The sequence below is a fragment of the Salmonella sp. SAL00672 genome (genome assembly GCF_046552175.1).
Classification (GTDB): Bacteria; Pseudomonadota; Gammaproteobacteria; order Enterobacterales; family Enterobacteriaceae; genus Salmonella; species Salmonella enterica.
Genome location: NZ_JBGDUQ010000001.1, coordinates 168731 through 226401 on the forward strand (window position 1 = coordinate 168731; position 57671 = coordinate 226401).

General features: G+C 50.6%; 56 protein-coding genes, 1 other RNA gene and 1 other annotated feature (2 of these 58 running past the window's edge). Of the genes, 31 read left to right on the forward strand and 26 right to left on the reverse strand.

The window, feature by feature from the left end; genetic code table 11:
- The 5 genes from chbC to chbG form a co-directional block, all read left to right on the forward strand.
- Positions 1-208: the end of a PTS N,N'-diacetylchitobiose transporter subunit IIC gene (gene chbC, locus ACLJTG_RS00905; RefSeq protein WP_000073063.1), read on the forward strand. Its footprint begins 1151 nt before the window's first position; 208 of the gene's 1359 nt are visible here — the last part of the coding sequence; its start codon lies off the left edge, out of view; the stop codon is at positions 206-208.
- Positions 209-258: 50 nt separating this feature from the next.
- Entirely contained in the window at positions 259-606 is a 348-nt protein-coding gene (chbA, locus tag ACLJTG_RS00910; protein ID WP_000459883.1) for a PTS N,N'-diacetylchitobiose transporter subunit IIA, read from the forward strand.
- Positions 607-616: 10 nt separating this feature from the next.
- Positions 617-1459, forward strand: a complete 843-nt coding sequence (gene chbR, locus ACLJTG_RS00915; RefSeq protein ID WP_000983393.1) for a transcriptional regulator ChbR — start codon at positions 617-619, stop codon at positions 1457-1459.
- A gap of 124 nt (positions 1460-1583) precedes the next feature.
- The gene (locus ACLJTG_RS00920; RefSeq protein ID WP_000078778.1) at positions 1584-2939 is read left to right on the forward strand and encodes a 6-phospho-beta-glucosidase; all 1356 of its coding nucleotides are present in this window, start codon (positions 1584-1586) and stop codon (positions 2937-2939) included.
- 12 nt (positions 2940-2951) lie between these two features.
- A complete protein-coding gene (chbG, locus tag ACLJTG_RS00925; RefSeq protein WP_000442736.1) occupies positions 2952-3710 on the forward strand; it encodes a chitin disaccharide deacetylase in 759 nt (252 codons plus the stop codon).
- A 43-nt stretch (positions 3711-3753) separates the two neighbouring features.
- Here chbG and katE read toward each other — a convergent pair whose 3' ends face one another.
- Complete coding sequence (gene katE, locus ACLJTG_RS00930) at positions 3754-6006, reverse strand: catalase HPII (protein WP_079951253.1); 2253 nt, start codon at positions 6004-6006, stop codon at positions 3754-3756.
- A gap of 364 nt (positions 6007-6370) precedes the next feature.
- Here katE and cedA point away from each other — a divergent pair, with 364 nt between their 5' ends.
- Entirely contained in the window at positions 6371-6613 is a 243-nt protein-coding gene (gene cedA / locus ACLJTG_RS00935; protein ID WP_000977510.1) for a cell division activator CedA, read from the forward strand.
- 102 nt (positions 6614-6715) lie between these two features.
- On the opposite strand, the gene tcyP is transcribed toward cedA, so the two are convergent.
- The 3 genes from tcyP to hxpB all read right to left on the reverse strand — a co-directional run bounded on the left by tcyP (position 6716) and on the right by hxpB (position 9649).
- On the reverse strand, positions 6716-8107 hold the full coding sequence (tcyP, locus tag ACLJTG_RS00940; protein ID WP_079951482.1) for a cystine/sulfocysteine:cation symporter: 1392 nt from the start codon (positions 8105-8107) through the stop codon (positions 6716-6718).
- A 136-nt stretch (positions 8108-8243) separates the two neighbouring features.
- On the reverse strand, positions 8244-8843 hold the full coding sequence (locus tag ACLJTG_RS00945; protein ID WP_000505804.1) for a metal-dependent hydrolase: 600 nt from the start codon (positions 8841-8843) through the stop codon (positions 8244-8246).
- Positions 8844-8980: 137 nt separating this feature from the next.
- Entirely contained in the window at positions 8981-9649 is a 669-nt protein-coding gene (gene hxpB, locus ACLJTG_RS00950; RefSeq protein WP_000106854.1) for a hexitol phosphatase HxpB, read from the reverse strand.
- Between the two features lie 148 nt (positions 9650-9797).
- On the opposite strand from hxpB, the gene ACLJTG_RS00955 reads away from it, so the two are divergent.
- Entirely contained in the window at positions 9798-10334 is a 537-nt protein-coding gene (locus ACLJTG_RS00955; RefSeq protein ID WP_023256451.1) for a YniB family protein, read from the forward strand.
- Between the two features lie 42 nt (positions 10335-10376).
- On the opposite strand, the gene ACLJTG_RS00960 is transcribed toward ACLJTG_RS00955, so the two are convergent.
- From ACLJTG_RS00960 to pfkB, 3 genes are all read right to left on the reverse strand, one after another.
- Positions 10377-11237: a fructosamine kinase family protein gene (locus ACLJTG_RS00960; RefSeq protein ID WP_000267686.1), complete on the reverse strand. Its 861-nt coding sequence runs from the start codon at positions 11235-11237 to the stop codon at positions 10377-10379.
- A 106-nt stretch (positions 11238-11343) separates the two neighbouring features.
- The gene (gene ghoS, locus ACLJTG_RS00965) at positions 11344-11634 is read right to left on the reverse strand and encodes a type V toxin-antitoxin system endoribonuclease antitoxin GhoS (RefSeq protein ID WP_000146133.1); all 291 of its coding nucleotides are present in this window, start codon (positions 11632-11634) and stop codon (positions 11344-11346) included.
- A gap of 95 nt (positions 11635-11729) precedes the next feature.
- Positions 11730-12662 (reverse strand): 6-phosphofructokinase II, encoded by a 933-nt coding sequence (pfkB, locus tag ACLJTG_RS00970; RefSeq protein WP_023218977.1) that lies wholly within the window; start codon positions 12660-12662, stop codon positions 11730-11732.
- A 288-nt stretch (positions 12663-12950) separates the two neighbouring features.
- Between pfkB and ACLJTG_RS00975 the strand changes: the two genes are divergently transcribed.
- Complete coding sequence (locus ACLJTG_RS00975) at positions 12951-13709, forward strand: YdiY family protein (RefSeq protein WP_000770981.1); 759 nt, start codon at positions 12951-12953, stop codon at positions 13707-13709.
- Between the two features lie 48 nt (positions 13710-13757).
- On the opposite strand, the gene ACLJTG_RS00980 is transcribed toward ACLJTG_RS00975, so the two are convergent.
- Entirely contained in the window at positions 13758-14717 is a 960-nt protein-coding gene (locus ACLJTG_RS00980) for a lipid A deacylase LpxR family protein (RefSeq protein WP_001046438.1), read from the reverse strand.
- Between the two features lie 142 nt (positions 14718-14859).
- Here ACLJTG_RS00980 and ACLJTG_RS00985 point away from each other — a divergent pair, with 142 nt between their 5' ends.
- From ACLJTG_RS00985 to selO, 16 genes are all read left to right on the forward strand, one after another.
- Entirely contained in the window at positions 14860-15174 is a 315-nt protein-coding gene (locus ACLJTG_RS00985) for a hypothetical protein (protein ID WP_058805542.1), read from the forward strand.
- A complete protein-coding gene (locus tag ACLJTG_RS00990) occupies positions 15171-16025 on the forward strand; it encodes a DNA/RNA non-specific endonuclease (protein ID WP_001044093.1) in 855 nt (284 codons plus the stop codon). Before ACLJTG_RS00985 ends, ACLJTG_RS00990 begins: the two co-directional genes overlap by 4 nt.
- Positions 16026-16284: 259 nt before the next feature.
- The gene (thrS, locus tag ACLJTG_RS00995; protein WP_001144226.1) at positions 16285-18213 is read left to right on the forward strand and encodes a threonine--tRNA ligase; all 1929 of its coding nucleotides are present in this window, start codon (positions 16285-16287) and stop codon (positions 18211-18213) included.
- Between the two features lie 3 nt (positions 18214-18216).
- Positions 18217-18759, forward strand: a complete 543-nt coding sequence (infC, locus tag ACLJTG_RS01000) for a translation initiation factor IF-3 (protein ID WP_001574431.1) — start codon at positions 18217-18219, stop codon at positions 18757-18759.
- 95 nt (positions 18760-18854) lie between these two features.
- Positions 18855-19052: a 50S ribosomal protein L35 gene (gene rpmI / locus ACLJTG_RS01005; RefSeq protein WP_001124225.1), complete on the forward strand. Its 198-nt coding sequence runs from the start codon at positions 18855-18857 to the stop codon at positions 19050-19052.
- 50 nt (positions 19053-19102) lie between these two features.
- Complete coding sequence (gene rplT / locus ACLJTG_RS01010) at positions 19103-19459, forward strand: 50S ribosomal protein L20 (RefSeq protein ID WP_000124850.1); 357 nt, start codon at positions 19103-19105, stop codon at positions 19457-19459.
- A gap of 115 nt (positions 19460-19574) precedes the next feature.
- Positions 19575-19698 (forward strand) — a sequence feature (Phe leader region).
- Positions 19580-19624, forward strand: coding sequence for a pheST operon leader peptide PheM (gene pheM, locus ACLJTG_RS01015; protein ID WP_001386830.1), 45 nt, complete (start codon positions 19580-19582; stop codon positions 19622-19624). It overlaps the preceding feature by 45 nt.
- Before the next feature lie 62 nt (positions 19699-19760).
- Positions 19761-20744, forward strand: a complete 984-nt coding sequence (gene pheS / locus ACLJTG_RS01020; protein ID WP_000018570.1) for a phenylalanine--tRNA ligase subunit alpha — start codon at positions 19761-19763, stop codon at positions 20742-20744.
- 15 nt (positions 20745-20759) lie between these two features.
- On the forward strand, positions 20760-23147 hold the full coding sequence (pheT, locus tag ACLJTG_RS01025) for a phenylalanine--tRNA ligase subunit beta (protein WP_000672402.1): 2388 nt from the start codon (positions 20760-20762) through the stop codon (positions 23145-23147).
- A gap of 4 nt (positions 23148-23151) precedes the next feature.
- Positions 23152-23451 carry an integration host factor subunit alpha gene (gene ihfA / locus ACLJTG_RS01030; protein ID WP_001229266.1) on the forward strand — a complete coding sequence of 100 codons (300 nt, stop codon included), beginning with the start codon at positions 23152-23154 and terminating at the stop codon, positions 23449-23451.
- 202 nt (positions 23452-23653) lie between these two features.
- Positions 23654-24634: a vitamin B12 ABC transporter permease BtuC gene (gene btuC, locus ACLJTG_RS01035; protein ID WP_000954984.1), complete on the forward strand. Its 981-nt coding sequence runs from the start codon at positions 23654-23656 to the stop codon at positions 24632-24634.
- Between the two features lie 91 nt (positions 24635-24725).
- Positions 24726-25277, forward strand: a complete 552-nt coding sequence (locus ACLJTG_RS01040) for a glutathione peroxidase (protein ID WP_001181570.1) — start codon at positions 24726-24728, stop codon at positions 25275-25277.
- Complete coding sequence (gene btuD, locus ACLJTG_RS01045; protein WP_000080607.1) at positions 25277-26026, forward strand: vitamin B12 ABC transporter ATP-binding protein BtuD; 750 nt, start codon at positions 25277-25279, stop codon at positions 26024-26026. The genes ACLJTG_RS01040 and btuD overlap by 1 nt, the downstream gene beginning before the upstream one ends.
- A 76-nt stretch (positions 26027-26102) precedes the next feature.
- Positions 26103-26567 (forward strand): C40 family peptidase, encoded by a 465-nt coding sequence (locus ACLJTG_RS01050; protein WP_001213256.1) that lies wholly within the window; start codon positions 26103-26105, stop codon positions 26565-26567.
- A 313-nt stretch (positions 26568-26880) separates the two neighbouring features.
- Positions 26881-27594: an anti-FlhDC factor YdiV gene (gene ydiV / locus ACLJTG_RS01055; protein WP_000562003.1), complete on the forward strand. Its 714-nt coding sequence runs from the start codon at positions 26881-26883 to the stop codon at positions 27592-27594.
- A 61-nt stretch (positions 27595-27655) separates the two neighbouring features.
- On the forward strand, positions 27656-29098 hold the full coding sequence (gene selO, locus ACLJTG_RS01060) for a protein adenylyltransferase SelO (protein WP_079951483.1): 1443 nt from the start codon (positions 27656-27658) through the stop codon (positions 29096-29098).
- A gap of 34 nt (positions 29099-29132) precedes the next feature.
- On the opposite strand, the gene hemP is transcribed toward selO, so the two are convergent.
- From hemP to ppsR, 3 genes are all read right to left on the reverse strand, one after another.
- The gene (hemP, locus tag ACLJTG_RS01065) at positions 29133-29324 is read right to left on the reverse strand and encodes a hemin uptake protein HemP (protein WP_000089115.1); all 192 of its coding nucleotides are present in this window, start codon (positions 29322-29324) and stop codon (positions 29133-29135) included.
- 156 nt (positions 29325-29480) lie between these two features.
- Complete coding sequence (gene aroH, locus ACLJTG_RS01070) at positions 29481-30527, reverse strand: 3-deoxy-7-phosphoheptulonate synthase AroH (protein ID WP_001082189.1); 1047 nt, start codon at positions 30525-30527, stop codon at positions 29481-29483.
- A 155-nt stretch (positions 30528-30682) separates the two neighbouring features.
- Positions 30683-31516: a posphoenolpyruvate synthetase regulatory kinase/phosphorylase PpsR gene (gene ppsR / locus ACLJTG_RS01075; protein ID WP_000370992.1), complete on the reverse strand. Its 834-nt coding sequence runs from the start codon at positions 31514-31516 to the stop codon at positions 30683-30685.
- Between the two features lie 336 nt (positions 31517-31852).
- On the opposite strand from ppsR, the gene ppsA reads away from it, so the two are divergent.
- The gene (gene ppsA, locus ACLJTG_RS01080; protein ID WP_000069333.1) at positions 31853-34231 is read left to right on the forward strand and encodes a phosphoenolpyruvate synthase; all 2379 of its coding nucleotides are present in this window, start codon (positions 31853-31855) and stop codon (positions 34229-34231) included.
- Between the two features lie 41 nt (positions 34232-34272).
- On the opposite strand, the gene fadK is transcribed toward ppsA, so the two are convergent.
- The 5 genes from fadK to ACLJTG_RS01105 form a co-directional block, all read right to left on the reverse strand.
- The gene (gene fadK, locus ACLJTG_RS01085) at positions 34273-35913 is read right to left on the reverse strand and encodes a medium-chain fatty-acid--CoA ligase (protein ID WP_000117492.1); all 1641 of its coding nucleotides are present in this window, start codon (positions 35911-35913) and stop codon (positions 34273-34275) included.
- A gap of 89 nt (positions 35914-36002) precedes the next feature.
- The gene (locus ACLJTG_RS01090) at positions 36003-36296 is read right to left on the reverse strand and encodes a ferredoxin family protein (RefSeq protein WP_000093362.1); all 294 of its coding nucleotides are present in this window, start codon (positions 36294-36296) and stop codon (positions 36003-36005) included.
- Complete coding sequence (locus ACLJTG_RS01095; protein ID WP_079951485.1) at positions 36293-37579, reverse strand: FAD-dependent oxidoreductase; 1287 nt, start codon at positions 37577-37579, stop codon at positions 36293-36295. The genes ACLJTG_RS01090 and ACLJTG_RS01095 overlap by 4 nt, the downstream gene beginning before the upstream one ends.
- 56 nt (positions 37580-37635) lie before the next feature.
- Positions 37636-38571, reverse strand: a complete 936-nt coding sequence (locus ACLJTG_RS01100) for an electron transfer flavoprotein subunit alpha (protein WP_001015880.1) — start codon at positions 38569-38571, stop codon at positions 37636-37638.
- A 21-nt stretch (positions 38572-38592) separates the two neighbouring features.
- On the reverse strand, positions 38593-39357 hold the full coding sequence (locus tag ACLJTG_RS01105; protein ID WP_410958876.1) for an electron transfer flavoprotein: 765 nt from the start codon (positions 39355-39357) through the stop codon (positions 38593-38595).
- Positions 39358-39819: 462 nt separating this feature from the next.
- On the opposite strand from ACLJTG_RS01105, the gene ACLJTG_RS01110 reads away from it, so the two are divergent.
- Positions 39820-40710 carry an AraC family transcriptional regulator gene (locus ACLJTG_RS01110; RefSeq protein ID WP_000284832.1) on the forward strand — a complete coding sequence of 297 codons (891 nt, stop codon included), beginning with the start codon at positions 39820-39822 and terminating at the stop codon, positions 40708-40710.
- 75 nt (positions 40711-40785) lie between these two features.
- On the opposite strand, the gene ACLJTG_RS01115 is transcribed toward ACLJTG_RS01110, so the two are convergent.
- From ACLJTG_RS01115 to ydiK, 9 genes are all read right to left on the reverse strand, one after another.
- Complete coding sequence (locus ACLJTG_RS01115; RefSeq protein ID WP_000347819.1) at positions 40786-41937, reverse strand: acyl-CoA dehydrogenase; 1152 nt, start codon at positions 41935-41937, stop codon at positions 40786-40788.
- 13 nt (positions 41938-41950) lie between these two features.
- A complete protein-coding gene (locus ACLJTG_RS01120; protein WP_000700599.1) occupies positions 41951-43546 on the reverse strand; it encodes an acyl CoA:acetate/3-ketoacid CoA transferase in 1596 nt (531 codons plus the stop codon).
- Between the two features lie 153 nt (positions 43547-43699).
- Positions 43700-44458, reverse strand: coding sequence for a type I 3-dehydroquinate dehydratase (gene aroD, locus ACLJTG_RS01125; RefSeq protein ID WP_079951486.1), 759 nt, complete (start codon positions 44456-44458; stop codon positions 43700-43702).
- 44 nt (positions 44459-44502) lie between these two features.
- Positions 44503-45369 (reverse strand): quinate/shikimate dehydrogenase, encoded by an 867-nt coding sequence (gene ydiB / locus ACLJTG_RS01130; RefSeq protein ID WP_000383488.1) that lies wholly within the window; start codon positions 45367-45369, stop codon positions 44503-44505.
- Between the two features lie 66 nt (positions 45370-45435).
- Positions 45436-46671 (reverse strand): MFS transporter, encoded by a 1236-nt coding sequence (locus ACLJTG_RS01135; RefSeq protein WP_000081209.1) that lies wholly within the window; start codon positions 46669-46671, stop codon positions 45436-45438.
- 363 nt (positions 46672-47034) lie between these two features.
- Positions 47035-48246 (reverse strand): MFS transporter, encoded by a 1212-nt coding sequence (locus ACLJTG_RS01140; RefSeq protein ID WP_000797666.1) that lies wholly within the window; start codon positions 48244-48246, stop codon positions 47035-47037.
- Positions 48247-48386: 140 nt separating this feature from the next.
- Positions 48387-48746: a YdiL family protein gene (locus tag ACLJTG_RS01145; protein ID WP_000980455.1), complete on the reverse strand. Its 360-nt coding sequence runs from the start codon at positions 48744-48746 to the stop codon at positions 48387-48389.
- Positions 48747-48913: 167 nt separating this feature from the next.
- Positions 48914-49021: antisense sRNA RprA (rprA, locus tag ACLJTG_RS01150), an RNA gene on the reverse strand.
- A 182-nt stretch (positions 49022-49203) separates the two neighbouring features.
- The gene (gene ydiK / locus ACLJTG_RS01155) at positions 49204-50322 is read right to left on the reverse strand and encodes an AI-2E family transporter YdiK (protein ID WP_000248615.1); all 1119 of its coding nucleotides are present in this window, start codon (positions 50320-50322) and stop codon (positions 49204-49206) included.
- A 264-nt stretch (positions 50323-50586) separates the two neighbouring features.
- Here ydiK and ACLJTG_RS01160 point away from each other — a divergent pair, with 264 nt between their 5' ends.
- The 3 genes from ACLJTG_RS01160 (at position 50587) to ACLJTG_RS01170 (ending at position 54337) form a co-directional block, all read left to right on the forward strand.
- A complete protein-coding gene (locus tag ACLJTG_RS01160; protein WP_198898119.1) occupies positions 50587-53643 on the forward strand; it encodes an FAD-linked oxidase C-terminal domain-containing protein in 3057 nt (1018 codons plus the stop codon).
- The gene (gene menI / locus ACLJTG_RS01165; RefSeq protein WP_000637930.1) at positions 53640-54050 is read left to right on the forward strand and encodes a 1,4-dihydroxy-2-naphthoyl-CoA hydrolase; all 411 of its coding nucleotides are present in this window, start codon (positions 53640-53642) and stop codon (positions 54048-54050) included. The genes ACLJTG_RS01160 and menI overlap by 4 nt, the downstream gene beginning before the upstream one ends.
- A 98-nt stretch (positions 54051-54148) precedes the next feature.
- Positions 54149-54337 (forward strand): YdiH family protein, encoded by a 189-nt coding sequence (locus ACLJTG_RS01170; protein ID WP_001537749.1) that lies wholly within the window; start codon positions 54149-54151, stop codon positions 54335-54337.
- A 287-nt stretch (positions 54338-54624) separates the two neighbouring features.
- On the opposite strand, the gene ACLJTG_RS01175 is transcribed toward ACLJTG_RS01170, so the two are convergent.
- Entirely contained in the window at positions 54625-55971 is a 1347-nt protein-coding gene (locus tag ACLJTG_RS01175) for an L-cystine transporter (RefSeq protein WP_080102176.1), read from the reverse strand.
- A gap of 426 nt (positions 55972-56397) precedes the next feature.
- Between ACLJTG_RS01175 and sufA the strand changes: the two genes are divergently transcribed.
- Positions 56398-56766 (forward strand): Fe-S cluster assembly scaffold SufA, encoded by a 369-nt coding sequence (gene sufA, locus ACLJTG_RS01180; protein WP_000418970.1) that lies wholly within the window; start codon positions 56398-56400, stop codon positions 56764-56766.
- A gap of 8 nt (positions 56767-56774) precedes the next feature.
- Positions 56775-57671: the 5' portion of a Fe-S cluster assembly protein SufB gene (gene sufB, locus ACLJTG_RS01185; RefSeq protein WP_000089375.1), read on the forward strand. It continues 591 nt past the right edge of the window; the window shows 897 of its 1488 coding nt (coding positions 1-897); its start codon is at positions 56775-56777; its stop codon lies off the right edge, out of view.

The window sequence follows — 57671 nt, forward strand, 5'->3', positions numbered from 1 at the left end:
TACCAATATTGCGCCGTGGACCATGCCAACCGGGCTGGGGGCGTTCTTTAACACCAACGGCAGTGTCGCCGCGTTGCTGGTTGCGCTATTTAACCTGGCAGTCGCTACCCTGATTTATCTCCCCTTCGTGGTGGTGGCTAACAAAGCGCAGAACGCCATCGAGCAGGAAGAAAGCGAAGAAGATATCGCTAACGCACTGAAATTCTAAACTCCGCGTCGGCATGGGATGCCATGCCGGGCTGAATCAGAGGAAAGACTATGTTTGATCTTGAAAATGTTGTAGATAACCAGACAGCGGCTGAGGAACTCGAAGAAGTCGTTATGGGGCTTATCATCAATTCTGGTCAGGCGCGTAGCCTGGCATATGGCGCGCTCAGAAAAGCGAAAGAAGGTGATTTTGAGGCGGCGAAAGCGATGATGGACCAGTCGCGCATAGCGCTCAATGAAGCGCATCTTGTGCAGACAAAACTCATCGAAGGCGATCAGGGCGAAGGCAAAATGAAAGTCAGTCTGGTCCTGGTTCACGCTCAGGATCATTTGATGACATCAATGCTGGCTCGTGAACTGATCGCCGAGTTGATTGAGCTCCATGAGAAACTGAAATAACAGGGGGCGGATGATGCAGCTACAGGTTAACGCAACGGAAATCAAAACGGTTTATGAGCAGCAGCTCTTCAATGGCAAAAATTTCCATGTGTTTATCTATAACAAGACGGAAAGCGTCACCGGGCTGCATCAGCACGACTACTATGAATTTACCCTGGTATTAACCGGACGTTATTACCAGGAGATCAACGGGAAGCGTGTGCTGCTGGAACGTGGAGATTTTGTTTTTATCCCGGTGGGGTCGAATCACCAAAGTTTCTATGAGTTTGGCGCAACGCGTATTCTGAACGTAGGAATTAGTAAACGTTTTTTTGAACAGCATTATCTTCCGTTACTGCCGTTTTGTTTTGTGGCATCGCAGGTATACAGGGCGAATAGCACCTTCCTTACCTATATTGAAACGGTGATTGCGTCGTTGAATTTTCGCGGCAATGGGCTCGACGAATTTATCGAAGTGGTGACATTTTATATTATAAACCGCTTACGTCATTACCGCGAAGAGCAGGTTTATGATGATATTCCACAATGGCTGAAAGCAACCGTGGAGATAATGCATGATAAAACGCAGTTTGGCGAACATGCGCTGGAAAATATGGTGCGCCTGTCGGCAAAATCCCAGGAGTATCTGACGCGCGCCACCCGACGTTATTACAGCAAAACGCCGATGCAAATCATTAATGAGATTCGCATTAATTTTGCCAAGAAACAGTTGGAAATGACCAACTATTCGGTTACGGATATTGCTTATGAAGCCGGGTATAGCAGTCCAAGTCTGTTTATTAAAACGTTTAAGAAGATGACCTCATTTACGCCGAATAGTTATCGGAAGCGATTGACGGAAATTAATGAGTAACGGTTTGCATTGCTCGATTAATTACATTTCACGCTTGCCCCAATAGCGCGGGGAACGTCACGCTATTTCTTACGAGCGGGCATAGCGTAATACATATCAGTGTTATACACTGAAGGGAGATATTATGAGCCAGAAATTAAAAGTCGTCACTATTGGTGGCGGGAGCAGCTACACCCCTGAATTACTTGAAGGCTTTATTAAACGCTACCATGAATTACCTGTCACCGAATTATGGCTGGTTGACGTTGAAGACGGGAAAGAGAAGCTGGGCATTATTTATGATCTCTGCCAGCGAATGATTGATAAAGCAGGCGTTCCGCTAAAATTGTATAAAACGCTGGATCGCCGGGAAGCGCTGAAAGACGCTAATTTTGTCACTACCCAGCTACGCGTTGGTCAACTCAAAGCCCGTGAACTGGACGAGCGTATCCCGCTTAGCCACGGCTATCTGGGGCAAGAAACCAACGGCGCTGGCGGTTTATTTAAAGGGTTGCGTACCATTCCGGTTATTTTTGACATCATTAAGGATGTTGAAGAATTATGTCCGAATGCGTGGGTCATTAACTTTACTAATCCGGCGGGGATGGTGACGGAAGCGGTTTATCGTCATACCAACTTTAAAAAATTCATCGGCGTATGTAATATTCCTGTCGGCATGAAAATGTTTATTCATGACGTGCTGGCGCTGAATGAGAATGACGATCTCTCCATTGACCTGTTTGGTCTAAACCATATGGTCTTTATTAAAGACGTGCTGGTGAATGGTACCTCACGGTTCGCAGAATTACTGGATGGCGTGGCGTCCGGTCAGTTGAAAGCGTCAACCGTAAAAAATATCTTTGATCTGCCGTTTAGTGAAGGATTGATTCGCTCGCTGAACATGCTGCCGTGCTCTTATTTGTTGTATTACTTCAAGCAAAAAGAGATGTTGGCGATTGAAATGGGCGAATATTACAAAGGCGGCGCGCGCGCTCAGGTCGTACAAAAAGTGGAGAAACAACTCTTCGACTTGTACAAAAATCCTGAGCTAAACGTGAAGCCGAAAGAGCTTGAGCAACGCGGCGGCGCTTATTATTCCGATGCCGCTTGTGAAGTCATTAACGCTATTTATAATGACAAGCAGACTGAGCATTACGTTAATATTCCACATCATGGGCATGTCGAGAATATCCCGGCGGACTGGGCGGTGGAAATGACCTGCATTCTGGGACGCAATGGCGCGACGCCGCACCCGCGTATCACCCGTTTTGACGAAAAAGTGCTGGGGCTTATCCACACTATTAAAGGATTTGAGGTCGCGGCCAGCAATGCGGCGCTGAGCGGAAACTTTAATGATGTGCTGCTGGCGCTTAACCTGAGTCCGCTGGTGCATTCCGACCGCGACGCAGAAGTCCTGGCGCGTGAGCTCATCCTGGCGCATGAAAAATGGCTGCCTAATTTTGCCGCTTGCATCGAAGCGCTTAAAGGTAAGCACCACTGACAGAGGTAGGCTATGGAACGCGTGTTGATTGTGAATGCCGATGATTTTGGCCTGAGTAAAGGGCAAAATTACGGCATTGTTGAAGCATATCGCAACGGCGTTGTGACCTCCACGACGGCGCTGGTCAATGGCGAGGCTATTGACCATGCGGCGCAGCTTAGCCGCGAGCTGCCTGCGCTTGGGGTGGGAATGCATTTTGTTTTGACGTTAGGCAAACCGGTGTCAGAGATGCCGGGCCTGACGCGAGACGGCCTGTTGGGGAAATGGATCTGGCAAATGGCGGAGGAGGATACGCTTCCGCTGGATGAAATTGCGCATGAACTGGCGTGTCAGTATCAGCGTTTCATCGACGTATTTGGCCGCGAGCCAACGCATCTCGACAGTCACCATCATGTGCATATGTTCCCGCAAATTTTCCCCATCGTCGCCCGCTTTGCGGCGCAGCGCGGGATTGCGTTACGTATTGACCGCCAGACGGTGTTGAACGCAGACGATCTGCCATCGGATTTGCGCAGCACTCAAGGATTTAGTAGTGAATTTTACGGCGAGGAGATCACCGAAACGTGCTTTTTACGCATTCTGGATGCCTCGGCGCATCGAGGAGAAGCCTCTCTGGAGGTGATGTGTCATCCGGCGTTTGTGGACAACATTATTCGCCAGAGCGCCTATTGTTACCCCCGCTTAACTGAACTGGAGGTGTTGACGTCTGCGTCACTCAAGGCAGCGATTGCGGAACGTGGATATCGTCCTGGCAGTTTTCTTGATATTTAGCTCCTGAGTTTGCGGCGCAAGAATGCGCCGCATTTTTTGCCGTTTATGCAGGAATCGCGTTAATTTTCCCCGCACGCGACCAGACACGGTGTGCCGCCATCAGCGTCAGCAGAGTGTCCATAAAGTGGTGGTCAACGTTATCTGCCTCAACAAGTCCTTCTTCCCCCTGGCTATCAATGTTTAAAAGCGCCTTAAACCGTCGGGCGTCGCCTGCCAGTGCGATGGGCTTCAGATGTTTGTAGGCTTCCAGAAGGTAGTAACGGGCATCGCCGCAACTCTCGATATCGGCAATATTGCCGCACGGTACTATTACCGCATCGACCGTTAGCGACGGCGCGCCGGCAAAGGTTGCCGCAATCGTTAATGTTGAACCATCATCAGCCGTTACTTCACCCATCCGTGAATAGAGCAGTTTTGCGTGGACGCCTTTGGCTTTTAAAGCCTGCAAAATGGTCAACAGTTCGGCGGCGTTAACCTTGTCGTTCAGCAGAATAGCGACCACTCGGCCTTTAACATCGCCGTCCGGCACCGCATACAGGCTGAGCGCCGGATCTTTTTTCAGACCGTTGACATCAGGAGGCGGGGCAATTTGCGTTTGCTCATGGGTGAGTGCAAAACCGAGATTATGCGCGACGCCCTGAGCCAGCGTGACATCAATATGCGCTAACTGATCGACCACCCGCTCCCGAATATACGCGCGGGCGACTTTACCCAGTTCAAAGCTGAACGCGTCAATAATATGCTGCTGTTCTATCGGCGTCTGACTGAGCCAGAACAGGCGAGGATGCGAGTAATATTCACCGAAAGAGGGGCTGCGTTCGCGGATTTTATTGCCATCCACGCGTTCCTGGTATGATTCGAAGCCGCCGCGTTTTGGCGCTGGCGGCGTTTCGCGTGGCCAGTTGTCATTAATGGAGTTTGGTTCATAGTTCGCCGGATTGGTGTCGATATCCATCCGGTGCATACCGTCACGCTGGAAGTTATGGTAGGGGCAGGTAGGGCGGTTAATCGGAATTTCGTGGAAGTTTGGCCCGCCCAGACGACTGATTTGCGTGTCGGTATAAGAGAACAGACGCCCCTGTAACAGCGGATCGTTGGTAAAATCAATGCCGGGAACAATATGTCCTGGATGAAATGCCGCCTGTTCGTTTTCAGCGAAAAAGTTATCCGGATTACGGTTTAACACCATTTTGCCGACGCGTTGTACTGGCACCAACTCTTCCGGAATCAGTTTGGTCGGATCGAGCAGATCAAAATCGAATTTAAATTCATCCTCTTCGGCAATGAGTTGTAGGCCCAGCTCGTATTCCGGGAAATCGCCCGCTTCGATGGCCTCCCACAGATCCCGGCGGTGAAAATCCGGATCGCGACCGGTCAGTTTTTGTGACTCATCCCATACCAGCGAGGCTTTACCTGCCAACGGTTTCCAGTGGAAACGGACAAAGGTCGCTTTCCCTTGTGCATTGATCAGACGGAAGGTGTGAATGCCGAACCCTTCCATCGTCCGATAACTGCGTGGAATACCGCGATCCGACATTGCCCACATGACGTTGTGCAGCGTCTCAGGCTGTAAGGAAACATAGTCCCAGAAGGTGTCGTGCGCGCTCTGCCCTTGCGGAATAGCCCAATGTGGTTCGGGCTTAACGGCGTGCACAAAATCCGGAAACTTATGCGCATCCTGGATAAAAAAGATCGGCGTGTTATTACCGACGAGATCGAAAATTCCCTCTTCGGTATAAAATTTGGTCGCAAAACCGCGGATATCACGTACGGTATCAGCAGACCCCGCGCCGCCCTGTACTGTCGAAAAGCGAACAAAGACCGGGGTAATTTTCTGTGGATCGCACAGAAACGCGGCTTTCGTGATGTCGCTCAGGTCTTTATATGGCTGGAAATAGCCGTGCGCTGCAGATCCGCGGGCGTGAACGATCCTCTCCGGGATGCGCTCATGGTCAAAGTGGGTAATTTTCTCGCGCAGGATAAAATCTTCCAACAGCGTAGGGCCGCGGCTGCCGGCGCGAAGAGAATTTTGATCGTCGGCGACGCGCACGCCCTGATTGGTGGTCAGCGCATAATTTTCGCTGCCTTTACGAAAGGCGTCGAGGGCGGTGAGCTTATCATTCGCGGTCTCGGGCGCTTTTAAGCTGCCGGGGGCCGTTGGTTGCGCGCCCGGCGGCGTCGGTTCTGGCGTGGGGCGATGTGAACCGTCTGACGGTGCCAGGGAGTCCAGGCCGGGCTGTGATTCACGGGTATCATGCACGGGGGACTGATGGGGGGATTTTTCATTATGCGACATTGAACTCGTCTCCTGCTTTCATCACTGAAATGGGCGTGGTAGTAGTCAAAATCACTCTAACTATAGAACATTTCAGCAATTATGCCGGGGGAGAGCGGAACAGCAGACAGGGTATAACAGGGAAATCGCACGCGCGGAACAGGACGTCGGGGGCGAAGATCGGCTAAAATAGTGTTTTTCTGATTTTTAGCCTTAGAGCCTATCCCAGTAGGCGTTATTGGCGCAGCCAGTTTGGACACGGACAGCGCGCAAAAACCGGAGCGTACACGTAGTACGTGAGGATTTTGAGCACTGCCCAGGACCAAAATGGCAAGTAAAATAGCCCTAATGGGATAGGCTCTTAGCCTCTTTTAGTGAAGCATTAATGATGAAACCTCTTCGCCAGCAAAATCGCCAGATTATTAGCTATATTCCGCGTGTTGAACCCGCGCCGCCGGAACATGCGATAAAAATGGATACGTTTCGCGACGTCTGGATACTGCGCGGTAAATATGTTGCCTTTGTTCTGACGGGGGAGTCATTTCAACGGTCGCCCGCCTTTAGCGTGCCAGAATCGGCGCAACGTTGGGCGAATCAGGTTCGCCAGGAAAACGAAATCGCTGACTAAGAAAAAAACAAAACGCCGGTACTGGAGACCGGCGTTTTTAGTGACAGACGTTTTGAGTTGCTGATCGTCGTGTCTCAGACGATGTGAACTCCCGATAATGTATTATCGATGCGCCAGTTCAGCGTCTTCTTCGCTATCGAGAATGTTTTTATCGGTCTGCTTCAGCCACTGGCTGGTCAGCGTACCCGCGGTCATTGAGCCGCTCACATTCAGTGCGGTACGGCCCATATCAATCAACGGTTCTACGGAGATTAGCAGCGCGACCAGCGTGACCGGTAAGCCCATGGCAGGCAGCACAATCAGCGCGGCGAAGGTCGCGCCGCCGCCAACGCCGGCAACACCCGCCGAACTTACAGTAACGATACCCACCAGCGTGGCTATCCATACGGGGTCTAAGGGGTTGATGCCGACCGTCGGCGCAACCATTACCGCCAACATCGCAGGATAAAGACCGGCACAACCGTTTTGGCCGATGGTCGCGCCAAAAGAGGCAGCAAAGCTGGCGATGGACTCCGGCACGCCCAGGCGGCGGGTTTGCGCTTCGACATTAAGTGGAATGGAGGCGGCGCTGGAGCGGCTGGTAAAGGCAAATGTCAGCACCGGCCACACCTTGCGGAAATATTTCAGCGGGCTAATCCCGTTCACGCCCAATAGTATGCCGTGAACCACAAACATTATCGCCAGACCAAGATATGACGCTACCACGAAGCTTCCAAGCTTAATGATGTCCTGCAAATTAGAGCCGGCAACCACTTTCGTCATCAGCGCCAGTACGCCGTAAGGCGTAAGTTGCATCACCAGACGCACCAGCTTCATCACCCAGCTTTGCAGGGTATCGATAGCAACAAGCACACGCTCGCCTTTTGGCGCATCATCTTTCAGCAGTTTAAGCGCGGCCACGCCCAGGAATGCGGCGAAAATCACCACGCTGATAATAGACGTAGGATTTGCGCCAGTCAGATCCGCAAACGGATTTTTCGGTACAAAAGACAGCACCAGTTGCGGCACGCTGAGATCGGCCACTTTGCCGACATAGCTCGTCTCAATGGCATTCAGACGCGCGGTTTCCGCGCCGCCCTGAACCAGACCTTCCGCCGTCAGTCCGAACAGATTGGTGACCAGCACGCCCACCAGCGCTGCGATAAGGGTAGTAAACAGCAGCGTGCCGATAGTCAGAAAACTGATTTTCCCCAATTGAGAGGCGTTATGCAGTCGTGCCACGGCGCTTAAAATAGAGGCGAATACCAGCGGCATCACAATCATTTGTAGCAATTGCACATAGCCGTTGCCGACAATATTGAACCACTGAATGGAGTCTTTTAACACCTGACTGTCAGCGCCATAAATGGTGTGCAGGGCCAGACCAAAGACCACGCCCATCACAAGGCCGACAAGCACTTTTTTAGCCAGACTCCACTGTTTATGACGGGCCTGCGCCAGTACAAACAGCAGAATGACGAACACCGCAATGTTCGCAATTAATGGAAAATTCATCCCCGTTCTCCTGATTTTTTTATTATGAAGCGCTGTGTTTTAGCGATTCTGTTCGCGCAAGATTAGCAGAACTGTGAGCTGGCTCTTATATTCAAATGGAATGGTTTATACCTAAAATGACTTTGGCGTTGATTTACTAATCAATCTGGTGATTTATAAAACGATTGAACTGCATTTGCAGGATAGTGATCATCTGCGAAGACCAGCGTATGACGTTGTTTTCCGGCATGGATTGCGGCATCCACACCGCCCAGGCAAACAACGCCATACATAAAAATCGCTCCAGTTGATTGCCCTTGCGCGGCGCCAGAATAGGCAGGCGGAAACGCCAGCGACACGGCCACAGTAAGGGAACGCCTGCGGGGGTAAGCATATCCGCGACGATATGGCTTAAATAGCCGAGTACCATGCCTTGCAGCGCATCCGCCGGGATAATCCACGTATCCGGAACCTTGAGATAAAAGGTCGCCAGTAGGGCAAAGACCGCCAGCAGACTATGGGTAAACCCCCGGTGACCGAATGCGCGGGCGATCGGTTTCGATACCCATTTCAGGCGCTGACCAAGAAAAGATTTGGGGTGATCGATATCCGGCAGCAGACAGGTCAAAATAGCCGAAGGAATAATATGCCACCAGTCGCCGTGCGCAAGGACGGGCGTTAACTCGGCATTCTTGGCGAAAACCGCGCTGGCTATAGAAAAAAGAAGATGTCCTTCCGCCGTCATGATAAAACCCATTAAACTGTCAATTCATACAGTATAGGGTTTTTATACAGTAGGCGGAAGTGGTGACGTTGTAACTCTTTGTCTCTGTCAAAGCCGCTTGCCGTCTGGCTCAGCGGCTAATTGCCCGTTGACTTTGTTTCGGAAACATCTTAACCGAGTAGATGCGCCGCCGTCAGCTCTGTCAGTGAGTTAAGTTTGACATTCGCCAGCGCAAAGCGCGGATCATGCTGGTTTTCTTCTGCTGGCACCACAATGGCGCGCATTCGCGCCGCCTTTGCCGCGATTAGACCATTCACCGAATCCTCCAGCGCCACGCAGGTTAATGGATCAACACCTAATTTGGCCGCACAATCCAGATAGACCTGCGGGTGCGGTTTGCTGTAGGGCAATTTTTCTGCAGAAGCCAGCGCGTCAAAACTGTCGCGCAGTTCGAACATGGTGAGCACTTTTTCCAGCATATGCAGCGGCGATGCCGAGGCAAGCCCCACTAATAGCCCCTGCGCTTTACACAGCGCCACAGCTTCGCGCACACCCGGCAAAAGAGGGCGCGTCTCTTCGATAAGCGTAATCGCGCGGGCAATAACACGGTTTGTCACTTCCTGGCGATCGGGGCCGCTCCACGGTTGCTGCGCAAACCAGAGATCGACAACCATATCAATGCGTAGCCCAAGCGTGTCTGGCAGCTCATGGCGCCGAGTAATATCTACGCCTAAACTTGCCATCACGTCCAGTTCAGCGCGATCCCAGAGCGGTTCGGAATCGATCAGTAGTCCATCCATATCGAAAATTGCAGCAAGAATTTGACGTGGGGTTGACATCACAACCTCTCCTGTTGAGATTAAAAAATAACGAATTAAGCGTTCATTATGACCATGTTCTTAGTATATCGCCCTTAAAGATCAGGCGAAAACGGGAATCAACAGGTAGACTTAGGCCAAAACGACGCGTCTTTATCAAGGGGAACTCATGACGTATCAACAAGCTGGACGCATTGCAATCCTAAAAAGAGTTGTTGGGTGGGTTATTTTTATTCCGGCACTGCTTTCCACGCTCATCTCAGTCCTTAAATTTATGTATGCGCACAGTGAAAAGCAGGAGGGGATAAATGCGGTAATGCTGGATTTTACCCACGTAATGATAGACATGATGCGCGTGAATACGCCGTTTCTGAATGTTTTTTGGTACAACTCGCCGACGCCGAATTTTCAGGGAAGCCTGAATATCGGTTTCTGGCTCATTTTTATTCTGATTTTTGTCGGGCTGGCGATGCAGGATTCCGGCGCCAGAATGAGCCGCCAGTCACGTTTTTTACGTGAAGGCGTGGAAGATCAGTTGATCCTGGAAAAAGCAAAAGGCGCGGAAGGACTAACGCGTGAGCAGATAGAGTCACGTATCGTGGTGCCGCACCATACCATCTTTTTACAGTTTTTCCCGCTCTATGTTTTGCCGGTCATTATTATCGTGCTCGGCTACTTTTTCTTTTCCTTGTTAGGTTTCATGTAAACTGAAAAATGCCGGATAGCGCGTATCCGGCATGGGCTGTACCTATACCGCAAGCAGCCGATCCATCGCTTTTTGCGCAGTGGCCAGGTGCTGACCGCCAAACAGCCTTGCCCGATTAAGCAGAGTGTAGAGCTGGTAAATCGGCTGCCTGTCGAGAAAATCCAGCGGTAGCGGCGAAACGGACTGATAGCCATCATAAATCTGCGGTGGCTGATCGGTATGCAGCGGTAGCATCGCCAGATCGCATTCTCTGTCGCCCCAATAGCAGGCTGGATCGAAGATATAGGGGCCGTCAGGGCCAAGCGCGCAGTTCGCCGACCATAGATCGCCATGCAAAAGAGAAGGCTGCGGTTGATGCGACGCCAGACGTTGCTGAACATGTTCAACAATGGCGTCAATATTACCAAAGGTAATGCCTTTTTCCGCGGCGAGTTCAAGTTGCCAGCCAATGCGCTGTTCGGCGAAAAAAGTCGACCAACGGCGTTGCCAGGTATTCGGCTGCGGCGTGGTAGAGAGCGCGTTGTCAAAATCGAGGCCGAATTGAGGTTGGTCGCTCCATTGGTGCAGGCGCGCCAGCTGTTGCCCAAGAATAAACGCATTATGGGCATCCAGCGGGCGGGGCGAGAGGTAGTCCATGACTAAAAAGCTGTAATCCCGATCCGAACCTACCGCCCATACCTTAGGCACAACAACGGTTTTACTGCGGGAGAGCAGCTCCAGCTGATCGGCTTCTGCGGTAAAACCGCGAAGCATTTCTCGTTCATCGCACTTCACGAAAAAATCATGGCCTGCATAACGTAAATGCCATGCGGCATGAACTTCTCCGCCTGGCAGTTCATTACGCAGTTCGATTTCGCCTTCACCGACTTGCTCGCTTAAAAGACGACTGATAGCTTGCCACATAATGTCTCTCCCCACGTTGTCTGCCAGATCATAAGGTTAGCGCAAAAATGCGGTTAAAAAATACGAACTAACGCACATCGCGGACGCGCCGCGGCGGGAATGGCACTTATTGTGCGTTTTTACTCCACGCCTCCCAGGTCGCCACGGTAATGTCGACATCCTTATCTAACGCGCTTTTCGCAAGTCCGGCGACAAGCGCTTTGATTTCATCAGCGCTCTGAGCGCTAACAAAGCCAAACGTATTGGTGCCGAGCTCATGCACATTCCCTTCATCGTCCGTTAATGTCAGCAAAAAACCGCTACGCGTCAGATGGTTATTGAGTTCGTTAATCTCGGTCAGGGAATCTTCATGGAAGGTTACGGTAATAACATAACGGGTAATATCGCCACTGGCCATCGTTCACCTCGTTGGGAGCAACTGTGTTTTTAACAGCGGCGGATGCGCCGCCCGTTAACCGATTTTCCGGTATCCCCCTCGCCGGGGGGATACGATTATTGCGCGGAAAGATAGGCGTATATTTTTTGGGTATCGTCACGGGAACACAGACGCGTACCTTGATTGAGCGTAGCGGCGCTGCCTGCCGCCACACCGAAGCGCACCATCTCTTCCAGCGACGCGTCTTGCGCCAGTTTTAACGTCATCGCGCCTACCATACTGTCGCCTGCGCCGACAGTACTTTGACTTTTCACCGGGGGAGGAACAACCTGGATGCAATTCTCACTGTCTATGCCCAGCGCCCCTTGCGGCCCCAGAGAGACCACTACCCGGCGAGCTTTGCCGCTTTGCACTAATTCCTGGGCCGCTTTACGCACATCATCAGGCTGCGTCAGATCGCGATTGACCAACGCGCTCAATTCTTTCAGGTTAGGTTTTACCAGTTCGATATCGCCAAGCGCCAGCGCGGCGGTGAGCGCCTCGCCAGAGCTATCAATAATGCAGCGAATGCCTTGCTTCTGCGCGGCGGAAATCAGTTGCGTGAGTTTCTCGACCTTAACGCCGGGCGGAAGGCTGCCGCTGATAACCAGAATTGCCCCGGATTCAATTTCCAGTACCTGTTCTTCAAGCTGGCGAAATTCGTCATCGTCCAGCGTGGCGCCGGGCATAACAAAACGATACTGTTCGCCGCTGGACTCGACGTGGACGTGCAGGTTCTGACGCGTCCAGTCCTTCGCATCGACGGTAGACACGGGGACATTTTCATCAGCCAGTAGTGCGACCAGATGTTCGCCGGTAGCGCCGCCAGCCGGGAAAATGGCGGTCGCGGTGCCGCCAAGATGCGCAATGGCGCGAGCGACATTAATACCCCCGCCGCCGGGTTCGAATACCGGCGCGGAGCACCGCAGTTTACCTTCGGGATAAATTTGCGGCGTGATTGTTGCGCTATCGAGAGAGGGCGCAAGCGTCAACGTATAGATACGTACCATCGTTACCTCCTGTTAGGCTGATTTCAGTCTGGCACTTAATCTCCGGAAAGTGAAGGAATTAACAATATGATTTTCCGGATCTTTATTTAAAGAAGTACGATGTAAAGTTATATAAATAAATGAATGCTTCGGGAGGGTTCTTATTCAAAAAATGAAATAGTAATTGATTGCTATGTTATTCGGGGCTTCTTATAATTCGCTACCTTTCCAGGGGCGTTTGTCATTGATCCCTATGAAAGTTTCCGGGACCGTCGTGGTCTCTTTTTTAGTTGTACGGACTCTATATAAATGAAGCTTTTGAAGGCAGTACCCGCTGTAGTTATGCTGGCGGGTGGCGTGTTCGCGTCTCTGTATGCCGCCGCCGATGATTCCGTTTTTACTGTCATGGATGATCCCTCCACCGCGAAAAAACCTTTTGAAGGTAATCTGAATGCGGGCTACCTTGCTCAGTCAGGCAATACTAAAAGTTCTTCCTTAACGGCTGACACGGCGATGACCTGGTATGGACAACGTACCGCCTGGTCATTATGGGGCAATGCCAGCAATACCTCCTCTAATGATGAACGCTCTTCAGAAAAATATGCGGTAGGCGCGCGTAACCGTTTTAATATGACGGATTATGATTATACCTTTGGCCAGGCCAGTTGGCTGACAGACCGTTTCAACGGTTATCGTCAGCGCGACGTACTGACCGCCGGTTACGGGCGGCAGTTCCTTAATGGTCCAGTGCACAGCTTCCGTTTTGAATTCGGTCCTGGGGTTCGCTATGACGAACATACGGACGATACCACTGAAACGCAGCCGTTGGGTTATGCTTCCGGCAGCTATGCCTGGCAGTTAACCGACAATGCTAAGTTTACACAGGGGGTGTCAGTATTTGGCGCAGAAGACACCACACTAAATTCGGAAACAGCCCTCAATGTCGCCATTAACGAACATTTTGGTCTAAAGGTAGGGTATAATTTAACGTGGAACTCGCAGCCGCCTGAATCTGCGCCTGAACATACCGATCGTCGCACTACGGTAACGCTGGGCTATAAGATGTAATATTGTACCGGGTTACGTTACGTAACCCGGTTATTCCGTGGTGACGCCTCAGAAGAAGAAGGTGATGTCGCCGTTGATATAAGAATAGTCGTCTCCGGTGCGAAATTCCGACGTGACTTTGTTTAAAGAAAGAGAAAATGCGACGGGAGAATAGCCGATAGTCGCACCGACGCGATATTCATCCACGGTTTTATTAATATCCACCGTTTCCATTTTTGTTTGCAGCGTTTTCCCCTGTAACGTGTAGTTTTTATCAACTTCCCTGCGCTCAACGCCAGCAAATACTTTATAGATCAATCCCTCTTTTTGAGTGTGTATTAACCCTCGGCGGGACAGTAACCCAAACCCATTATCAGAGTTGAAGGTCTTATCATTTCCCAGCGCAACGGTTGCGCCGTACCCCAAATACTGGAAGAGATTGCCGCCGACAGCAGAGACTTCTGGATAGAAGCCCACATTGACGCCCAGAATATCAATAGCTGGCGTAAGGGAGACCATTCCTTTTGCCGTATAACCATAACGGTTTTCAATTTGATCCTGCCAGGCAGGGTATTTTTCTGCGCCTATTATTCGATGCGCCCGATTCTGAACCTCCTGACCGCCTGCGTCAGGACCAATAACGCCAATATCGGTACCTAAACGATAACGTAACCAATTGGTGGCTAATGAATTCCACTCCAGTCCGGTATGAAGAAAGGCGCTGAACGCGCGGTCGCCTTTGACGGCTTCAGGCTTTCTCTTATTGGCGCCTGATGGAGAATAAATATCTTGCGCGATATGAAAAGAGAGTTGACTGGCGTCAGTGAGATCGTGGCTGTAGCCTAAAAAGAGCCCGGCAGTATAATCACCCCGGTCTGCAGCCGGGTGCCCATAAAGGGCATTTAAGGATGGTTGAAATATACCTGCATCATCATTCGCCACTGAAATAGCAAGGCTACTGGCATTGGCCATTGTGGTCGTACTGAGTATGGCGGCAATCATCGTTGCGCAATAGCTGTATTTGTTCACTTTTTACCCCTGAATATGAAAGTGAATACTCTTATTTTTACAAAGTAATAAGCACAGCAGCATGATGCGCAGTGCCTATTAAACCTTTAAATATAACTAAACTCCTGCCAGCAGCGAGTCATTGAGAGGATACGTTGCCTTAATGTTGAAAAATGGTGTTAAAAAACATGCGCCAGATATTATTGAATATCCATTTTTCATTCGCTATCTGAGTGCGAGAAATTATTGGCTTCACGATTATGCATATAATACGATGTTTTTTGGTATCAATATGAATATCACGTTGTATTCTTTTGAGCTCATTTTCTATGATGGCTTCGATGTTTATCTGTTATTAATTTTTACCGTGATAATGTTGTCTTTAATGATGAGCGCATCTAACGGCTGGCAGGGTAATATAACCAAATTATTGCTACCTGAATTATTAGGGCAGTTATTATTAAGAAAGAAAAAATGAATAAAACCATTAATCTGCTAAAATTACTGCCCGTAGTATTATTAAGCGCATGTACTACATCGTATCCTCCCCAGGATACAACATCGGCACCCGAGTTACCCCATCGTAACGTACTCGTTCAGCAACCTGATAACTGTAGCGTTGGCTGTCCTCAAGGAGGAAGTCAACAAACAATCTATCGCCATGTCTATACGCTCAATAATAATAGCGCCACGAAATTTGCCAACTGGGTTGCCTATAGCGTGACAAAGACCAGCCAGGCAAGCGGTCGCCCGCGGAACTGGGCGCAGGACCCCGATTTACCGCCCTCGGATACGTTGGCCCCTTCGGCCTATAAAAATGCCCATACGCTATTAAAAGTCGACAGGGGACACCAGGCCCCGTTGGCAGGATTGGGCGGCGTATCTGACTGGCCGTCGTTAAATTATTTATCAAATATTACTCCGCAGAAATCCGCCCTGAATCAGGGAGCATGGGCTGCACTGGAAAACCGGGTGCGCGAACTTGCTAAACAGGCTGATGTATCTGTAGTGCACGTAGTGACCGGCCCCCTTTTTGAGCGGCATATCGCCACATTGCCAGAAGATGCGACGGTAGAAATTCCCAGCGGGTACTGGAAGGTTTTATTCACCGGAACGGCGCCGTCAAAAAGTGAAGGAAATTACGCTGCGTTTATTATGGATCAGAATACGCCCCGTTCGGCGAATTTTTGCGACTATCAGGTTACCGTGGAGGCTATCGAACATAAAACGAAGCCAGTGCTGACGCTGTGGTCTGCCTTGCCTGAAGCGGTAGCCAGCGAGGTGAAAACAACAAAGGGGAGTTTGGCGCAGAAGTTAGGTTGTCGATGAGAAGCGCTATACGGCGCGTAGAAAGATAATGGAGAAACCCTGTCAAGGGTCTTGATTTGCTACAGAGTGATGCAATCTCCCTTTTTTTAGTGTTACCATCGTCATGCCGGACGAAAATAGCGATTTTCGTCTGTGTCGAAGGTTGTGCGCCAATTTAGCAATGGTTGGCTAGATGGATACACAACTCACTGTCAATAAATTCATTTTCTCTTTGTATGTGATCTTGCGTATGGGTCACCACTGCAAATAAGGATATTACATGCCTGTTATTACTCTTCCTGATGGCAGCCAACGCCATTATGACCACCCTGTAAGCCCGATGGATGTTGCTCTGGACATTGGTCCTGGCCTGGCGAAAGCCACCATTGCGGGCCGTGTGAATGGCGAGCTGGTTGATGCTTCCGATCTGATTGAAAATGATGCGACGCTTTCCATCATCACCGCAAAAGATGAAGAGGGTCTGGAGATCATTCGTCACTCTTGCGCGCATCTGTTAGGTCACGCTATCAAGCAACTTTGGCCGCACACGAAAATGGCGATCGGCCCGGTTGTCGACAACGGTTTTTACTATGACGTTGATCTTGACCGCACGCTAACTCAGGAAGATGTCGAAGCGCTCGAAAAGCGGATGCATGAGCTCGCCGAGAAAAATTACGACGTTATCAAGAAGAAAGTCAGCTGGCACGAAGCGCGTGAAACCTTCGTGAAGCGTGGTGAAAGCTACAAAGTTTCCATTCTTGATGAAAACATTGCTCATGATGACAAGCCAGGCTTGTACCATCATGAAGAATATGTCGACATGTGTCGTGGTCCGCACGTGCCGAATATGCGTTTCTGCCATCACTTTAAACTGATGAAAACTGCCGGCGCATACTGGCGCGGTGACAGCAATAATAAGATGTTGCAGCGTATTTACGGTACGGCATGGGCAGATAAAAAAGCCCTGAACGCTTATCTGCAGCGCCTGGAAGAGGCCGCAAAACGCGACCACCGTAAAATTGGTAAGCAGCTCGACCTGTATCATATGCAGGAAGAAGCGCCGGGCATGGTGTTCTGGCATAACGACGGCTGGACTATCTTCCGCGAGCTGGAGGTCTTTGTTCGTTCTAAACTCAAAGAGTACCAGTATCAAGAAGTTAAAGGCCCGTTCATGATGGACCGTGTGCTGTGGGAAAAAACCGGGCACTGGGACAACTATAAAGATGCGATGTTCACCACATCCTCAGAAAACCGCGAATATTGCATCAAGCCGATGAACTGCCCGGGCCACGTTCAGATCTTTAACCAGGGTCTGAAATCCTATCGTGATTTGCCGCTGCGTATGGCGGAATTCGGTAGCTGCCACCGTAACGAGCCATCAGGCGCGCTGCATGGTCTGATGCGCGTACGCGGCTTTACGCAGGATGATGCGCATATCTTCTGCACCGAAGAGCAGATCCGCGATGAAGTTAACGCTTGTATTCGTATGGTCTACGATATGTACAGCACCTTTGGCTTCGAGAAGATCGTCGTCAAGCTTTCCACTCGTCCTGACAAGCGTATCGGCAGCGATGAGATGTGGGATCGTGCTGAGGCGGATCTGGCGGTTGCGCTGGAAGAAAATAATATCCCGTTTGAGTATCAACTGGGTGAAGGCGCATTCTACGGTCCGAAAATTGAATTTACCTTATATGACTGCCTCGATCGTGCATGGCAGTGCGGTACAGTACAGCTGGACTTCTCCTTACCGTCTCGTCTGAGCGCCTCCTATGTAGGCGAAGACAACGAGCGTAAGGTGCCGGTAATGATTCACCGTGCGATTCTTGGGTCGATGGAGCGCTTCATCGGTATCCTGACCGAAGAGTTCGCTGGTTTCTTCCCGACATGGCTCGCGCCTGTTCAGGTAGTCGTGATGAATATTACCGATTCGCAGTCTGAATACGTTAACGAATTGACGCAGAAACTACAAAATGCGGGCATTCGTGTAAAAGCAGACTTGAGAAATGAGAAGATTGGCTTTAAAATCCGCGAGCACACTTTACGTCGTGTCCCTTATATGTTGGTCTGTGGTGATAAAGAGGTGGAAGCAGGCAAAGTTGCCGTTCGCACCCGCCGCGGTAAAGACCTGGGCAGTCTGGACGTAAATGACGTGATTGAGAAGCTGCAACAAGAGATTCGCAGCCGCAGTCTTCAACAACTGGAGGAATAAAGTATTAAAGGCGGAAAACGAGTTCAAACGGCGCGTCCGAATCGTATTAATAGCGAAATTCGCGCGCAAGAAGTTCGCTTAACAGGTCTGGAAGGCGAGCAGCTTGGTATTGTGAGTCTGAGAGAAGCTCTGGAAAAAGCTGAAGAAGCCGGAGTAGACTTAGTCGAAATCAGCCCTAACGCCGAGCCGCCGGTTTGTCGTATAATGGATTACGGCAAATTCCTCTATGAAAAGAGTAAGTCTTCTAAGGAACAGAAGAAAAAGCAAAAAGTTATCCAGGTGAAGGAAATTAAATTCCGTCCTGGGACAGATGAAGGCGACTATCAGGTAAAACTCCGCAGCCTGATTCGCTTTCTCGAAGAGGGCGATAAGGCCAAAATCACGCTGCGTTTCCGCGGTCGTGAAATGGCCCACCAGCAAATCGGTATGGAAGTGCTTAATCGCGTGAAAGACGATTTGCAAGAACTGGCAGTGGTCGAATCCTTCCCAACGAAGATCGAAGGCCGTCAGATGATCATGGTGCTTGCTCCTAAGAAGAAACAGTAAGGCCTTCAAGTAACAATTCTGTGAAGCCTTCGGGCTTCACAGGCTTTGTTCGCCTATGTTTCGTTTATTAACAATGCGAAGTGGAAGTTATTAAAATGCCAAAAATTAAGACCGTACGCGGTGCTGCTAAGCGCTTCAAAAAAACCGGTAAAGGTGGTTTTAAGCACAAGCACGCTAACCTGCGTCACATTCTGACCAAAAAAGCGACTAAACGTAAACGTCACCTGCGTCCGAAAGCCATGGTTTCTAAAGGCGATCTGGGCCTGGTTATCGCGTGCCTGCCGTACGCATAAGCCGTTAACGTTTTTAACTTTTTAATTAGAATAGATACAGGAGAGCACATATGGCTCGCGTAAAACGTGGTGTAATTGCACGCGCACGTCACAAGAAAATTTTGAAACAAGCCAAAGGCTACTACGGTGCGCGTTCTCGCGTATACCGCGTTGCCTTCCAGGCAGTTATCAAAGCTGGTCAGTATGCTTACCGTGACCGTCGTCAACGTAAGCGTCAGTTCCGTCAACTGTGGATTGCGCGTATCAACGCAGCAGCACGTCAGAACGGTATTTCTTACAGCAAATTCATCAACGGCCTGAAAAAAGCCTCTGTTGAAATCGACCGTAAGATCCTGGCTGATATCGCCGTATTCGACAAAGTCGCGTTCACCGCGCTGGTTGAAAAAGCGAAAGCAGCTCTGGCATAAGCCAGTGAAAAGAGGGAGCCTGGCTCCCTCTCTTTTATTTACTGTTCAGTGAGTTGACAATTGACCTGTAACCCTTTTCAATAAAGGATATTGGGTTTTACCACATAAGGTAACGCAAGCATGAACGCTGCTATTTTCCGTTTCTTTTTTTACTTTAGCACCTGATCCCAGGAGGCTAGCGCGTGAAAAACGAAACGAAAAACAGCGCAAAAAAGCCTCCTGATGGAGGCTTTTTTTGTATCTGAAATCGAGAGATTACGTCCAATGAACCGGTGTCTTCACCGACACAATGAGGAAAACCATGTCACATCTCGCAGAGCTGGTTGCCAATGCAGCGGCCGCCATTAACCAGGCGTCAGATGTTGCCGCGTTAGACAATGTACGCGTCGAATATTTGGGCAAGAAAGGGCATTTAACCCTTCAGATGACGACCCTACGCGATCTGCCGCCGGAAGAGCGTCCGGCAGCCGGGGCAGTCATTAACGCCGCGAAAGAGCAGGTACAACAGGCTCTTAACGCGCGTAAAGCCGAGCTGGAAAGCGCAGCGCTTAACGCCCGTCTGGCCGCTGAAACCATCGATATCTCCCTGCCGGGGCGCCGTATTGAGAACGGCGGTCTGCATCCGGTCACGCGTACCATTGACCGTATTGAAAGTTTCTTCGGTGAGCTTGGTTTTACCGTGGCGACTGGCCCGGAAATCGAAGATGACTACCATAACTTCGACGCGTTAAACATTCCGGGTCATCACCCGGCCCGCGCCGATCATGATACCTTCTGGTTTGACGCGACCCGTCTGCTGCGGACCCAGACGTCTGGCGTCCAGATCCGGACGATGAAAGCGCAGCAACCGCCGATCCGTATTATTGCGCCGGGCCGTGTATACCGTAATGACTACGACCAGACGCATACTCCGATGTTCCATCAGATGGAAGGTCTGATTGTTGATACCAACATCAGCTTCACCAACCTCAAAGGTACGCTGCACGACTTCCTGCGTAATTTCTTTGAGGAGGATCTGCAGATTCGCTTCCGTCCTTCTTATTTTCCGTTTACCGAACCTTCTGCGGAAGTGGATGTGATGGGGAAAAACGGCAAATGGCTGGAAGTGCTGGGCTGCGGGATGGTGCATCCGAATGTGCTGCGTAATGTCGGTATCGATCCGGAAATCTATTCTGGCTTCGCTTTTGGTATGGGAATGGAACGTCTGACCATGTTGCGTTACGGCGTCACCGACCTGCGTTCATTCTTCGAAAACGATCTGCGTTTCCTTAAACAGTTTAAATAAAGGCAGGATAAAACAATGAAATTCAGCGAACTGTGGTTACGCGAGTGGGTTAACCCGGCAATTGATAGCGATGCGTTGGCTAACCAGATTACGATGGCTGGCCTGGAAGTAGACGGCGTTGAGCCGGTCGCGGGAAGCTTCAATGGCGTTGTGGTTGGGGAAGTGGTTGAGTGCGCCCAGCATCCGAACGCTGACAAATTGCGTGTAACGAAAGTCAACGTCGGCGGAGAACGCCTGTTGGATATCGTCTGCGGCGCGCCAAACTGTCGTCAGGGGCTGAAAGTAGCGGTGGCCACCATTGGCGCCATCCTGCCGGGCGATTTCAAAATTAAAGCGGCGAAACTGCGCGGCGAACCGTCTGAAGGGATGCTGTGCTCCTTCTCCGAACTGGGGATTTCCGACGATCACAGCGGCATTATCGAACTGCCGGCGGATGCGCCGCTGGGTACCGATATCCGTGAATACCTGAAGCTTGACGACAATACCATCGAAATTAGCGTCACGCCGAACCGTGCGGATTGCTTAGGTATCATCGGCGTTGCGCGCGATGTGGCGGTACTGAACAAAGCGCCGCTCCAGGAGCCTGAAATGGCGCCGGTTACGGCAACCATCAGCGATACGCTGCCGATTACGGTAGAGGCCGCTGATGCGTGTCCACGCTATCTGGGCCGGGTGGTAAAAGGCATCAATGTTAACGCGCCGACGCCGCTGTGGATGAAAGAGAAACTGCGTCGCTGCGGTATTCGCTCCATCGATGCGGTGGTTGACGTCACGAACTATGTGCTGCTCGAACTGGGTCAGCCAATGCATGCTTTCGATAAAGATCGCATTGATGGCGGTATTGTCGTGCGGATGGCAAAAGAGGGTGAAACCGTCGTCCTGCTGGACGGTAGCGAAGCGACGTTAAATGCGGACACGCTGGTGATCGCCGATCACCATAAGGCGCTGGGGATAGCCGGTATTTTTGGCGGCGAACATTCCGGCGTGAACGGCGAAACGCAAAATGTGCTGCTGGAGTGTGCGTACTTTAATCCGCTGTCTATCACCGGTCGCGCTCGCCGCCACGGTCTGCATACCGATGCGTCTCACCGCTACGAGCGCGGGGTGGACCCGGCGCTGCAATATAAAGCGATAGAGCGCGCTACTCGTCTGCTTCTTGATATCTGTGGCGGTGATGCGGGTCCGATAATTGATGTGAGCAACGAAGCAACGTTGCCGAAACGCGCCACCATTACGCTGCGTCGCAGTAAACTGGATCGCCTGATCGGGCATCATATTGCGGATGAGCAGGTCAGTGATATTCTGCGTCGTCTGGGCTGTGAAGTGACCGAAGGGCAGGACGAGTGGAAAGCCGTAGCGCCGACCTGGCGTTTCGATATGGAAATTGAAGAAGATCTGGTGGAAGAGGTTGCCCGCGTTTACGGCTATAACAATATTCCGGACGAGCCAATCCAGGCCGGTTTAATCATGGGGACGCACCGTGAAGCCGATCTGTCGTTGAAGCGGGTTAAAACCATGCTGAACGACAAAGGCTATCAGGAAGTGATTACCTATAGCTTTGTCGATCCTAAAGTACAACAGCTCATCCATCCAGGCGCAGAAGCGCTGCTGCTGCCAAACCCTATCTCCGTTGAGATGTCGGCGATGCGTCTGTCTCTGTGGAGCGGATTGTTGGCGACGGTGGTCTATAACCAAAACCGTCAGCAGAATCGCGTGCGTATTTTTGAAACCGGTTTACGTTTCGTTCCGGATACACAAGCCAATCTGGGTATTCGACAGGATCTGATGCTGGCTGGCGTGATTTGCGGTAACCGCTATGATGAGCACTGGAACCTGGCAAAAGAGACCGTTGATTTCTATGATTTGAAAGGCGATCTGGAAGCAGTATTGGATTTAACCGGCAAACTGGGTGATATCCAGTTTAAGGCGGAGATGAATCCGGCTCTGCATCCGGGACAGTCTGCGGCGATTTATCTGAAAGATGAACGTATTGGTTTTATTGGGGTTGTTCACCCTGAACTGGAACGTAAACTGGATCTGAATGGTCGTACGCTGGTGTTTGAACTGGAATGGAATAAGCTCGCAGACCGTATCGTGCCGCAGGCGCGGGAGATTTCACGCTTCCCGGCCAACCGTCGCGATATTGCGGTTGTTGTTGCAGAAAACGTTCCCGCAGCGGATATTTTATCCGAATGTAAGAAAGTTGGCGTAAATCAGGTAGTTGGCGTAAACTTATTTGACGTGTACCGCGGTAAGGGTGTTGCGGAGGGTTATAAGAGCCTCGCTATCAGCCTGATCCTTCAGGATACCAACCGTACACTCGAAGAAGAGGAGATTGCCGCTACCGTCGCCAAATGTGTAGAGGCATTAAAAGAGCGATTCCAGGCATCATTGAGGGATTGAACCTATGGCGCTTACAAAAGCTGAAATGTCAGAATATCTGTTTGATAAGCTTGGGCTTAGCAAGCGGGATGCCAAAGAACTGGTTGAACTGTTTTTCGAAGAGATCCGTCGTGCTCTGGAAAACGGTGAGCAGGTGAAACTCTCTGGTTTTGGTAACTTCGATCTGCGTGATAAAAATCAACGTCCGGGGCGTAACCCGAAAACGGGTGAAGATATTCCTATTACAGCACGGCGCGTGGTGACCTTCAGACCCGGGCAGAAGTTAAAGAGCCGGGTCGAAAACGCTTCGCCCAAAGAAGAGTAATCAGATCCAGGCATAACATCCATCAGGGTGTATTGCGGCAGATACGCTGCCATCCCGAAAGTAGATCAGCGGGATGACAGCGTATTTGTCAGCCTGAAAGATGACCCGTATAACTAAAAAGGCCGCATTGCGGCCTTTTTTCTTTCAAGTAAAGGATACCCACCGTAAAATCACGCTACCTCTTTTCAGCTGAATGGATAACATGCTGACTTTTGCCCGCCAACAACAGCGACGAAACGTTCGCTGGCTTCTGAGCCTGTCACTGCTGGTGCTACTGGCTACACTTCTGAGCTTATGCGCAGGCGAACAGTGGATTGCCCCCGGTGACTGGTTAAGCGCCCGGGGGGAACTGTTTGTCTGGCAAATTCGCCTTCCCCGCACGCTTGCGGTATTGCTGGTTGGCGCTGCGCTGGCGCTATCTGGCGCTGTGATGCAGGCGCTGTTTGAAAACCCACTTGCTGAACCGGGTCTGCTCGGCGTTTCGAATGGGGCCGGTGTTGGGCTTATTGCCGCCGTCTTACTGGGGCAGGGGCAACTGCCAGGATGGGCGCTGGGACTGTGCGCTATAGCCGGCGCGCTCATTATTACGTTAATCCTGCTGCGTTTTGCGCGCCGCCATCTCTCTACCAGCCGCTTGTTGTTGGCGGGCGTCGCGCTGGGCATTATCTGTAGCGCGCTGATGACGTGGGCTATCTATTTTTCCACCTCTTTCGATCTGCGGCAATTAATGTACTGGATGATGGGAGGATTTGGCGGCGTTGACTGGCAGCAGAGCTGGCTAATGATTGCGCTCATCCCGGTACTGATCTGGATATGTTGCCAGTCGCAACCGCTGAATATGCTGGCGCTAGGGGAAACCTCGGCGCGGCAGCTTGGCCTGCCGCTGTGGTTCTGGCGCAATTTGTTGGTCGTCGCCACTGGCTGGATGGTGGGCGTCAGCGTGGCGATGGCGGGGGCGATTGGTTTTATCGGTCTGGTTATTCCGCACATCCTGCGCTTATGTGGTTTAACCGATCACCGGGTTTTACTTCCCGGCTGCGCGCTGGCCGGGGCTATCGCCCTGCTATTGGCTGATGTGGTCGCCCGACTGGCGCTGGCGTCGGCTGAACTGCCTATCGGGGTGGTCACCGCCACATTGGGGGCGCCAGTGTTTATCTGGCTGCTGCTCAAATCCGCGCGTTAGCGCATCGGTAAACAACTGCTTTCATCATTCGCAGTCTATGATTAAAGGCTAACGATGAAACCCACTATTCTACCGACATCAGGGAGACACCATGCAAAACTCGCTTCTTAATACTCACGTTACGACGATTGATGGAGAGGTCACTACACTTGAAAAATACGCCGGAAAAGTGCTGCTCATTGTAAACGTCGCCTCCAGATGTGGTCTGACGCCGCAATATGAACAGCTGGAAAATATCCAGAAGGCGTGGGCAGATCAGGGGTTTGTCGTGTTGGGTTTTCCCTGCAACCAGTTTATGGGGCAGGAGCCAGGCAGCGAAGAGCAGATTAAAACCTATTGTGCCAGCACCTGGGGCGTCACGTTCCCGATGTTCAGTAAAATTGATGTGAATGGCGACGCGCGCCATCCGCTGTATCAAAAACTGATAGCCGCTGCGCCAACGGCAGTCGCGCCGGAGAAGAGCGGCTTTTACGAACGGATGGTAAGCAAAGGGCGTACGCCACTCTATCCGGATGATATTCTGTGGAATTTTGAAAAATTTTTGGTAGGCCGGGATGGTCAGGTGGTACAGCGTTTTTCGCCGGATATGACGCCTGAAGATCCTATTGTGATGGAAAGCATAAAAATCGCGTTGGCAAAATAATGTCTCAATTGATGCAATTAAAGGATGTCGCCGAGAGCACCCGCCTGGGGCCGCTTTCCGGCGAAGTAAGCGCAGGAGAGATCCTTCATCTTGTCGGGCCGAACGGTGCCGGGAAAAGCACGCTACTGGCGCGTATGGCGGGGTTAACCTCCGGCGAGGGGAGCATCAGGTTTGGCGGAGCGCCGCTGGAGGCATGGGCGACGGCAACGCTTGCCCAACACCGCGCTTATCTTGCGCAACAGCAAAATCCGCCGTTCGCCATGCCGGTCTGGCATTACCTGACATTGCATCAACCTGATAAAACGCGAACCGGGCAGCTTAACGAGGTGGCCGATATGCTTGGATTAGGCGACAAACTGGGGCGAAGCGTGAATCAGCTTTCCGGTGGCGAGTGGCAGCGTGTTCGCCTTGCTGCCGTTGTACTACAAATTCATCCCGACGCTAATCCGGTCGGTCAATTATTGCTGCTTGATGAGCCAATGAACAGTCTCGATGTTGCGCAACAAAACGCTCTGGATCGGGTATTACATCATTTATGTCAGGCAGGAATTGCGATTGTGATGAGTAGCCACGATCTGAACCACACGCTGCGCCATGCGCATAAAGCCTGGTTACTAAAGCGCGGTAAACTCATTGCCTGCGGCCGCCGGGAAGAGGTGCTCACCCCCTCTTATCTGGCGCAAGCCTACGGTCTGCGCTTTCGACGACTCGACGTCGAGGGGCATCCAATGCTCATTTCGGCCACTTAAGTAAAATCGTTTCTTGAAAAGCAGGTAATTTCGACGCTAAATTAATACCAAAATAAAAACAGAGGATTGTTGCGGCATGCGTTTTTGGCTTCTTGTTATCACAGCATTGTTCCTGGCAGGATGCAGTACTCATCGGGCACCGGCGCCAAATGCCAGATTATCAGACTCCATTACCGTCATTGCGGGTCTGAACGATCAGTTGCAGTCCTGGCGCGGTACGCCATACCGTTACGGCGGCATGAGTCGCAGAGGCGTGGACTGTTCCGGCTTTGTGGTGGTCACTATGCGCGACAAGTTTGATTTGCAGTTGCCTCGTGATACACGTGAACAATCAAAAATCGGCACCAGAATCGATAAAGATGAATTGCTGCCCGGAGATTTGGTTTTCTTTAAAACCGGTTCGGGCGAAAGTGGTTTACATGTTGGTATTTACGATACAAATAATGAGTTTATTCATGCCTCTACCAGTCGTGGCGTGATGCGTTCATCGCTGGATAATGTGTACTGGCGAAAAAACTTCTGGCAGGCACGGCGAATTTAACCTCGCAGACGATATAAATTTTATAGTCTATTTTTAACATATCGCCGGTTGAACTTATGACATCTGTTGTCATCATATATAATGATATAACCGTAGCATTTACAACCGTACTTTTATTAAAAACGGGCGTGTTCACGCCCTGTGAAAAGTACAACATTGGATATTGGTTTATAATCAGAGTAAGTTAAAAAAAGGAACCGGTTCACCGGTAAACAAGAAAAATGATGACGCTTCAATTAGTATCTGAAGTTACGTCTGTTTCCGTCCGTAGTGACTGGATGGCGAATAGCGCCCTAACCATGGGACTGGCGTAATGATTGCTTCACTTGATGAGCTTTACCATTCCGAACTCTTTTTCCTTCCCGTCATGGATGAAAATGCTCGGCTTGTTGGTTTAGAGATTATTGCAACGTTTGCCGCTGAAGACGGCGCCGTGCGGATGCCGACTGAGTTGGTAGCGCCTCGCCTTTCGGTGGAGGAACAATACTGTCTGTTTGTTGAAAAACTTGCGTTGTTAGAAACCTGTCAGCACTTTTTTATTCAGCATAAACTTATTGCATGGCTTAATTTACCGCCTGCAATTAGTGACTTATTATTATTAGATAGCGAACTTTTTTCCCGGGCAGCGCGCTTTCCGTTTCTTGAATTAGCTATAAATGAGAACTATCCTGGGTTAAACCAGGGCAAAAACAATGAAACGTTAGCTAATCTGGCAATGCATTTCCCATTAATGCTGGCAAATTTTGGGGCAGGCGAGGCGTCGACTAAAGCTATTTTCGATGGGCTTTTCAAACGAGTCATGTTGGATAAAAATTTTATTCAGCAGCGAGCTGAAATGATCTCATTCGAACCATTCATGCATGCTATTGTTGCCCAGATCTCCTCCAGCTGCGAGTCGCTGATGATTGCCGGTATTGATAATGAGGCGATGTTTTCGCGCGCAGCGCCATTGGGATTTAGCGCATTCCAGGGCGGACTATGGCCTCCGGTGCCGGTAAGCCAGCTCATTAAACTCGTTCAGCGATAACCTTTCTGTTTGCCGGTGTTTAACCGGTGATTAACCGTCTACACTGAAGACAGGAGGCCCTATGACCCTGTCTTTTACTGCCCGTTGGCGCGATGAACTGCCAGCAACGTATACCGCGCTTTTACCCACACCGTTAAAAAATGCGCGACTGATTTGGTATAACGACAAACTGGCGCAGCAGTTAGCAATTCCCGCGTCGTTATTTGACGCTACCAATGGCGCTGGCGTTTGGGGCGGCGAAACCTTATTACCCGGTATGTCGCCTGTCGCGCAGGTATATAGCGGGCATCAGTTCGGCGTCTGGGCGGGACAACTCGGCGACGGACGCGGTATTTTGCTGGGCGAACAGCTCCTGGCGGATGGCTCGACCCTCGACTGGCATCTGAAAGGCGCCGGATTAACACCCTATTCGCGAATGGGGGATGGACGCGCCGTCCTGCGTTCAACCATACGAGAAAGCCTTGCCAGCGAAGCCATGCATTATCTGGGTATTCCCACTACGCGCGCGTTATCTATCGTAGCCAGCGATACGCCGGTTCAGCGAGAGACGCAGGAAACGGGCGCGATGTTAATGCGTCTGGCGCAAAGTCATATGCGTTTTGGTCATTTCGAACATTTCTACTACCGCCGTGAGCCGGAAAAAGTTCAGCAACTGGCTGATTTCGCTATTCGTCATTACTGGCCGCAATGGCAGGATGTAGCGGAAAAATATGCTTTGTGGTTTGAAGAGGTGGCGGCGCGTACCGGAAGACTCATCGCCGAGTGGCAAACTGTCGGTTTTGCGCACGGCGTTATGAATACGGATAACATGTCGATTCTGGGGCTGACCATCGACTATGGCCCCTTTGGTTTTCTCGACGACTACGATCCCGGCTTCATTGGTAACCATTCCGATCATCAGGGACGTTACCGCTTCGATAATCAACCGTCGGTGGCGCTGTGGAATTTACAACGTCTGGCGCAGACGTTAACCCCTTTTATTGAGATCGACGCGTTAAACAGAGCGCTGGATCGTTACCAGGACGCGTTGTTAACGCACTATGGGCAGCGAATGCGCCAGAAGCTGGGCTTCTTTACCGAGCAAAAAGACGATAACGCTTTACTGAATGAATTATTTAGTCTGATGGCGCGCGAAGGGAGTGACTATACCCGTACATTTCGGATGTTAAGCCATACGGAGCAACAGAGCGCCTCCTCGCCGTTGCGGGATACGTTTATCGATCGCGCGGCGTTTGATGCCTGGTTCGATCGCTACCGGGCGCGATTGCGCACAGAGGCGGTGGATGACGCGCTGCGCCAGCAGCAGATGCAACGCGTGAATCCTGCGATTGTGTTGCGCAACTGGCTGGCGCAACGCGCGATAGATGCGGCTGAACAGGGAGACATGGCGGAACTGCATCGGTTGCATGAAGTTTTACGTCAACCTTTTACCGATCGAGATGATGACTATGCCCGCCGACCACCGGAGTGGGGAAAGCGGCTGGAGGTCAGTTGTTCAAGTTAGCCTGATGCCAGCAGCATCGTCTGCTGGCGGAGCGTTATTTGGTTAACAGTAGCTTACCAGCCTGAGTTTTACGCAACAGATACTCCTGACCGTTGTGATCGATAATGACTTTGCCGTCCGGACCTAATAGCGCCTGACTGTTGACGCGCCGTTCAGCGGCAGGGAGAAGCGTTTCATTGTCTATTTCCTTAGGGTGAGGCAGCTCGGTGTTATCCATACGCGACATGTTATTTATTAATAATCAAACTCACAATGATTATTATTATCAATAATTAATGCGATAACAGCAAGTGCTAATTCTGTGGAGTGATATACGCGCGCGTAGAGAAAAGGGTGGGTAACGCATCGAAGAAACGCCCATCCCGGCAGGATGGGCGAGCTATTAAAAGCGGCTGTCTACCGCCGCGGCAAGTTTTTCCAACAGAACTTCCGTATCTTCCCAGTTCAGGCAGGGATCGGTAATGGATTGACCATAGATTAACGGTTGACCGCTGATAATTTTTTGCGTGCCTTCCCGTAAAAAACTCTCTGCCATAATCCCGGCAATTGCCGTGGAGCCATTACGAATCTGCTGGCAAATATCATCACATACGTCCAACTGGCGGCGATGCTGTTTTTGACAGTTGCCGTGACTGAAGTCGACGACCAGATGTTCCGGCAGATCAAATTCATGCAACGTGTCGCAGGCGGCGGCAATATCTTCAGCGTGGTAGTTCGGTTTTTTACCGCCGCGCATGATGATGTGCCCATACGGGTTGCCACTCGTTTGGTAGATAGTCATCTGTCCGTCTTTATCCGGCGAGAGAAACATATGACTGGCGCGGGAGGCGCGAATAGCATCAACGGCAATGCGGGTATTGCCATCCGTACCATTTTTAAAGCCGACCGGACAAGAGAGCGCAGAAGCCATTTCCCGATGGATTTGGCTTTCGGTGGTACGCGCGCCAATCGCTCCCCAACTGATCAGATCGGCAATAAACTGGCCGGTGACCATATCAAGAAATTCTGTGGCGGTCGGTACTCCCAGTTCGTTCACCTGCAATAGCAAGCGACGCGCCAGTTCAAGCCCATGATTGACGCGGTAACTGCCATTCAAGTCGGGATCGGAAATCAGGCCTTTCCATCCCACGACGGTGCGCGGTTTTTCAAAATAGGTGCGCATGACGATTTCCAGACGCGCCTGATGCTTTTGGCGTTGTGCCTGGAGCTGCGTCGCGTATTCCATGGCAGCATTCAGATCGTGAATCGAACAGGGGCCAATGACAACCAGTAGCCGTGGATCTTCACCATTTAAAATCTTTTCTATCCGGCGTCGGGAGTCGGTAACGTGACTGGCGACGGAGGACGATACAGGATACCGCTGCGCGAGTTCGGTCGGTGTTACCAGGCTGTCGATACGCGCAGTACGGAGTTCATCGGTTCTGTTCATTACAAGTCTCAGAAATTTGTTGCTTCAACGGCAGGACTACCGGGAAGTGATGGGCATCACGATAAACCAATCCCTGCTGATTTCAAGTGCGAGGCGTGTCACACCTCGCAGGCAGAACGGCATGATAACAAAAACCAATCCATTAAACTAGTTTGCTAGTACATCCTGCGGTTAAGCCCCATAATATCGAGAATCTTGGTGGCTATCTCTTCAACGGAATAATTGGTGCTGTTCAGGCAGGGGATCTGATTTTTACGATACAGCGCTTCGACCTCTGCCACTTCCATGCGGCACTGACGCAACGAGGCATAGCGACTGTTTTCACGGCGTTCTTCGCGAATTGCCGCCAGGCGTTCAGGGTCAATTGTCAGGCCGAACAGTTTATGTTGTAGCGGTTTTAACGATGTGGGCAGCGTCAAATTATCCATATCATCGGCGATGAAAGGGTAGTTAGCCGCACGAATACCGAATTGCATCGCCAGATAGAGGCTGGTGGGCGTTTTTCCACAGCGCGAAACGCCAAGTAAAATGACCTGAGCCTGATCGAGGTTGCGCAATGAAATGCCATCATCATGCGCCAGGGTATAATCGATAGCGGCAATACGGGCGTCATACTTGTTCAGGTTACCCGGATTAAGCCCATGAGTACGATGAGCGATCGGCGTCGGATCCAGTTTCATCTCCTGCTGAAGCGGCGCCACCAGCGCCTGGACGATATCCTGGCAGAAACCTTCGCTCTGTAAGATGATGGCGCGAATTTCAGGTAAAACAATCGAGTAAAACACCAGCGGGCGAACGCCGGTTTGCTGATAAATGGCGTCAATTTGGTCTTTGACGGCGCGGGCGCGACTTTCGTTTTCCACGAATGGCAGCGTGATGCTGCTGATCGTCACCGGAAACTGCGACATAACCGCGTGACCCAGGACCTCGGCGGTGATGGCGGTACCATCAGAAATATAGAAAACATGGCGATCAACAACATTATCCATTCTGTTCATCCTGAAGAGTAAACATAATTATCTGAAAGCATAAATTAAAAGTAACGGGAAACGTATAACTTGTCGCTTATTTTATAAAATGACAGGCGCTTTTTATAATTAATGAAAAGTGTGTTTCATTTCCTGGAAACGCAGTTTATACCGGGGGTTATTCAGGGAATGCCGTGCTATGCGCGGGTTTGCGCAACTACGTAAACAATCTGAAAAAATGAAAAAATAAATTTGCTTGAACGATTCACCGTTTTTTTCGCGGGTTTAAGTATGCCAGGATAAATACGCAACTATGTGTTTCTTAAACTCGTTCATTTATCACAAAAGGATTGTTCGATGTCCAACAATGGCTCGTCACCGCTGGTGCTTTGGTATAACCAACTCGGCATGAATGATGTAGACAGAGTTGGGGGCAAAAATGCCTCCCTGGGTGAAATGATTACTAACCTTTCCGGCATGGGCGTATCCGTTCCGAATGGTTTTGCAACCACTGCCGATGCGTTTAACCAGTTTTTGGATCAAAGCGGCGTAAACCAGCGCATTTATGAGCTGCTGGATAAGACAGATATTGATGATGTCTCCCAGCTGGCGAAAGCGGGCGCGCAGATCCGCCAGTGGATTATCGACACTCCTTTCCAGCCGGCGCTGGAAAACGCCATCCGCGATGCCTATGCGCAGCTTTCGTCGGATGATGAAAATGCCTCTTTTGCCGTGCGTTCCTCCGCCACGGCGGAAGATATGCCAGATGCTTCGTTTGCGGGTCAACAGGAAACGTTTCTTAACGTTCAGGGCTTCGACGCGGTGCTGGTGGCAGTGAAACACGTATTTGCTTCTCTGTTTAACGATCGCGCCATCTCTTATCGCGTTCACCAGGGATATGATCATCGCGGCGTAGCGCTTTCCGCTGGCGTGCAGCGGATGGTTCGCTCCGATCTCGCCTCGTCAGGGGTGATGTTCTCTATCGATACCGAATCCGGCTTTGACCAGGTGGTCTTTATCACCTCGGCATGGGGACTGGGTGAAATGGTGGTGCAGGGCGCGGTTAACCCGGATGAATTTTATGTCCATAAGCCAACCCTGGCGGCAGGCCGTCCGGCCATCGTACGCCGCACCATGGGGTCGAAAAAAATCCGCATGGTTTACGCCGCCACCCAGGAGCACGGCAAGCAAGTGAAGATTGAAGATGTGCCGCAGGAACAGCGCGACATTTTCTCGCTCACCAACGAAGAAGTGCAGGAACTGGCGAAACAAGCGGTGCAGATTGAGCAGCACTATGGTCGTCCGATGGATATCGAATGGGCGAAAGACGGTCATACCGGTAAGCTCTTTATTGTGCAGGCACGTCCGGAAACCGTGCGCTCTCGTGGCCAGGTGATGGAGCGTTATACGCTACATGCGCAGGGGAAAATCATTGCCGAAGGTCGCGCCATTGGGCATCGTATCGGCGCAGGTACGGTAAAAGTTATTCACGATATCGGCGAAATGAACCGTATTGAGCCTGGCGATGTGCTTGTCACCGATATGACCGACCCGGACTGGGAACCGATCATGAAAAAAGCGGCGGCGATTGTCACTAACCGTGGCGGGCGCACCTGTCACGCGGCGATTATCGCCCGCGAATTGGGCATTCCGGCGGTAGTCGGCTGCGGCGACGCCACCGAACGCATGAAAGATGGCGAAAAAGTAACCGTCTCCTGCGCAGAAGGTGATACCGGTTATGTGTATGCCGACATGCTGGATTTCAGCGTAAAAAGCTCCAGCGTAGACACCATGCCAGAGCTACCGCTGAAGGTCATGATGAATGTCGGCAACCCGGACAGGGCATTTGACTTTGCCTGCCTGCCGAATGAAGGCGTAGGTCTGGCGCGACTGGAATTCATCATTAACCGTATGATTGGCGTTCACCCACGCGCGCTGCTGGAGTTTGACGACCAGGATGCCGCGCTGCAAAACGACATTCGTGAGATGATGAAAGGGTTTGACTCGCCGCGTGAATTTTACGTTGGTCGACTGACGGAAGGGATCGCGACGTTAGGCGCCGCCTTCTACCCGAAACGCGTTATCGTTCGCCTGTCTGACTTTAAGTCCAACGAATACGCCAACCTGGTCGGCGGCGAACGTTATGAGCCGCATGAAGAAAACCCGATGCTGGGCTTCCGCGGCGCGGGTCGTTACGTCGCAGAAAGTTTCCGCGATTGTTTTGCGCTGGAATGCGAAGCGGTGAAACGCGTGCGCAACGATATGGGCCTTACCAACGTCGAAATCATGATCCCGTTCGTGCGGACGGTCGACCAGGCGAAAGCGGTCATCGAAGAGCTGGCGCGCCAGGGGCTTAAACGCGGCGAGAACGGGCTGAAGATCATCATGATGTGCGAGATCCCGTCCAATGCCTTGCTGGCTGAACAGTTCCTCGAGTATTTTGATGGCTTCTCGATTGGTTCTAACGACATGACGCAGCTGGCGCTGGGGCTGGATCGCGATTCCGGCGTGGTGTCTGAACTGTTTGACGAGCGTAACGACGCGGTGAAAGCGCTGCTGTCGATGGCGATCCGCGCGGCGAAAAAACAGGGCAAATATGTTGGAATTTGCGGTCAGGGTCCGTCCGACCATGAAGACTTTGCCGCCTGGCTGATGGAAGAGGGGATCGATAGCCTGTCGCTGAACCCGGACACCGTGGTTCAGACCTGGCTGAGTCTGGCGGAACTGAAGAAGTAATGTGATACCGGATGGCGGCGTTAACGTCGCCATCCGGCAATTTATACCGCGGTGTGCTCCTGGCGCAGCCGCTCAATAATATCCTGCCGCAACAGAAACTTCTGCACTTTGCCAGAGGCGGTTCTGGGCAGTTTTTCTACGATGACGATCCGTTCCGGATATTTATACTTCGCTACCCGTTTTCGACTGAAAAAAGCGATCACCTCTTCCAGCGTCAGCGAAAGGTGCGGCGGTTTTAAGACCACATACGCGCATGAACGTTCGCCTAAGCGTTCATCGGGCATAGCAACGACGCAAGCATCGTGTATGCGAGGGTGCTGTAGCAAAATATCTTCGACTTCGCGACTGCTGATATTTTCACCTCCACGTATAATAATATCCTTTTTGCGCCCGGTAATTTTGATATAACCGTCTTCATCCATGCGGCAGAGGTCGCCGCTGTAATACCAGCCCTCATTATCCAGTGCGCGGGCGGTAAGTTCCGGCTCGTCCAGGTATCCCATAAAAACGTTCGGCCCGCGCGAGGCTTCTTCGCCTTCGTGGCCTGCTGGAAGCGTATTGCGATCTTCATCCACGATTTTAATTTCTACACCGGTGGCGGCATAACCATCGGTATTCATCATGCGTGAAGTCGAATCACCCAGATTAACCATCGAGTGTGGAGAACTTTCTGTAGAACCGTAAATACTCAATAATTTGATACCGCGCTGCTGGCAGTCGCGGGCAACCTTTTTGGGAATAGTCGTGCCGCCGCATAAGAAGAATCGCAGTGAGGAGAGGTCGGCAGGCTGTTGCTCAACGGCGCAAAGCAGATCGTAAATAAACGGCGTCGCGCCTGACATACAGGTACAGCGTTGCTGCGCTAATAAGGTAAGGCAGGCTTCTGGGGTAAAGATGTCCAGCAATACGCTACGCGCCCCGATTAAAAAGGGCGCGGTGACGCCATGTAAAAATCCGGTGGCGTGGCCCAGTGGCGCAGGCATCAGGAACACATCTTGCCAGGTTAAATTCAACCGCGCGCAATACGCCCGTTCGCTGGCAAGAATATTATTGTGGGTCAACATCACCCCTTTCGGCATTCCTTCTGTGCCGGAGGTAAACAGCACTGCCGCCAGTTCATCACCGTGAATGTTAATGTCTGACTGCAACGGTTCGCTGCGGTCGATGATTTGACTAAGCGCAAGCGCTGTGGTGGCTGGCGCCAGTTTATCCACGCCGACAATATGCGTCAGATGGCGCAGTTGATTTTGTAGCGGAAGGATAAGATCGACCGGACGATTCTGTTTGAACACGGTGGGGGCGAAGAATATTTTAGCCTGACATTTGTTCAGCACCCAAACCAGCTCCGCTTCTCGCCAGGCGGGAAGTAGCGGGACAGATACCGCGCCTGTTTTCAGGCAGGCCAGATAAATGAGGGTAAACTCACACCAGCCCGGAAGCTGAAAGGCCACGCGATCGCCCGGTTGAATCCCCTGAGACAGTAACCAGTTTGCCAGGCGGCTTGCCGCGCAGTCGAGTGCGGCGTAGGTCCAGGACGCGCCATGATTATCGACCACGGCGATTTTATCGGGTACGGCGCGTGCGGTTTGCCGCCAGTAGTCGCCCAGTGAAGCATCGCCCCAGTAGCCGGACTCGCGATAGGTTTTCCGCCTTGCGGCGTCAAACGTTAATGTAACACTCATTGACTTGTTCTCTATTAATACAAATGACGTAATCTCCGGGGGCAAGCCGAATAAGACGCCGTAGCGTCGTTATCCGGTGTTTCAGAGCGTCAGCCGTAGCGAAACTCAACGCCGAACGTTCCCGCCGGGTATTCCCATTTTTCGAGAAGAGTATTGCCGCAGAGAACCCTGCAGGTCCCGCATTCCAGGCAGCCCGCGGAGTCAAAATGAATATTTCCCGCATCGTCCAGCTTATAGAGTCCGGCAGGGCAGGCTTTTATTAATTTATTAAACTCCTGCATGTCAGGCGAGGAGCGCAAAATGATATGTGGGTGTCCTTCATCTACGTAAAATTTATTTACGCCCAATTTGACGTCAACATTCACCTTATTGTCCGAACTCATAATGCCGTAGCCCCTTTTATGCCGTCTTTTAATAGATTCACCAGTCCAATTTTTTTCGCATGTGACAGGATAGTTTTACGCAACGGTGGGACTGGACCGCCATCAACGGTGAACAGATCGCCCACAATGTTTGCCGCCATTCGCGGGTACTCGGTAAAAAGCCGTGGGTTTTCCATTAATCCGGGGAGTTTGCGGAAATGCCGCATATCGCGTAACACGCCGTTTTTCTCCAGCGCGCGTTTGTAACCGGCAAGACTCGCGGCGGAAAAATCTTGCCGCGCTTTAGCGTCAATGGCGGTTTGAGCGGCCGCTTGCGCGGACGCGATGGCTAAATCCATGCCGCGGACGGTATAACCGAGATTCAGGCAAAGACCGGCGGCGTCGCCGACAATCATCACGCCGTCATTTGCCAGCTCCGGCATCATTGCTATGCCGCCTTCGGGTACCATATGAGCGGAGTATTCAAGCAGCGTTCCCCCCTGAATCAAAGGGCGTATTGCCGGATGCTGTTTAAAATCTTCCAGCATTTGCGGTACGCTTTTGGTCGCGTGAGCAATGTCGCCCAGGCCACATACCAGCCCCAGAGAAACCGAATCGCGGTTGGTATAAAGAAACCCGCCGCCCATGAGCCCGTTGGAGGGCGCGCCAGCGAATAACCAGGCGGCGCCTTCATGGGACGCCAGATTAAAGCGCTCTTCAATAAGTGCCGGAGAGAGCCCAATCAACTCTTTTACGCCGACGGCATAGTGATGCGCAGAAGAGACAGGCACCATGTCCAGCGAACGGCCCAGCATGGAATTCACGCCGTCCGCGAGAATCACAATATTCGCATCAAGAATATCATCCCCGGCCTGAACGCCAGTGACGCGATTGCCTTCACGTACCAGAGCGTCGACCCGTACACTTGGGATAAACTGCGCGCCAGCCTGCTCCGCCTGCGCCATTAGCCACGGGTCCAGTTTGTTGCGCAGTACGGTATATGACGTAAGGGGCGGAGTAGGGGGCGCGCGGTGAAAATCAAGTGTGACGGCGCTTTCTTCGGTTAAAAAGGAGATTTTTTCACGGGTAACGACGCGTTCGATGGGGGCGGACGTTGCGAATCCCGGCATAATACTTTCGATACTGTGAGCGTAGAGCCGGCCACCGGTCATATTTTTGCTGCCCGCGCTGTTTCCGCGTTCAATAACCAGTACATCCAGTCCCGCTTTTGCCATCACATACGCGGCGACCGTTCCTGCTACGCCTGCGCCCACCACAATAGCGTCAAATTTATCATCCGACATGCTTTATGCTCCTTTCCCGCCGTATCGACGACGGGAGATGTGCGTTGAAAAAGGAATTAGCGGCTTAACTGGTCGATGAGGGCAGGAACAACCTTATAGATATCGCCCACCAGACCATAATCGGCATAATTGAAAATGGGCGCGTTTTTATCTTTGTTAATTGCGACAATAATTTTTGCGCCGTTTCCACCCACCATATGTTGAATTTGGCCGGAAATGCCCAGCGTCAGATAGAGATCGGATTTCAACAGAACGCCGGATACGCCAATATAACGCTCGCGTTCCATCCAGTTTTCACCTTCCGCAATGGGGCGGGAACAGCCCACTTCTGCGCCGAGGACGGTCGCCAGTTTATGCACCATATCCAGATCGCTTTGCGCCGCCAGGCCTCGTCCTACGCCGATGACCCGTTTGGCTTTGCTCAAATCGACGCTGCTTAACGATTTCGCGCGCCGCTGCTGGCACAATACCTCGTGGCGTGGGGCAATATATGCCAGCGTGGTTTGCGGGCAAGTATGACCGGGGAGAGGGGCGGCGGGTTCCAGCACGCCGGGTGCCAGCGTAATAATCGCCTGCGGGCTGTTTAATTTCTCTTTGCCGAAAGCAAGTCCGCCGTACATGCGATGCTCTGCGTGTAGCGTCCCGTCGAGGAGGTCAATAGACGTCGCGTCGTTCACCATCACGGCGTCAAGCTGGATGCTCAGCCGGGCGCCCAGCGCTTTACAGCGCTTGGTCGCCGCCATGAGCAGCAGCCCATTTTGGTCGCCTAATAACGAGGCCAGCGTTTCGGCATAGTTTTCCACGCGCTGCAAATCCGTATGCGATTCAAGAATGACTATCTCATCAGCGCCAAGCGCTTTCACGTAGTCGATCTCCGTGTTTCCTTGCACGATGGCGTAAACTTTTTCTCCCCACTGCCGCGCGCCGGTCATTAATTCGGCATAACGCTCTACGTTATCGCTAAATACCCATACGTTAGCTAAATGATTCATGATAATTTTTCTCCGTTGGGTTTAGTTCAGGGATTTTTTCAAATGGTCGGCCAGTGCGGTAATGGCTTCCGGCGAATCGTTATCGAGAATGATATGCTTGCGTTCTGTCTGCGGCGGTCCCGAGATGGCGACCAGTTCCGCCATTGGCGTGGTTGGGATCCAGTGGATATCGCTCGCCAGCCACGACGTAACGGCTTTTTTCCCGGCGCCGAGAATGGCTTTCATTGACGGGATGCGTGGAACGTTAATATCTGAGGTCACGCAAAGCACCGCGGGCAGCGTGAGCTCGATAATTTCAACGTCTTCTTCCAGTGTGCGTTCAACGATGATTTTGTCGCCGTCGCGTTGAATATGGCTTACTGCGTTGATGACGGGGAGTTTCAGGAGTTCGCCAGTCAGCAGGCCCACCTGTTGGGCATAAATATCGCCGGAGCCCTCTCCAAAGAGCAACAGGTCAAAGCCGATTTTCTCCGCCGCGGATGCTAGCGCCAGCGCGGTTTCTTTGGGCAGGGCGTGCTCCAGCTGCGCATCCTGAACCATAAAAAGCGCATCTGGCCCGCGGGATAACACATCTTTGCGGACTTTTGAATTTTGTAACAGAGAGCCGCCGACGGTGAGCGCGGCGATCTCGTCGCCATCGCCAGCTAACTGCGCGGCGGCCTCAATTGCATTTAAATCAAACTGGCTGATTTTGGCCTCGGCACGATCAAAATTGAGCGAATGCTCCGGGGTCACGGTAATGTCCTGTTCTTCAGGCACCAACTTAAAGCAGGTTATTATTTTCATTGCATCTCCAGTGAGTCGCGTGCGGATAAGTAACGTAAATCTGACTGAAAATAGTCTGCGGCAGTCTGAAGAGGTTTACGATGGGTCAATCTGTTTTCCTTGCCAACAATCTTGCACAAAAAATCTGCGAACAGAGAATCGTTAGCAACCATCTGAAAAGGGCGTCATAAAAATATAAATACGGTAGTGAGAATAATAAGTGCGAAGCATATCATCATTTTTTAACATGAAACGTGCGATGTTGTTTCTGTGAGGTTAAAAGAAAACATCAAAGATATGTCGGCTATGTATTTTTGTCTGATAATACGCTATCGACAGGTAATCTGAGCTGTCTGCAAAAGAACATAATATCTTGCATTCGGAACGAATAATCTTGTTTTGCTGGTAATCTCCACGGTTGTACAACACTGACGCTCGCTTTATTTTATCCTGGTTATCTTTTTAAACCTGACAGAGGTTATTATGTATCAGCGCTGTTTTGACTCCGCCGCGGAGACGATTTTTGAACAGGACAAGACCCCTCGATTTTCACGTTTTGTCATTAGCGATGATCCAAACTGGGAGTCTGGCCATCATATGCATGATAATGAAACAGAGCTTATTTACGTCAAAAAAGGGATAGCCAGGCTAATTATTGACTCTTCACTCTACGTCGCGCATGCGGACGATATTGTCGTCGTTGAGCGGGGGCGGCTACACGCTGTAGCATCCGACAGTAATTCGCCGGCTACCACCTATACCTGTGCGCTGTATGGGTTTTGTTTTCCAGGTTGGGAAGAAAACCAACTATTGCAGAGTCATTCCTGTCCGGTGGTTTCCGTGGTTCAGGGAAAAGAGGTCATTAAAAGTATCTTTAATGAATTAAGCGTGTTACTTCCGCAGGGGAAAAACGTATTGGCTTCCTCTGTATACGATGCATTTGCTTACACCCTGACCGCACTTTACTATGAAAATTTTAAAAATGCCTATCGTTCTGAACAAGGCTACATTAAAAAAGATGTATTAATTAAGGATGTGCTTGTTTATCTCAATAATAATTATCGTGAAAAAATCACGCTTGACCAGCTATCGAAAAAATTTCGTGCCAGCGTCAGTTATATATGCCATGAATTTGCCAAAGAATATCATATATCCCCTATCAACTATGTTATTCAACGACGTATGACCGAGGCCAAGTTTGCGCTGACAAACACTGAGTCGCCACTGGCAGAAATTTCATGGCGGGTAGGATATGAAAATGTGGACCATTTTGCCAAATTGTTTATGCGGCATGTAGGATGTTCTCCCAACGATTATCGTAAGCAATTTAAAAATAGTCTGGTTGAGCAGGCGTATTTGCTGCCAAATACCTGACGGCGAAATTTATCTGATTTATTCGGCCTGATGCCGTAAAGCAGTCAGGCCGAATAAGACGTTCCGGTACGATTCTTACTTGTTCTGATAGTCTTTCAGAATCTGGCGTCCTGCCACATAGATCATAATTTCATCCGTGCCGCCACCGATACGTTCGCAGCGAACATCACGCCAGAAGCGGGAGACACGGGCTTCGTCAGTATAACCAAGCCCACCCATAATCTGAATCGCATCGTCAATCACTTCCATCGCTGTGCGTGCGCAGTACAGCTTAGCCAGCGCGGCGCTGGTACGCAGTGACTCTTCCCGATCGGCCTGCCAGGCGACTTTCAACACCATATTGCGCATGTTTTCGATTTTGATGGCCATTAACGCCAGCTTTTCCTGGATCATCTGGTTATGGCCGATGGGTTTACCAAAGGCGATACGCTGGTTGGCGTAACGGGCGGCATCTTCAAACGCGCATTCGGCGAAACCTGTACTGCGCGCCGCATTAATCAAACGCTCCATCTCAAAATTGTACATGACATTGAGGAAACCCATGCCTTCTTCACCGACCCGGTCGCTTTCGTCCACCTCGACATTATCAAGATAAACTTCGCATGTACTCAACATGTGCCAGCCAATTTTGTGCAGCGGATTAATCTTTATGCCCGGTTTATTTGAGTCCACCCACCAAAGCGTGAACGCTTTTTTAGGATCTTTTGGCTCCGTATCGCGCGCCAGAACCAGCATGTAAGGATATTCTTTTGCACCGGTGATAAATGTTTTTTGGCCGTTAAGATAAACCTTGCCGTTTTTACGCGTCCAGGTTGTTGTGGCGCTATTATTATCAGAGCCCGCGCCAGGTTCTGTTAAGGCTAGCGCATATGCTGGATCGCCGGTGGCCAGAGTACTTTCTGCTGTTTTACGCAGTTGTTCTGCGGAACCAAAACGGCGCATACTGTGAATGCATTGGCCGTTGGTAATCAAAAAGGCCGGAGCGCCGCATTTTGAGATTTCCATCAGCGCCAGCATTTGCGTTACATAGTCAGCCGGAATGCCGCCGAATTCTTCCGGGACGCCCAGCATCGAAATACCGTTTTCCGCCAGCGCCTGCATAAATTCTTTGGGATAGGTGCCCGTTTGATCGCAGGTACGGAAATACTCTTCCGGAAAATTGCTGGTGATTAACTCGCGAATACTGGCCAGTAATAGTTCTTGTTCTTCAGTTAATGAAAAATCCATATTTGTACTCCTTTTAATGTGTTGCGTCAGGAAGCGTGAATCCCATAGTGCTATCGGTAAATAATCTTGTGTCCATCAGTTTTAAATCTGGTGAGATAACCGGTGAAAAATCCATCTTGTCAAGAATATCCCGTTGCAGATCGACGCCAGGCGCAATTTCAATTAAATGCAGGCCATCTTGTTTGAGAGTGAAAACCGCACGTTCAGTGATGTAACGCACATCTAACCCGCGCTCAAGCGCAATTTTTCCACTGAACGTAATTTCCGGCAGTTCGCTGACGAATTTTTTGACGCGACCTTCCTGCAGAATATTTAATTTGCCATCGGTAATTTCAGTTTTTAAACTTCCGGCCGTCAGAGTTCCGCAGAAAATAATTTTTTGCGACGTTGCGCTAATATCGATAAACCCGCCGGTGCCCATAATTTTGCCGTTGAATTTATGTACACCGACATTACCGTGTTGATCCACTTCGGCAAAACTTAAATAGCAGACATCGAGCCCACCGCCGTGATAAAAATCAAACTGTGAGGTCATATCAAGGATCGCGCGGGTATTGACATTGGCGCCGAAGGCCACGCCCTGAGAGGTAATACCGCCCACCGGGCCTGTTTCCACGGTCAGCACGAAGTCATCGGCGCAGCCTTCCTCGCGAGCGACCAGACCAATACCGTCGGCAATGCCTACGCCCACATTGCCTACCGCGCCTTTACGCATTTCAAACAGCGCGCGTCGGGCTACCAGCTTGCGCTGATTAAGGGGCAGGGTAAGCTGGGTACTGTCATCAAGAGTAAAATCCCCGGAGATAAATCGGTTCACCGGCGCGCCGCCATAGAGTTGCGTCTGGTCGGCGTCGACAACCACAATATCCACCAGATAGCCGGGAATACGCACGGATTTTGGATGCAGCGTGGCTTTTTTTACCATTTTCTGCACCTGCATCATTACAATACCGCCATTATTGTGAACGGCCTGGGCGATCACCAGCGCATCAAGATACATCACCTCATCTTCAAATGATGCATAGCCTTCGCTGTCGCAGGTGGTGGCGCGGATAAAAGCCACATTAGGCGCTATCGCTTTATAATAGAGATATTCTTTATTATCGATCTCTACCAGCTTAATGAGATCTTCTTTAGTCACGTCGTTTAATTTTCCGCCCTGTTGGCGAGGGTCGACAAAGGTACCAATACCGATATCGCTCAGAATACCCGGCTGGTGTGCGGCGCTGGCGCGCAGCGTCTGGGTTAATACGCCTTGTGGGTAGTTATAGGCGGCGATTTTATTTTGTTCAGCCAGTTCAGAAATACGGGGAGATTGCCCCCAATGTCCGCATAGCGCCCATTTTACCAGTCCCTCCTGCGCCAGCGGGCTGATGCCGCGATCGGCGCGGTCACCTAATCCGGTAGGGCTAATAATAGATAAATCTCGTGGTGACTGGGTTGTTTGATATTTATCTGCCAGTGCGGTAATTAATGTTGTCGCTTCGAGAATACCGCCGCCTGCGCCCAGAATACATAAAGTGGCCTCATCTGGAATATAATTTACTGCTTCTTGTGCAGAGAGCACGGGAACGCGGCCATTAATGCGTGATGGCTTATTGATTTTCATATTTACTCCACTATTATCCCTGAAAACAATATCGATATAACCGTGTTAAGGTAATAAAGACAGCGGCTTTCAATGAATATGGAACATATTCATGTCAGATAACTATTTATTTTATTGTGGCAGAAAGAGAATATTCCGCCACACGATAAAGTATTACGCCTGGTGCAATATAGTTAATACGGTACGCAGATCGGCTACCGATATTTGTCCCGGCGCAGATGCTTTTTTCACCGCGCCAAACGTTGCCGCAGAACCGAACACTTCGCCGGCAAGACGAGATATTACCCCGGTTTTCGACATCGACATGGTAATAATCGGACGATCCGCATAGCGCTCCTGCATTTCTACAGTGGCGGTAAGTAAGGTCAGGACATCGGCTTTAGTCTGTGGCATGACGGCGATCTTCGGAATATCGGCGCCCAGTTCCTGCATTTTACGCAGACGCTGAATAATCTCTTCCGCTGCGGGCGTTTTATGAAAATCATGGTTAGACATGATCACCGCAACATTGTGTTGATGAGCATAGCCGACGGTGGCTTTCACCTCATCGTCGCCGGTAAAAAGCTCAAGATCGATCATATCGACCAGACCGCTGTCAACCGCTGCACGATTCAGAGCGATATACTGTCCGGTGGTTAGCGCCTGTTCGCCGCCTTCTTTCGCGCTGCGGAAGGTAAATAGCAAGGGTTTATCGGTAATAATCTCCCGGATGGCGCTGGCGGCCTCAAGTACGCTTTCTGCCGTCGTCACGTTGGCAAAATGGTCAACGCGCCACTCCAGAATATCGAAATCCGCTTCACGGTAGGCGAGTGCTTCCGATTTCACATCGGTAATGGTTTTTCCCATTAGCGACACAATGATCTTTGGCGCGCCTTCGCCAACCACGAGATCTCTTACAGTTACGGTTTTCATTTGGTACCCTTCATTGTCATTCGTCGCAATTATAATTTTACCGGTCAGGCTGTGAATCCCATCACCTGCTTCACATAGTCCAATGGAAATGCTTTTCCTGTCCACAGTTCAAACTGTTCGGCTCCTTGCCATAACAACATGCCGTAACCATCAATTGTTTTGCAACCAGCTTGTTGCGCCTGCTGCAATAACTTTGTCATATGCGGATTATAAACACATTCGGTGACCAGCAATTCAGGGCGGAGCAGGGAAACATCGCCGATCAGGGATTCGTTCTCCAATGGTTTCATGCCAACTTTGGTGCCGTTCGTCAGAATATCTGCGCTGGCAAGCGCTTCAGTAAAAGCGTGCTGATCGGCAAGATCGGTGACGGTAACGACGCAATCGGTGTTTTCATTCACCCGCTTCGCAAAGGCAACCGCTTTTTCGAAAAAGTCATCTTTACGGTTAAACAGTTTAATTTCCTTAATGCCTTCAATGGCTGCCTGGGCGCCAATGGCGGTAGCCGCGCCTCCCGCGCCGAGCAGCACCATGGTTTTTCCCCGAATATCGAAACCGCTTTCTTTAATTGCCCGAATATGGCCCGTACCATCCGTGTTGTAGCCGCGTAGATAGCCGTCATCGTTAACAATGGTGTTGATAGCGCCAACCAGTTTTGCTGCTGGCGTTAATTCATCGACATACTCACACGCGAGCTGTTTGTTTGGCATGGAGACGCCCGTACCGCGCATTTTTAATGCTTTCAGTCCTTCAATGGCGCTGGCAAACGTCGTGTTATCCACTTCGAAAGCCATATAGGTATACGGTAGCCCCGCTTTTTCTAACGCTTTGTTTTGCATTTCGGGCGATAAGCTATGACGGATAGGATACGCCATAAGACCAATTAATTCATATTTTGCGGTAACATCCATTTTATACTCCTTAATAAGTGGACAGTGCAGAGCAGGGCGCATGCCTGTTGCGCATAGTTAACATTTTTACTGGAAATAACGCTCGCCAAATCGGACATCGTTTTGCGGGATCTTAAATACGCGATAATAGCGAATAAATACAATAATGGCGGTGATAAATGTCAGTAGTGCAAAGGCAAAATCTAACAAAATGATATATTGCAGGCCAATAGTAGAGAGATAACCGGTGATCAGTGGAATAATAAAGTTAGCTACGCCCCCCATCATCATATATATACTGGTGACTTTAGCTTTACTCTTAGGGAAAAATTCCGACATTACCGATACACCTAATTGTAAAATACCTCCAGCAGCGGAAAAACCAATCACGAAGGCGCCAGCATTACAGATCAGTGGAGAGGGATACAGGTAAATTGCCGCAGCGGTGAGTGTCGCCAGCCCGGCATTGAAAACATTGGCCCAGATGGGGCGAACCATTTTTTTCAGCAATGCGGCAAAAATAAACACGCAAACCAACGATCCCATACTGTAATAAGAGATGGTTTTCAGCGCGTCGGATTCCGCCATTCCGGCGAAGGCCATCGCATATTTAGGCATCCAGACCACAATCACATAGAAGGTTGAGAACGCGGCGACGCCAAATAAAACGGAAGCTACGCCTTCCAGCCAGACGAGGGGAGTACTGTTCATCTGGGGTAATTCTTTCGCAATACTGGCATCGACAAGTTGGCTGGGAAAGCGGCTTTTCAACAGCATCAACGTGATGAGGACGAAAAGGATACCGGGGATTACCACCGCGTAGCCGTACCAGATATGGTTGACTAACAAGGCGCTGACAATAAGGGGGTAAATCATTTGCCCAAAAGAGACCATCGCTTTAACCAGAATAACTGCCGAGCCCGATGCTTTGGGAAAACACTCCATTAATGCAGGGTATCCGCCAGTATCCAGCGCGGAGTTCGCCACGCCGACACACACCGCTAATATGAAAGCGATCATCAGGTTAGGACTGGCGGGAATACCGAAGAAAAATAGCATATATAGTACGGCGCCAAGCAGTATTATTGCCCGACGGCCAAATTTATCGGACAGTACGCCAAAGAATAAAATACTGACCAGACGACCAAGACCAATGCCAGAGATTAAATAGGCGATACCGGCACTATCCGTGGAGAATTTCTGTGCAAGGGAGGTCATGTTCTGGGCTAGTGTAATAACACTCATGCCGTGGAGAAAGTAACTAAAATAAATGCAGATAACAGCCAGCAAATATGGCATGTTGCGAGCCTTGTTCTGAGACATTTGTTCACAGCTCCTTGCTGATGGTTTGATTCAATGTCCTGCTTATTACTGCTTTACTACATGCAGCGATTGTTCAGTAACACTATAAGTCGGTACTGTCGTTATATGTACATAACATGGCGTTTAAAATGCCAGGTTTATTGCATTGGTAGCATTTCATTTGTTAGCCAGGAAATATAAAAATTGCTGCGAATTTGTTGTTTAATACATATAACTCGTGATGCTCATCGCAATTTTTCTGATAAGTGTGAAGATAATGAATAATAATTAACACGAAAATTACATTTTTTGTTTCCCGGTGATAATGGCTAACGTTTTATTTTGCATAGCAAGGCAATAATATTGCAACTGGCACGCTAACATTTATTGTGCAGTTGACGCTGCTTCAGCGTGATGTTGTGATTCAGCCCGACTTCGGTAACCGATGAACAGCGCGAGAAGAAATCCCGCTGCGGCGATACCGGTATCAAACCACATAATATGTGCAATGCTCATTTCTGAAATCCGCGCTGTGATCAACGGAATAGTGAACGTCGCGATACTGCCGGCGCTGTAATAAATGCCGGTCGCTTTACCTTTCTCCTGTGGAAAACGGGCCGCCATCAGCGTCAGGCCGATTTGTACTACGCCACCGGCGGAAGAGAATCCAATGACGAATGCGAAGATCATAACCACATAGGCCTGAGGATGCAGGCAGACCGTCAGAAGCGCAATAAAAGAGATAAAAGTATAAAACATCAATAATGTGGTAGAGCGAATTGTTTTTCTGACCAGCGGGGCGGTTATAAAAACGCACAGTAGCGAGCCGCAGGTATAAATACTTAACAGTTTGATGGATTGGGTATACGACATTCCTGCGACGAACTGTCCATACTGCGCCAGCCACTGGCTGATAAGGTAAAAGGTTGCCATCGAGATATAGCCATAAAGGGTGTAGCTGATAAGATCGATGAGGGAGCAATGATGTACGCCTGCGACAGGCGCTTGCGAGATTTTGGGTTTCAATATCCGACCAGGATAGGGTGGAAAAGGGCAGCGTAATAAAAACAGAGCATTAATAAGCATGATCGCCCCGGCAAGCAGGAAGGACCAGCCAAACCACATATTAGCCCAGACTAATAAACTGATAATAATGGGCAACAAGAATTGCCCGCCAGAGACAAATGCTTTGATCAGAATATTTGCCGTACTGGGGGAGCGAGGGAAGGCTTCCATCAAACTGGGATAGGTACCTGCATCCAAAAAACTGTTGGCCATACCCGCTAAAAAGCCACAGGCATAAGCGACAAAAATCGTCTGAGCATAAAGAATGCCAATGAAAAAAATCAGGTAACAGGCGGTCCCCAGAATGATAAAAGGACGGCGACCAAAGCGATCGGAAAGCATACCGGCGATTAACAAAACGCTTAGCCGGCCAATACCAAGCGAAGAGATCACAATAGATACGCCTGCGGCACTGGTATGCCATTGCTGTTCAAGCGATGACATGTTCAGGCTCATCAGGATAACCCCCATGCCATGTACAAAGTAATTAAAATACAACCCTACAGCGGTAGGGAAATAACGATTTTTCATATTATCTGACTCAGAGATGCCGCCTGAACGTTACAGTGGTATACACAGGCAGGAAGCATATTGGATAGGGTGACAAGTCAATGTCGTGATTGTGTGGTTTTCTATCCGGTATCAATACGATGCGGCGATAACGTTTACGTCTAACACAGCCGCTCCAGATCATGTGCGAAAAGTTCGGCAGCAACAGATTGATAAATTTTCCACTCGATAAAATCCCCCTCTGTATAAATGGACTGAAAAGAAGATAAATCAGGGAAGTAACGCATTGTATTATTGCCGATGCGGTTATTTATTTTGTCAACAATGGCGTTAATTCGTCGCTGTCTCCTGGCTTTCATTTCCTTTAGCCTGGCAATGATTTCTGGAGAGATGGGAGTGTCGCCAGCTTCCCATCGTTGCCAGGTTGCCGAATTATTATCCTGGGTGATATAGATTGTGCATTCTTCAATCGTCATATCAAAAATACGCCGTAGTGCTTGTAGTTCTAACGCGTTCATCATTTTTTAGGCTTTTATATGAAAAAAGTGATGCTATAAATAGCACCACCGACACCGTTTCGACTTGAACAGAATCACACTATTTTGTGCAATATTATTTGTTCGTTGCAGATATCGCGGTGTTGAAGGGAAACGGGAGCTGGCTTATGTAACAATGCAGCGAAAAAAGTTAAAAAAAAAGCCCATCGTAGGAGACGGGCAAAGACTACACACAGCAATTCGTTGTTTCACTCAGGGGATTTCCATGCTTATAAATCAATGTGTTGATTTATAACCGTGTGCTAATAGTAGGCATGAGCACTTTTTGCGTCGATCAGATTCGTCTCAATAGTTTAAAAACTGTAACGGATTTGCGACAGAAATGAGATGCGGCGGGGAACAGACGGGCGAATCAAAATGGAGTGTGCGTTGAATTGATAAACGTCGCTAAAGCATCGGGCGGCAATGCCGCCCGACGGGATTATGACTGCTTGTTGGCTTCCTCGATATCATCCAGCTCTTCAAGGATCTCCTCTGGTTCATTCGTCGGCGCCGGAACTTCATGTACCCATGCGGAGAACAAACGCCAGGTCACGGCCAGAAGCACCGGTCCAATAAACAGACCAATCATACCGAATGCAATCAGGCCGCCGATTACCCCGGAAAGGATCAGAAGCAGCGGTAAATCGGCGCCCATGCGGATGAGTACCGGGCGAATCACGTTATCCAGAGTGCCGACGACGGCGCTCCAAACCAGCAGCACGGTGCCCCAGGTGGTGTCGCCTGTCCAGTAAAGCCAGATAATGGCTGGAATCAATACCGGCAACGGCCCCAACTGAACCAGACACGAAAGGATCATCACTACCGTCAACAGGGTAGCGTAAGGCACGCCGGAAATCGCCAGCCCGACGCCGCCAAGTACCGCCTGTACCAGCGCGGTGACCACCACGCCAAGCGCCACGGCGCGGATCGCCTGGGCAGCCAGCAGAACCGCCGCATCGCCGCGTTTAGCCGCGAGACGACAGGCAAAATGGCGTATACCCATCGCCACTTGTTCGCCGCGCCAGTAAAGCAGGGCGCTAAACAACAGCATCAGGGCGCAGTGCATCATAAAGCGTCCGATATGCGCCGCCTGACCGACAAACCAGGTCGTGGTTGTGCCGATATAAGGCCGCACTTTCGCCATAATAGCGCTACCGCCCATATCCAGCAGGCTATGCCATCCGGCATACAGTTTGGCGCCAACCAACGGAATATTATTTAACCATGCCAGATCGGGTAGCGTCATATCGCCGCCGGTCACTGCATGGATGAGCGGGCCGCTACCATCGACAATGCTGTTCACCAGCAAGGCGACGGGAATAACGAAGAGCAGCACTAACAGCAGCGTCATGACCAGTACGGCAAGCGAGCGGCGGCCCCACAATATTTTTTGTAATTTCAGCAAAACGGGCCAGGTCGCGATAACAATCGTACCTGCCCATGCAAACCCCAAAATAAAAGGCTGTACTATCCACAAACAGGCCACAATCATGATGGCTAAAAACAGCACCGATAGCAGCACTTGCGCAATATCCCTGGGCTGACGAACATTTACCATAAATACTTTTCACCTTTGTCTTTGCGCCAGAACGTTGGCGCGACGTGAACATGCAAACCACACCCTATAATGATGAGCAATTTCAGCGGTTTTTAACAGGCCGATTCTGCATGTAATTCTGTTGGGCGCACAGGAAAAAAATGTGATACAACAAATAACGCAACACGCAAACGATTAAGCATCCCTTCCTGTGCGTAGACCGCTCGCGCTCGCCGGGTTGGGCGCCACCGTTCACAACATAGACCGCAGGAAAAGGTCAATATAATGATTCCACAAATTTCTCAGGCACCCGGCGTCGTTCAGCTGGTGCTCAATTTTTTACAGGCGCTGGAGCAGCAAGGGTTTACGGGCGATACGGCAACCAGCTATGCCGACCGTCTGACAATGTCGACCGATAACAGTATCTACCAGCTTCTTCCCGATGCTGTTGTGTTTCCCCGTTCTACGGCGGATGTCGCGCTTCTTGCCCGTCTGGCGGCGGAGCCGCGCTTTACGTCGCTGATATTTACCCCTCGAGGCGGCGGTACTGGCACGAATGGCCAGGCGCTAAACCAGGGCATTATTGTTGATATGTCCCGCTATATGAACCGCATTATTGAAATTAATCCTGAAGAGGGATGGGTGCGGGTAGAGGCGGGAGTGATAAAAGATCAGCTTAATCAAGCGTTAAAGCCGTATGGCTATTTTTTTGCGCCGGAACTTTCCACCAGTAATCGCGCCACGCTTGGCGGTATGATTAATACCGATGCCTCCGGTCAGGGTTCGCTGGTCTATGGAAAAACGTCAGATCACGTCTTAGGCATACGGGCCGTATTGTTGGGGGGCGATATCCTTGACACGCAATCGATGCCCGTAGAGCTTGCCCGGACGCTGGGTGAAAACACGACGATGCCAGGCCGCATCTATCAGACCGTCTATCAGTCCTGCCTGGAAAACCGTCAACTTATCCTCGATAGCTTTCCAAAGCTCAATCGTTTCCTGACAGGCTACGATTTACGCCACGTCTTTAACGATGACATGACCCGCTTCGATCTTACCCGCATCTTAACGGGGTCGGAAGGGACGCTGGCGTTTATTACTGAAGCCCGGCTGGATATTACCCCGATACCCAAAGTCCGCCGTCTGGTAAATGTAAAATACGACTCCTTTGATTCCGCGCTGCGTAACGCCCCTTTTATGGTTGATGCGCGCGCCTTATCCGTCGAGACGGTCGATTCCAAAGTCCTTAACCTCGCGCGGGAAGATATTGTCTGGCACTCCGTTAGCGAATTGATTACCGATGTGCCGGATAAAGAAATGCTTGGCCTGAATATCGTGGAATTCGCGGGTGACGATGAAGCGCTTATTGACGGACAGGTCGAGGCGCTGTGCCACCGGCTGGATGGCCTGATGGCACGTGCGGAAGCGGGCGTGATCGGCTGGCAACTTTGTACCGATTTGACGGGTATTGAGCGTATTTACGCGATGCGTAAAAAAGCGGTAGGGCTGCTGGGTAATGCGAAAGGCGCTGCCAAACCGATTCCTTTCGCGGAAGATACCTGCGTGCCGCCTGAACATCTGGCCGATTACATCGCCGAATTTCGCGCTCTGCTGGATGGTCATGGCTTAAGTTACGGCATGTTCGGCCACGTGGATGCCGGGGTGCTGCATGTGCGTCCGGCGCTGGATATGTGCGATCCGCAGCAGGAACTGTTGATGAAACAGATCTCCGATGAGGTCGTCGCGCTGACCGCCAGATACGGTGGGCTGTTGTGGGGCGAGCATGGAAAAGGTTTCCGTGCGGAATACAGCCCGGCCTTTTTCGGCGAAGTCCTGTATGGCGAGCTGCGCAAAATAAAAGCGGCTTTTGATCCGCATAATCGACTTAACCCGGGTAAAATCTGTCCGCCGCAAGGGATAGAGGCGCCGATGATGAAGGTGGATGCGGTAAAACGCGGCACCTGGGATCGGCAAATCCCGCTGGCGGTACGGCAGACCTGGCGCGGCGCTATGGAGTGTAATGGTAACGGCCTGTGCTTTAATTTCGATGCGAAAAGCCCGATGTGCCCGTCGATGAAAATTAGCCTTAACCGGATCCACTCGCCGAAAGGGCGGGCGACGCTGGTACGGGAATGGCTCCGTCTATTGGCCGATCGCGGCGTCGATCCGCTGAAGCTGGAAAAGGAGTTGCCGGAAAAACGCGCCAGCTTACGCACGCTGATTGCCCGCACCCGGAATAGTTGGCACAAACGCAAAGGCGAGTATGACTTTTCCCATGAAGTTAAAGAGGCCATGTCCGGCTGTCTGGCGTGTAAAGCCTGTACGACCCAGTGTCCGATTAAAATCGATGTTCCGGAGTTTCGTTCACGTTTCTTACAGCTTTACCATACGCGTTATCTGCGTCCGGTACGCGATCATCTGGTGGCGACGGTCGAGACCTACGCGCCGCTGATGGCGCGTGCGCCAAAGACCTTTAACTTTTTTATTAACCAACCGATGGTTCGCAATCTGGCGAAAAAACATATCGGTATGGTGGATTTACCTCTGCTTTCTGCCCCTTCATTGCAACAGCAACTGGTGGGCCATCCGTCTGCCAATATGACGCTTGAGCAACTGGAGCGCATGAGCGCCGAGCAAAAAGCGAAAACGGTACTGGTGGTTCAGGACCCGTTTACCAGCTACTACGACGCTCGGGTCGTAGCGGACTTTATCCGCCTGGCGGAAAAACTGGGCAGGAGGCCGGTATTGTTACCGTTCTCGCCGAATGGTAAGGCGCAGCATATTAAAGGTTTTCTTAATTGCTTTGCGAAAACGGCGAAAAAAACCTCTGAGTTCCTTAATCGGATCGCTGCGTTGGGGATGCCGATGGTGGGCGTCGATCCGGCGCTGGTTCTGTGTTATCGCGACGAATACAAACTGGCGCTGGGCGAACAGCGCGGCGATTTTCATGTGTTGCTGGTGAATGAATGGCTGGCGCAGGAAATAAATGCAAGACTGTCCGTCGAGGTGAGCGGCGAACCGTGGTACTTTTTTGGTCATTGTACGGAAGTCACGGCTTTACCCGGCGCGCCTGCGCAGTGGGCCGCCATCTTTGCCCATTTTGGCGCGAAGCTGGAAAATGTCAGCGTAGGCTGCTGCGGTATGGCGGGCACTTATGGACATGAACTAACCAATCATAAAAATTCGCTGGGAATTTATGAGCTATCCTGGCATCAGGCGATGCAACGTTTACCGCGAAACCGTTGCCTGGCAACCGGTTATTCCTGCCGAAGCCAGGTTAAACGCATTGAAGGTACGGGCGTGCGTCACCCGTTGCAGGCATTACTGGAGATTATAGGTTGATCTGGAAACGTGAAGTGACCCTCGATGCGCTTAATGCGATGGGGGAAGGGAATATGGTTGGCCTGCTTGATATCCGCTTTGAGCGTATTGGGGACGATACGCTGGAAGCGACAATGCCCGTCGATCATCGCACCAAACAGCCGTTCGGCTTGCTGCATGGCGGAGCGTCTGTGGTGCTGGCGGAAAGTATCGGCTCGGTCGCAGGTTATCTGTGTACGCAGGGGGAGCAAAAGGTGGTGGGGCTGGAGGTGAATGCCAACCATGTACGGTCGGCGCGTCAGGGGCGCGTACGAGGCGTCTGTAAAGCGTTGCATACCGGGGCTCGCCATCAGGTCTGGCAGATAGAGATCTTTGATGAACAGGGACGTCTGTGCTGTTCTTCGCGCCTTACTACGGCGATTGTGTGACGTTGTCACCATAAAAGTGTGATGCATATTGCTTTTGGTCAAAATGTGCGCAGAAAAAGGTGATATACTGTGCACGTTTACACATAAGCGAGGATGATATGTCTACTGATTTAGACCCAACCCAACTGGCGATTGAATTTTTACGCCGTGATAAAACCGAACTTTCTCCCGCGCAGTATTTGAAGCGTTTAAAACAGCTGGAGTTAGAGTTTGCCGATCTCCTCACCCTCTCTGCAACCGAACTGAAAGAAGAGATCTATTTCGCCTGGCGGTTGGGCGTGCATTAATAAAGTCTGTGTAGGCCGGATAAGGCGTTAGCCGCCATCCGGCTATGTTACCAGGCAATCTCACCAGACACTGTCCCCAGGTAATAGATAACCCCCTTGATTTTGTTTAAAAAAAATACAGATCGCCATTTGTGCTAAAAAGGCGCGCGTTCTTTATGAGATTATTCTTATGCCCCTTCAAGAGCTAAGCCATTAAGAGTGCCGGAGATAAGCGCCGGATGGGGCCGGAACCCTTAAGCCTGTATTGAACAGACTTAAGGGTTTTTCTTTTCCGGGCGCGTAAAAAACTAAGGTCTGTCAATAACCGCTGGCATGTCGTCAGCCGTATGATTATTCAAAATACGGTTAGCCAGCACACCTGACATCATCGATCCGTTAACGTTCAGTGCCGTGCGGGCCATATCAACGATAGGTTCGATGGCAATAAAAATACCGACCAGCGCAACGGGAAAATTCAACGTCGACAGGACAATCAGCGTCGCGAACGTACCACCGCCGCCGACGCCGGCTACGCCAATAGACCCTAGCGCAATGGCAGGCAACATCGCGGCCAGAAAATGCAGCGAGAGAGGATCAATGCCGATGGTGGGCGCAATCATCGCTACCATAATAGCCGGATAAATCCCGGCGCAGCCATTTTGCCCCATACTGGAGCCAAACGAGGCGGAAATATTGGCAATGGTGCTTTGTACGCCAAATTTTTCCTGGGCGGAAATGGCCAGCGGGATAGAGGCTGCGCTGCTGCGGGAAACAAACGCAAAGGTTAAGACGGGCCAGACCATTCTGAAATAACGCGCTGGATTATTACCGCTGAGGATCAGCAAGATGGCATGCACGATAAACATCATGAAAATCGCGATATAACAGGCGCCGATAAAACCAAGTAAGCTGGCGAATTGTTCAAAGTGGTATGATGAAAATACGGTAGTCATTAATGCCATGACGCCATAGGGCGTTAATGCAATAACGATACGTACCATCTTCATGACCCAGATCTGGATAGCGTTAATGCCTGCGCTTAATTTCTGACCTTCTTCCGGCGCCTCTTTTTTGACCTTTAACAGAGCGATCCCCGCTATTAGCGTGAAGATAACGATGCCGATAACGGAAACACTTCTGGCCCCCGTAAGATCAAGAAAAATATTAGTCGGAATCAGCGATGTCACTAACTGGGGAATCGACACCGCGGCAGTCTTATTGACTTCTTCTGTAGTTAACATTGACGGCATGTGCACAAAAGCGCTGGCGTCAAGCCCCAGTATATGGGCGGTCAGTAATCCGATAAAACCAGCAGCCATCACCAGGCATAACATGCATCCGACGATCGTCAGCGACATTTTTCCGATGCCGGCACTATTTTCCAGTTTATTGATGGCGGAAAGAATAGAAATAAAAATTAGCGGTATAGCGACCAGTTTTAGCAGGTGGACGTAACCATTGCCGACGATGCTGTACCATTCGATAATAGTTTTAGTGTGATTTGCTGAAATAAAATGTAGGGATAAACCAATAACAGCCCCTAAAAAGATAGCGATAAAAACGCTTTTCGACAGGGAATCGCTTTTTTGATTAATTCTCAAGATGACCCACGAGAAAACCAAAAAAAGTACGATATACGCGAGCGTAACAACCATATTTTAAGCCTCTTGCCTCATTCAGCACCTGAAATGCCGGAAAGAGTTTACATAAACCTATAGCTCAAACTGAGTTATAGAACCGCAGCGGATTATAAAGAGCGCAACGCCAGGTATCCATACAAAAAATGGGGTTCTGACCTCGCCGCCCGGCAATGTCGACAGCCTATTAATTAAATAGTCATTTTCTATACATCTTTTCGTTTTTGACCTGTCAGAACGGTTAATATCTTATAAATCATTACTTATCAAAAAGTTAAGTTGTTTTTTGTCTGTCGTATGACCTGGCGGACAGGGTCTATGCTTAATAAAAGGCGCTCAATATGACCATTTGTTGGAAAGCCCCTGCGGTTAAGGGGTTGAAGTGATAATCATTATCACTAACATGCTGTTATATCCTGGTGATTTAGAACGCGAGGTAACTCTATGGAATTGCATTCAGACACGTTTAACCCGGAGGACTTCCCCTGGCAAGGGCTGACGCTAACGCCAGCGGCGGCAGCGCACATACGTGAACTGGCAGAAAAGCAGCCGGGCATGTTGGGCGTGCGGTTAAGCGTAAAACAGACGGGATGTGCCGGATTTGGCTATGTTCTGGATACCGTTCGGGAGCCGGATAAAGACGATCTGGTTTTTGAAGCCGAAGGCGCAAAGCTTTTCGCACCGTTACAGGCGATGCCTTTTATTGACGGAACAGAAGTGGATTACGTACAGGAAGGGCTGAACCAGTTATTTAAATTTCATAACCCCAAAGCCCAGAATGAATGCGGCTGCGGCGAAAGTTTTGGGGTATAGGCGGTACTATGTCTCGTAACACTGAAGCAACGGAAGAGGTCGGCATCTGGACAGGCGGACGCCTTAATTACAAAGAAGGATTTTTCACGCAATTACCCACTGATGAACTGGCAAAAGGCATCAGCGAAGAGGTGGTGCGCGCGATTTCCGCAAAGCGTAACGAACCTGAGTGGATGCTGGAATTTCGTCTCAATGCCTATAGAGCCTGGCTGGACATGGATGAACCGCACTGGCTGAAGGCGCACTACGATAAACTGAACTATCAGGACTACAGCTATTACTCTGCGCCATCATGCGGAAACTGCGACGATAACTGCGTTTCCCAGCCGGGAGCCGTACAGCAAACGGGCGCGAATACCTTTTTGAGTAAAGAGGTTGAAGACGCCTTCGAGCAACTTGGCGTTCCGGTTCGCGAAGGGAAAGAGGTCGCCGTCGATGCGATTTTTGACTCGGTCTCCGTAGCGACCACATACCGTGAAAAACTGGCGGAACAGGGCATTATTTTCTGTTCTTTTGGCGAAGCGATACACGATCACCCTGACCTGGTCAGGAAATATCTTGGCACCGTCGTGCCGGGGAACGATAACTTTTTTGCCGCGCTGAATGCGGCAGTCGCTTCCGATGGGACATTTATCTATGTTCCCAAAGGCGTGCGTTGCCCAATGGAGTTATCCACCTATTTTCGCATTAACGCTGAGAAAACCGGTCAGTTTGAGCGCACGATTCTGGTGGCGGATGAAGGCAGCTATGTGAGTTATATCGAAGGCTGCTCCGCGCCCGTACGCGACAGTTATCAGCTCCACGCCGCGGTAGTGGAAGTCATCATCCATAAAGATGCTGAAGTAAAATATTCCACCGTACAAAACTGGTTCCCGGGCGACAACAACACGGGCGGCATTCTGAAC

What these genes read in the sequence shown, in the direction of transcription:
- ACLJTG_RS00920 (WP_000078778.1), top strand. Translation starts at nt 1,584, where the DNA reads ATGAGCCAGAAATTAAAAGTCGTCACTATTGGTGGCGGGAGCAGCTAC.
- ACLJTG_RS01090 (WP_000093362.1), bottom strand. Translation starts at nt 36,296, where the DNA reads ATGAGTTCGGACAATAAGGTGAATGTTGACGTCAAATTGGGCGTAAAT.
- btuD (WP_000080607.1), top strand. Translation starts at nt 25,277, where the DNA reads ATGTCTCAATTGATGCAATTAAAGGATGTCGCCGAGAGCACCCGCCTG.
- katE (WP_079951253.1), bottom strand. Translation starts at nt 6,006, where the DNA reads ATGTCGCATAATGAAAAATCCCCCCATCAGTCCCCCGTGCATGATACC.
- ihfA (WP_001229266.1), top strand. Translation starts at nt 23,152, where the DNA reads ATGGCGCTTACAAAAGCTGAAATGTCAGAATATCTGTTTGATAAGCTT.
- pheS (WP_000018570.1), top strand. Translation starts at nt 19,761, where the DNA reads ATGTCACATCTCGCAGAGCTGGTTGCCAATGCAGCGGCCGCCATTAAC.
- cedA (WP_000977510.1), top strand. Translation starts at nt 6,371, where the DNA reads ATGATGAAACCTCTTCGCCAGCAAAATCGCCAGATTATTAGCTATATT.
- btuC (WP_000954984.1), top strand. Translation starts at nt 23,654, where the DNA reads ATGCTGACTTTTGCCCGCCAACAACAGCGACGAAACGTTCGCTGGCTT.
- aroH (WP_001082189.1), bottom strand. Translation starts at nt 30,527, where the DNA reads ATGAACAGAACCGATGAACTCCGTACTGCGCGTATCGACAGCCTGGTA.
- rplT (WP_000124850.1), top strand. Translation starts at nt 19,103, where the DNA reads ATGGCTCGCGTAAAACGTGGTGTAATTGCACGCGCACGTCACAAGAAA.
- ACLJTG_RS00945 (WP_000505804.1), bottom strand. Translation starts at nt 8,843, where the DNA reads ATGGGTTTTATCATGACGGCGGAAGGACATCTTCTTTTTTCTATAGCC.
- ghoS (WP_000146133.1), bottom strand. Translation starts at nt 11,634, where the DNA reads ATGGCCAGTGGCGATATTACCCGTTATGTTATTACCGTAACCTTCCAT.
- chbR (WP_000983393.1), top strand. Translation starts at nt 617, where the DNA reads ATGATGCAGCTACAGGTTAACGCAACGGAAATCAAAACGGTTTATGAG.
- ACLJTG_RS01175 (WP_080102176.1), bottom strand. Translation starts at nt 55,971, where the DNA reads ATGGTTGTTACGCTCGCGTATATCGTACTTTTTTTGGTTTTCTCGTGG.
- fadK (WP_000117492.1), bottom strand. Translation starts at nt 35,913, where the DNA reads ATGAGTGTTACATTAACGTTTGACGCCGCAAGGCGGAAAACCTATCGC.
- thrS (WP_001144226.1), top strand. Translation starts at nt 16,285, where the DNA reads ATGCCTGTTATTACTCTTCCTGATGGCAGCCAACGCCATTATGACCAC.
- ACLJTG_RS00955 (WP_023256451.1), top strand. Translation starts at nt 9,798, where the DNA reads ATGACGTATCAACAAGCTGGACGCATTGCAATCCTAAAAAGAGTTGTT.
- ydiK (WP_000248615.1), bottom strand. Translation starts at nt 50,322, where the DNA reads ATGGTAAATGTTCGTCAGCCCAGGGATATTGCGCAAGTGCTGCTATCG.
- ACLJTG_RS01115 (WP_000347819.1), bottom strand. Translation starts at nt 41,937, where the DNA reads ATGGATTTTTCATTAACTGAAGAACAAGAACTATTACTGGCCAGTATT.
- ACLJTG_RS01095 (WP_079951485.1), bottom strand. Translation starts at nt 37,579, where the DNA reads ATGTCGGATGATAAATTTGACGCTATTGTGGTGGGCGCAGGCGTAGCA.
- ACLJTG_RS00960 (WP_000267686.1), bottom strand. Translation starts at nt 11,237, where the DNA reads ATGTGGCAAGCTATCAGTCGTCTTTTAAGCGAGCAAGTCGGTGAAGGC.
- ppsA (WP_000069333.1), top strand. Translation starts at nt 31,853, where the DNA reads ATGTCCAACAATGGCTCGTCACCGCTGGTGCTTTGGTATAACCAACTC.
- ACLJTG_RS00990 (WP_001044093.1), top strand. Translation starts at nt 15,171, where the DNA reads ATGAATAAAACCATTAATCTGCTAAAATTACTGCCCGTAGTATTATTA.
- rpmI (WP_001124225.1), top strand. Translation starts at nt 18,855, where the DNA reads ATGCCAAAAATTAAGACCGTACGCGGTGCTGCTAAGCGCTTCAAAAAA.
- chbA (WP_000459883.1), top strand. Translation starts at nt 259, where the DNA reads ATGTTTGATCTTGAAAATGTTGTAGATAACCAGACAGCGGCTGAGGAA.
- ACLJTG_RS01170 (WP_001537749.1), top strand. Translation starts at nt 54,149, where the DNA reads ATGTCTACTGATTTAGACCCAACCCAACTGGCGATTGAATTTTTACGC.
- tcyP (WP_079951482.1), bottom strand. Translation starts at nt 8,107, where the DNA reads ATGAATTTTCCATTAATTGCGAACATTGCGGTGTTCGTCATTCTGCTG.
- ACLJTG_RS01105 (WP_410958876.1), bottom strand. Translation starts at nt 39,357, where the DNA reads ATGAAAATAATAACCTGCTTTAAGTTGGTGCCTGAAGAACAGGACATT.
- ACLJTG_RS00985 (WP_058805542.1), top strand. Translation starts at nt 14,860, where the DNA reads ATGTTGAAAAATGGTGTTAAAAAACATGCGCCAGATATTATTGAATAT.
- ACLJTG_RS00975 (WP_000770981.1), top strand. Translation starts at nt 12,951, where the DNA reads ATGAAGCTTTTGAAGGCAGTACCCGCTGTAGTTATGCTGGCGGGTGGC.
- ydiV (WP_000562003.1), top strand. Translation starts at nt 26,881, where the DNA reads ATGATTGCTTCACTTGATGAGCTTTACCATTCCGAACTCTTTTTCCTT.
- ydiB (WP_000383488.1), bottom strand. Translation starts at nt 45,369, where the DNA reads ATGGATGTTACCGCAAAATATGAATTAATTGGTCTTATGGCGTATCCT.
- selO (WP_079951483.1), top strand. Translation starts at nt 27,656, where the DNA reads ATGACCCTGTCTTTTACTGCCCGTTGGCGCGATGAACTGCCAGCAACG.
- aroD (WP_079951486.1), bottom strand. Translation starts at nt 44,458, where the DNA reads ATGAAAACCGTAACTGTAAGAGATCTCGTGGTTGGCGAAGGCGCGCCA.
- ACLJTG_RS01120 (WP_000700599.1), bottom strand. Translation starts at nt 43,546, where the DNA reads ATGAAAATCAATAAGCCATCACGCATTAATGGCCGCGTTCCCGTGCTC.
- ACLJTG_RS01110 (WP_000284832.1), top strand. Translation starts at nt 39,820, where the DNA reads ATGTATCAGCGCTGTTTTGACTCCGCCGCGGAGACGATTTTTGAACAG.
- ACLJTG_RS01050 (WP_001213256.1), top strand. Translation starts at nt 26,103, where the DNA reads ATGCGTTTTTGGCTTCTTGTTATCACAGCATTGTTCCTGGCAGGATGC.
- ACLJTG_RS01140 (WP_000797666.1), bottom strand. Translation starts at nt 48,246, where the DNA reads ATGAAAAATCGTTATTTCCCTACCGCTGTAGGGTTGTATTTTAATTAC.
- pheT (WP_000672402.1), top strand. Translation starts at nt 20,760, where the DNA reads ATGAAATTCAGCGAACTGTGGTTACGCGAGTGGGTTAACCCGGCAATT.
- ppsR (WP_000370992.1), bottom strand. Translation starts at nt 31,516, where the DNA reads ATGGATAATGTTGTTGATCGCCATGTTTTCTATATTTCTGATGGTACC.
- sufA (WP_000418970.1), top strand. Translation starts at nt 56,398, where the DNA reads ATGGAATTGCATTCAGACACGTTTAACCCGGAGGACTTCCCCTGGCAA.
- pfkB (WP_023218977.1), bottom strand. Translation starts at nt 12,662, where the DNA reads ATGGTACGTATCTATACGTTGACGCTTGCGCCCTCTCTCGATAGCGCA.
- ACLJTG_RS01135 (WP_000081209.1), bottom strand. Translation starts at nt 46,671, where the DNA reads ATGTCTCAGAACAAGGCTCGCAACATGCCATATTTGCTGGCTGTTATC.
- ACLJTG_RS01100 (WP_001015880.1), bottom strand. Translation starts at nt 38,571, where the DNA reads ATGAATCATTTAGCTAACGTATGGGTATTTAGCGATAACGTAGAGCGT.
- chbG (WP_000442736.1), top strand. Translation starts at nt 2,952, where the DNA reads ATGGAACGCGTGTTGATTGTGAATGCCGATGATTTTGGCCTGAGTAAA.
- ACLJTG_RS01160 (WP_198898119.1), top strand. Translation starts at nt 50,587, where the DNA reads ATGATTCCACAAATTTCTCAGGCACCCGGCGTCGTTCAGCTGGTGCTC.
- ACLJTG_RS01040 (WP_001181570.1), top strand. Translation starts at nt 24,726, where the DNA reads ATGCAAAACTCGCTTCTTAATACTCACGTTACGACGATTGATGGAGAG.
- hxpB (WP_000106854.1), bottom strand. Translation starts at nt 9,649, where the DNA reads ATGTCAACCCCACGTCAAATTCTTGCTGCAATTTTCGATATGGATGGA.
- hemP (WP_000089115.1), bottom strand. Translation starts at nt 29,324, where the DNA reads ATGTCGCGTATGGATAACACCGAGCTGCCTCACCCTAAGGAAATAGAC.
- ACLJTG_RS01145 (WP_000980455.1), bottom strand. Translation starts at nt 48,746, where the DNA reads ATGATGAACGCGTTAGAACTACAAGCACTACGGCGTATTTTTGATATG.